At 48.9% G+C, this 49,223-nt stretch carries 45 protein-coding genes and 1 pseudogene; 29 read left to right on the top strand and 17 right to left on the bottom strand.

All coding sequences use genetic code 11. The features are described from left to right. The 5 genes and pseudogenes from QL223_RS23860 to QL223_RS23840 all read left to right on the top strand — a co-directional run. Nucleotides 1-528 (top strand): annotated as a pseudogene (locus QL223_RS23860) (type VI secretion system tip protein VgrG); the annotation flags it as partial. Next, entirely contained in the window at nt 516-1,235 is a 720-nt protein-coding gene (locus tag QL223_RS23855; protein ID WP_002540741.1) for a DUF4123 domain-containing protein, read from the top strand. The pseudogene QL223_RS23860 and the gene QL223_RS23855, both read left to right, overlap by 13 nt. After that, entirely contained in the window at nt 1,232-2,227 is a 996-nt protein-coding gene (locus tag QL223_RS23850) for a Rhs family protein (protein ID WP_281546163.1), read from the top strand. Before QL223_RS23855 ends, QL223_RS23850 begins: the two co-directional genes overlap by 4 nt. Beyond that, nucleotides 2,228-6,082, top strand: coding sequence for an RHS repeat-associated core domain-containing protein (locus tag QL223_RS23845; RefSeq protein WP_281546162.1), 3,855 nt, complete (start codon nt 2,228-2,230; stop codon nt 6,080-6,082). Between the two features lies 1 nt (nt 6,083). Then, nucleotides 6,084-6,311 carry a hypothetical protein gene (locus QL223_RS23840; protein WP_039850309.1) on the top strand — a complete coding sequence of 76 codons (228 nt, stop codon included), beginning with the start codon at nt 6,084-6,086 and terminating at the stop codon, nt 6,309-6,311. A gap of 216 nt (nt 6,312-6,527) precedes the next feature. Here QL223_RS23840 and QL223_RS23835 read toward each other — a convergent pair whose 3' ends face one another. Next, entirely contained in the window at nt 6,528-7,427 is a 900-nt protein-coding gene (locus QL223_RS23835) for a Gfo/Idh/MocA family oxidoreductase (protein WP_281546161.1), read from the bottom strand. Between the two features lie 313 nt (nt 7,428-7,740). Here QL223_RS23835 and QL223_RS23830 point away from each other — a divergent pair, with 313 nt between their 5' ends. The 4 genes from QL223_RS23830 to QL223_RS23815 all read left to right on the top strand — a co-directional run bounded on the left by QL223_RS23830 (nt 7,741) and on the right by QL223_RS23815 (nt 11,225). Further along, nucleotides 7,741-8,178 (top strand): hypothetical protein, encoded by a 438-nt coding sequence (locus QL223_RS23830; protein WP_002540737.1) that lies wholly within the window; start codon nt 7,741-7,743, stop codon nt 8,176-8,178. Between the two features lie 13 nt (nt 8,179-8,191). Then, entirely contained in the window at nt 8,192-8,380 is a 189-nt protein-coding gene (locus QL223_RS23825; protein WP_002540736.1) for a DUF1289 domain-containing protein, read from the top strand. A 217-nt stretch (nt 8,381-8,597) separates the two neighbouring features. Next, nucleotides 8,598-9,830: an NAD(P)/FAD-dependent oxidoreductase gene (locus QL223_RS23820; protein ID WP_281546160.1), complete on the top strand. Its 1,233-nt coding sequence runs from the start codon at nt 8,598-8,600 to the stop codon at nt 9,828-9,830. A gap of 120 nt (nt 9,831-9,950) precedes the next feature. Further along, complete coding sequence (locus QL223_RS23815) at nt 9,951-11,225, top strand: dicarboxylate/amino acid:cation symporter (RefSeq protein WP_281546159.1); 1,275 nt, start codon at nt 9,951-9,953, stop codon at nt 11,223-11,225. A gap of 342 nt (nt 11,226-11,567) precedes the next feature. Here the strand turns inward: QL223_RS23815 and QL223_RS23810 are convergent, their stop codons facing one another. Then, nucleotides 11,568-11,891 carry an antibiotic biosynthesis monooxygenase gene (locus QL223_RS23810; protein ID WP_281546158.1) on the bottom strand — a complete coding sequence of 108 codons (324 nt, stop codon included), beginning with the start codon at nt 11,889-11,891 and terminating at the stop codon, nt 11,568-11,570. 115 nt (nt 11,892-12,006) lie between these two features. Here QL223_RS23810 and QL223_RS23805 point away from each other — a divergent pair, with 115 nt between their 5' ends. The 9 genes from QL223_RS23805 (at nt 12,007) to QL223_RS23765 (ending at nt 21,210) form a co-directional block, all read left to right on the top strand. Next, nucleotides 12,007-12,915 (top strand): LysR family transcriptional regulator, encoded by a 909-nt coding sequence (locus QL223_RS23805; protein WP_039850308.1) that lies wholly within the window; start codon nt 12,007-12,009, stop codon nt 12,913-12,915. Between the two features lie 153 nt (nt 12,916-13,068). Next, on the top strand, nt 13,069-14,229 hold the full coding sequence (locus QL223_RS23800; protein WP_281546157.1) for an ABC transporter substrate-binding protein: 1,161 nt from the start codon (nt 13,069-13,071) through the stop codon (nt 14,227-14,229). Nucleotides 14,230-14,268: 39 nt separating this feature from the next. Beyond that, nucleotides 14,269-15,255: an ABC transporter ATP-binding protein gene (locus QL223_RS23795; protein WP_281546156.1), complete on the top strand. Its 987-nt coding sequence runs from the start codon at nt 14,269-14,271 to the stop codon at nt 15,253-15,255. Then, nucleotides 15,252-16,208, top strand: a complete 957-nt coding sequence (locus tag QL223_RS23790) for an ABC transporter permease (protein ID WP_002540726.1) — start codon at nt 15,252-15,254, stop codon at nt 16,206-16,208. Before QL223_RS23795 ends, QL223_RS23790 begins: the two co-directional genes overlap by 4 nt. Further along, nucleotides 16,198-17,013: an ABC transporter permease gene (locus QL223_RS23785; protein ID WP_002540725.1), complete on the top strand. Its 816-nt coding sequence runs from the start codon at nt 16,198-16,200 to the stop codon at nt 17,011-17,013. Before QL223_RS23790 ends, QL223_RS23785 begins: the two co-directional genes overlap by 11 nt. Nucleotides 17,014-17,022: 9 nt before the next feature. After that, nucleotides 17,023-18,447, top strand: a complete 1,425-nt coding sequence (locus tag QL223_RS23780; RefSeq protein ID WP_002540724.1) for a gamma-aminobutyraldehyde dehydrogenase — start codon at nt 17,023-17,025, stop codon at nt 18,445-18,447. Nucleotides 18,448-18,699: 252 nt separating this feature from the next. After that, the gene (locus QL223_RS23775; protein ID WP_039850307.1) at nt 18,700-19,692 is read left to right on the top strand and encodes an ABC transporter substrate-binding protein; all 993 of its coding nucleotides are present in this window, start codon (nt 18,700-18,702) and stop codon (nt 19,690-19,692) included. 28 nt (nt 19,693-19,720) lie between these two features. Continuing rightward, nucleotides 19,721-20,464 carry an ABC transporter permease subunit gene (locus QL223_RS23770; RefSeq protein WP_281546155.1) on the top strand — a complete coding sequence of 248 codons (744 nt, stop codon included), beginning with the start codon at nt 19,721-19,723 and terminating at the stop codon, nt 20,462-20,464. After that, a complete protein-coding gene (locus QL223_RS23765) occupies nt 20,461-21,210 on the top strand; it encodes an ATP-binding cassette domain-containing protein (RefSeq protein WP_281546154.1) in 750 nt (249 codons plus the stop codon). Before QL223_RS23770 ends, QL223_RS23765 begins: the two co-directional genes overlap by 4 nt. Nucleotides 21,211-21,262: 52 nt before the next feature. Here the strand turns inward: QL223_RS23765 and QL223_RS23760 are convergent, their stop codons facing one another. Together QL223_RS23760 and QL223_RS23755 are read right to left on the bottom strand one after the other, a co-directional pair. Further along, nucleotides 21,263-22,783, bottom strand: a complete 1,521-nt coding sequence (locus QL223_RS23760; protein ID WP_002540720.1) for a hypothetical protein — start codon at nt 22,781-22,783, stop codon at nt 21,263-21,265. Between the two features lie 48 nt (nt 22,784-22,831). Next, nucleotides 22,832-23,260, bottom strand: coding sequence for an ethanolamine utilization protein (locus tag QL223_RS23755; protein ID WP_231590873.1), 429 nt, complete (start codon nt 23,258-23,260; stop codon nt 22,832-22,834). 203 nt (nt 23,261-23,463) lie between these two features. Here QL223_RS23755 and QL223_RS23750 point away from each other — a divergent pair, with 203 nt between their 5' ends. Further along, nucleotides 23,464-24,837: a PAS domain S-box protein gene (locus QL223_RS23750; protein WP_281546153.1), complete on the top strand. Its 1,374-nt coding sequence runs from the start codon at nt 23,464-23,466 to the stop codon at nt 24,835-24,837. A gap of 81 nt (nt 24,838-24,918) precedes the next feature. Next, nucleotides 24,919-25,314, top strand: a complete 396-nt coding sequence (locus QL223_RS23745; protein WP_002540717.1) for a DUF2750 domain-containing protein — start codon at nt 24,919-24,921, stop codon at nt 25,312-25,314. 78 nt (nt 25,315-25,392) lie between these two features. Here QL223_RS23745 and QL223_RS23740 read toward each other — a convergent pair whose 3' ends face one another. The 4 genes from QL223_RS23740 to rlmC form a co-directional block, all read right to left on the bottom strand. Continuing rightward, nucleotides 25,393-26,559 carry a questin oxidase family protein gene (locus QL223_RS23740; protein WP_002540716.1) on the bottom strand — a complete coding sequence of 389 codons (1,167 nt, stop codon included), beginning with the start codon at nt 26,557-26,559 and terminating at the stop codon, nt 25,393-25,395. 32 nt (nt 26,560-26,591) lie between these two features. Then, nucleotides 26,592-27,569, bottom strand: coding sequence for a glutathione S-transferase family protein (locus QL223_RS23735; RefSeq protein ID WP_002540715.1), 978 nt, complete (start codon nt 27,567-27,569; stop codon nt 26,592-26,594). A gap of 2 nt (nt 27,570-27,571) precedes the next feature. Then, nucleotides 27,572-28,570, bottom strand: coding sequence for a glutathione S-transferase family protein (locus QL223_RS23730; RefSeq protein ID WP_002540714.1), 999 nt, complete (start codon nt 28,568-28,570; stop codon nt 27,572-27,574). Nucleotides 28,571-28,733: 163 nt separating this feature from the next. Next, a complete protein-coding gene (gene rlmC / locus QL223_RS23725) occupies nt 28,734-29,870 on the bottom strand; it encodes a 23S rRNA (uracil(747)-C(5))-methyltransferase RlmC (protein WP_039850305.1) in 1,137 nt (378 codons plus the stop codon). 217 nt (nt 29,871-30,087) lie between these two features. Between rlmC and murQ the strand changes: the two genes are divergently transcribed. The 9 genes from murQ (at nt 30,088) to QL223_RS23680 (ending at nt 38,165) form a co-directional block, all read left to right on the top strand. After that, the gene (gene murQ / locus QL223_RS23720; RefSeq protein ID WP_002540713.1) at nt 30,088-30,987 is read left to right on the top strand and encodes an N-acetylmuramic acid 6-phosphate etherase; all 900 of its coding nucleotides are present in this window, start codon (nt 30,088-30,090) and stop codon (nt 30,985-30,987) included. Nucleotides 30,988-31,228: 241 nt separating this feature from the next. Beyond that, entirely contained in the window at nt 31,229-31,465 is a 237-nt protein-coding gene (locus QL223_RS23715; RefSeq protein WP_002540711.1) for a hypothetical protein, read from the top strand. A gap of 404 nt (nt 31,466-31,869) precedes the next feature. Then, nucleotides 31,870-33,078, top strand: a complete 1,209-nt coding sequence (locus QL223_RS23710) for an ammonium transporter (protein WP_002540709.1) — start codon at nt 31,870-31,872, stop codon at nt 33,076-33,078. Between the two features lie 363 nt (nt 33,079-33,441). Beyond that, entirely contained in the window at nt 33,442-33,672 is a 231-nt protein-coding gene (locus tag QL223_RS23705) for a hypothetical protein (RefSeq protein WP_039850304.1), read from the top strand. Between the two features lie 438 nt (nt 33,673-34,110). Beyond that, on the top strand, nt 34,111-34,656 hold the full coding sequence (locus tag QL223_RS23700; protein WP_281546152.1) for a nucleotidyltransferase family protein: 546 nt from the start codon (nt 34,111-34,113) through the stop codon (nt 34,654-34,656). 83 nt (nt 34,657-34,739) lie between these two features. Further along, entirely contained in the window at nt 34,740-35,444 is a 705-nt protein-coding gene (locus QL223_RS23695; RefSeq protein ID WP_281546151.1) for a hypothetical protein, read from the top strand. Nucleotides 35,445-35,452: 8 nt separating this feature from the next. After that, complete coding sequence (locus QL223_RS23690; protein WP_002540701.1) at nt 35,453-35,989, top strand: RNA polymerase sigma factor; 537 nt, start codon at nt 35,453-35,455, stop codon at nt 35,987-35,989. Next, complete coding sequence (locus tag QL223_RS23685; RefSeq protein ID WP_281546150.1) at nt 35,977-36,747, top strand: hypothetical protein; 771 nt, start codon at nt 35,977-35,979, stop codon at nt 36,745-36,747. The genes QL223_RS23690 and QL223_RS23685 overlap by 13 nt, the downstream gene beginning before the upstream one ends. Before the next feature lie 122 nt (nt 36,748-36,869). Further along, nucleotides 36,870-38,165 carry a hemolysin family protein gene (locus tag QL223_RS23680; protein ID WP_281546149.1) on the top strand — a complete coding sequence of 432 codons (1,296 nt, stop codon included), beginning with the start codon at nt 36,870-36,872 and terminating at the stop codon, nt 38,163-38,165. Nucleotides 38,166-38,219: 54 nt separating this feature from the next. Here QL223_RS23680 and QL223_RS23675 read toward each other — a convergent pair whose 3' ends face one another. From QL223_RS23675 to QL223_RS23635, 9 genes are all read right to left on the bottom strand, one after another. Beyond that, nucleotides 38,220-40,004 carry a zinc-dependent metalloprotease family protein gene (locus QL223_RS23675; protein ID WP_281546148.1) on the bottom strand — a complete coding sequence of 595 codons (1,785 nt, stop codon included), beginning with the start codon at nt 40,002-40,004 and terminating at the stop codon, nt 38,220-38,222. 262 nt (nt 40,005-40,266) lie between these two features. Continuing rightward, nucleotides 40,267-41,322 (bottom strand): ABC transporter ATP-binding protein, encoded by a 1,056-nt coding sequence (locus QL223_RS23670; protein ID WP_281546147.1) that lies wholly within the window; start codon nt 41,320-41,322, stop codon nt 40,267-40,269. Nucleotide 41,323: 1 nt separating this feature from the next. Further along, entirely contained in the window at nt 41,324-42,571 is a 1,248-nt protein-coding gene (locus QL223_RS23665; protein ID WP_281546146.1) for a hypothetical protein, read from the bottom strand. 74 nt (nt 42,572-42,645) lie between these two features. After that, nucleotides 42,646-43,890, bottom strand: a complete 1,245-nt coding sequence (locus tag QL223_RS23660) for a carbohydrate ABC transporter permease (protein ID WP_281546145.1) — start codon at nt 43,888-43,890, stop codon at nt 42,646-42,648. After that, nucleotides 43,887-45,149 carry a sugar ABC transporter permease gene (locus QL223_RS23655; RefSeq protein WP_281546144.1) on the bottom strand — a complete coding sequence of 421 codons (1,263 nt, stop codon included), beginning with the start codon at nt 45,147-45,149 and terminating at the stop codon, nt 43,887-43,889. The genes QL223_RS23660 and QL223_RS23655 overlap by 4 nt, the downstream gene beginning before the upstream one ends. An 85-nt stretch (nt 45,150-45,234) precedes the next feature. Next, entirely contained in the window at nt 45,235-46,593 is a 1,359-nt protein-coding gene (locus tag QL223_RS23650; protein ID WP_281546143.1) for an extracellular solute-binding protein, read from the bottom strand. Nucleotides 46,594-46,677: 84 nt separating this feature from the next. Beyond that, nucleotides 46,678-47,742, bottom strand: a complete 1,065-nt coding sequence (locus tag QL223_RS23645; protein WP_281546142.1) for a LacI family DNA-binding transcriptional regulator — start codon at nt 47,740-47,742, stop codon at nt 46,678-46,680. A gap of 211 nt (nt 47,743-47,953) precedes the next feature. After that, nucleotides 47,954-48,427, bottom strand: a complete 474-nt coding sequence (locus QL223_RS23640; RefSeq protein ID WP_002540687.1) for a 2TM domain-containing protein — start codon at nt 48,425-48,427, stop codon at nt 47,954-47,956. Between the two features lie 190 nt (nt 48,428-48,617). Then, nucleotides 48,618-48,929 carry a cupin domain-containing protein gene (locus QL223_RS23635; RefSeq protein WP_002540686.1) on the bottom strand — a complete coding sequence of 104 codons (312 nt, stop codon included), beginning with the start codon at nt 48,927-48,929 and terminating at the stop codon, nt 48,618-48,620. Nucleotides 48,930-49,223: the final 294 nt, after the last annotated feature.

Raw genomic sequence — 49,223 nt, 5'->3', positions numbered from 1 at the left:
AACCTGCTGGTCGAGAATGACCGCAAGGACAACATCAAGCATGACCTCCATCTGGATGTCGAGAATGAAAGGTTCCAGCATATTAAGGTGGATGACCACCTGACAGTGGATGGGCAATCCAAAGAGCATGTAAAAGGTGACAAAACAGTCATCAGTGACAACAAGATCCACATCAAGCAAAGCACAGGGCAACTTGTCGATGCGGGCAATGAAATACACCAAAAGTCCGGTGCCAAGCTGGTGATTGAAGCAGGTAGCCAGATCACGCTAAAAGCGGGGGGCTGTTTCGTCACTGTTGATACTTCAGGGGTACATATTTCAGGTCCCGTAGTGGATCTGAATGCAGGCGGCGCAGCAGGAAGCGGAAGTGGATACGGCGGTGCAGCACCCACATTGCCAGGGGAACTGCCTCCTAAGCCAGAAAATCCACTCCCGATGCTGACACCGGCACAAATCGCCACCATGAAGTCCGCAGCGCCATTCTGCGAAGAATGTGAAAAATGTAAGGATGGCCAATGCGAGATCTAGCCCAAGAGACAGAGGCTCCTCTCCATTGGTATGCCATATTCAACGGAACCTGCGATGACAAAGCATTGGCAGATTTCTATCGCTTTGGCGGTAATGACGCCAAACCACTTTGGAGCGGGACCCCCTACGCAGAATGGCATGAAGTGATGCCCTATATCGCTGACGTTTCGCACCTGCCTGACTTCATTACCTGGACTGAGCAGGAAGCGAATGAGGACTGGGGCATTCTCGTTGCGAGCACACTCCACTTGCCGGACATATTCCAACATTTTCGTAGTCTCACACTGGTGTGGATGCCCTCAGGCAACCATGCCTTTTTCCGTTTCTATGACCCAAGATTCAGTATCGATCTGGCGCGCTTCTGTGATGAAGAACAGCGCAACCAAGTGATGGGCCCTTGCCAGCAATGGGTTTCAAAACAACGCACAGTGACCAATTCTACCCCTGCATCTTCAGTCGTTGAGAAACCCTTTCCGTGGTGGGAAGTGCCTGAAGCGGTCGTTAAAAAGCTCAGCGAAGAAGATAAATCCGTCCTCATCGCCAACAGCATTAAATGGCTCCGGGAAAATCACGCCGATATCTACTTCTCTTTTCCTGAAAGAACCATTGAAGCCAAGGTCAAGCGCTTGGTTGAGCGCTACAAGGAAGAATTCGGCACGTTAAACAGTTACATCAAAAATGCATTGGATAAAGAGGTGTATCGGTGAGCAGTAACGTAATGACGATGGCTGACGTCGATAACATGTTCAGCAAGATTAAATCGGATTTCGAGACCTCGATTGATGAATACCGCAAACACTCAGAGAACTGGTTTTATGGGTGGGCGCTGGATATGGAACAAAAGGTTATCGTCAACGATAACGAGCAGTCTGCAGATACAGACGATTCAAAAATCGAAGCCGATATCATCACCTGTCCACTTGATGGAAAGATCACTCTTGTTCATTGCTTTGAAGCCGAAGCCTTTGTTCCCATCACAGGCACGCCATTTAAGGTACAGCCAGTCAAATTCGATGATGGGATATTTATCGATTCATACGAACCTGATGGTCCAGCAGTTTCCGGCACAATCGGTAGCGACGGCACCGCTGAGGTCACGCTAGACCCAAAATATCGGGGTAAACCTGTCCGCATCACCTTTTATCCCGAGGTGAGCGAAAGTGACATCAAAACCATGCTCGATTCCTATGACCCAACAATCAACAAGCTCACTGCTTGGTTGGATAAAGAATGGAAGACGCAGCGTAGCGAATGGCAAATCTATCTTAACGATCCTATTGATGTCTGGGACGAAGTGGGGAAGTTTCTCGACAATATGCTGGATGCTGTCGTTGATGCCTGGGATGAAATTGCTGATTTATTCAAGCTACTCGCCAACCCCACGGAGCTAGCTAAAAAACTCTCCAAATATTTAGAAAATCCAGAGTTGATTGCTGAAAAACTGGCCTCAGCCAAAGAAGAAGCCGAAAGAATGCTGACGCTGATAAAAGATGAAGCGCGCTGCTTCTTGTGTCTCAACGCAGTCATCTCTTGGTTCAAAATTCTTAGCCCACTCCAGATCCTCACTCTGGTGTCTGTCTCTCTCGCCTCCATTCTGGTTGAGGTTGTCCTCAGTATTGTTATCCCCGGCGGCGCAGTTTTAAGAAATATCAATCGACTCAGAGATGTTGCGGGTACCGCAACCATGGTAGGTGCGTAAATGAGCAGGAAAGGACGCGCCGTCAAGGCCGTGAAGAAAATCAAAGAAGTCGTTGATATCACCAAAGTGGACGCGGTGGATAACATCGACACACTAAAAAAGGTCACTCAGCATGGCAATGGAAAGCTCAACGCCAGGGCTAAAGCCACCCAGAGTGTCGAGGGGAAAAACCTAGACGGTGCGACTTCGGAGAAACGCTCTGCGACCCAAAGTTCGCATATCACTGCTGAAAAACCTCGGGATATCGATAACAAAAAAAGCACCACCGAGAAAGGCGACGCAACACAAGGTGCTGGTAAGGACGTGTCAGAAGGCTGTCCGGTATCTATGGTCACGGGTGAAGAAACCCTTCAACTTAGCGATGTCACGCTTCCCGGTGCGTTGCCTTACACGTTTACCCGAACCTACAAAACATCAAGCTGTGAGCTCAACTCAAGTTTGGGTTATGGCTGGAGTCACCCTCTCAGCCAATCTCTGATCTTCGAAGCGGGCAAGTTGTTCTGGAAAGATGCCGAGGGCAAACGCACCCAACTTCCAGAGCCTACAGAGTCGCGACCTGAAATCTATAACGACCTCGCAGGTGCAGCAGTATTCCTCGGTGAAAAAGAGAATGAATATGTCTTGGCGCAAGCCGGGCAACCCTTTCATCACTTCACCCGCAGAGGGAATACTGCTCAGCTAACGGGTTTATCAGACAAATACAATAACCGCTTAACAATCGAATACGACGGCTATCAACGACCTCAAGCAGTTATCAACGAACAGGGTATTGCGCTTTGGTTTGAGTATCAAAGCGGCCTCATTTCTGCGATTGAGTTCCGCACGCTGAAAACAGACGGCTCAAAGAAGGAGTGGATAACAGAGCGCACCAGTTTCACCTATCACTACAACGAAAATCAGCAACTCGTTAACGCCTTAAACACCGCTGGCGAAGGCGAGCACTATCAATATGACGAGGTCAACGTCATCTCACTGCGTAAAATGGCAGGTGGCATCGAGTTCGGCTGGCAGTGGGAAGGTGAAGGGAAAGAAGTTCGTTGTGTCCATCACTGGAGCAATACGGGTTACGACACCAAATTCGAGTGGGATGACGCGTCCAATGCCGTCGAAATCACCTATTCAGACGGCAGCACTGCCGCTTACCAACATGATGAAAACGCCAAGCTGGTAGCGCAGACAGACCCCGACGGCGCCGTTACAAAAAACGAATTCAATGAAAATGGCGATTTAGTCCTCACTGTCGACCCGCTTGGCAATGAAACCCGCCATGTTTATAACGACTTCCAACAACGCGTCCTGACCGTTCTACCTGATGGTGAGGTGATTGAATACCAATACTGGCGAGGCAACCTTCGCCGGGTCATTCAAGGCAAGCGCAACTGGCGCTACAAATACAACGCGCAAGGAGACATCACCGAAAAACGGGATCCACTTGGCCAAGACACCTTCTACCGATACAACGGACAAGGTCAGTTAACCGAAATCGCCTACCCGGACGGCAGCAAGCATAAATTGGCTTGGAACCGACTGGGGATGCTGATTGGCGAAACCTATCCCGATGGTTCTCAAGCTTCCTATCGCTACGATATTTTCGGTCGCATCATTGTTGAAAAATCGGCCATTGGCGCTGTCACTCAATACGAGTGGGACAATGCTGACAGACTGAGCAAGGTGAAGCTCCCTTCCGGACAAACTAAGCACTTTGAATACAATGCTTACGGCAAGGCAACCCGTGTTATTGATGAAAACGGCCTGGAAACCCTGTACGACTATCACCCGAACACCGACCTTGTTAGTCAGGTCATCCAACCTGACGGCTCTACCCTTCGTTACCAGTACGAAAACGCCAAAAATTTCGTTACCGCCATCATCAATGAGCGCAACGAAACCTATCGCATCGATTACTGCTCCAACGGTCTGGTTCGCAGTGAAACGACCTTTGATGGCCGTCGCTTCGCCTATGAATATGACCTCAACGGCAAACTGCTAAAGAAAACTGAGACCGGTACTCAAGGCACAGAACTGGAAACCGTTTTTGAGCGCGACGCCATGGGCAGGCTAACTAAGAAAACCCTGCCTGATGGACAAGAGGTCGCCTACAACTACGACGCTTACGGACAGTTGATTGGTGTTGACGATGGGGAGACTCCCCTTGCCTGGCAATATGATTTACTTGGCAGGCTCACCGAGGAACACCAAAGCTGGGCATCGAACTTCTTCGAGTATGACAGTGTCGGACATCTCTCCCACTGGCAATTGCCTGATGCCAATAAGCTCAGCTTTGAACGCTCTGCCGGCGGCGTGCTGAGCCGTATCTTGCTCAATGATGAGCAACTGACCCGTCACCATTACCAAAATGGTTTGGAAACCGCCCGTAAACAAGGCGACATTCTCAGCCGCTTTCAGCATGACGAACAGGGGCGACTGACTGCCCATACCCAGCACCAAAACGGGCGACAGACACAATCCCGTCAATATCTCTATGGTGCTGATGGCAACCTGAGCGAGATGGCCGACAGCCGATTCGGTACAGTTTATTACGACTACGACCCGCTTTCACGACTCAAGAAAACACGGGGCGTGGTGGAAGAATCGTTCGCCCATGACCCTGCAGGTAACCTGCTTGACCAAGTCATCGGCGCTAAGGCAGGCACTAAGCCATTCGATGTTGAAGGTAACCAGCTCAAATTCCACGGTGACAGTCACTATGAATATGACGAATTTGGCCGACTAATTGCTGAAAAACGCGGCAAAGAGCAAAGCCTAGTCACACAGTATGAGTACGACTGCCAGCACCGCTTAACCAAAGCCAAATTGCCAGACGGTTCGTTCGCCACCTACAAATACGATGCGTTTGGCCGACGCATTAAAAAGCGTGTGACAAACAAGCTTGGCAGTGTGAAGACTACCGAGTTTGTCTGGCAAGGCGACACCCTGATTGCCGAAACCAGCAAAGACCATTATCAGACCTACATCTACGAACCCGGCACCTTCAAACCGTTGGCAATGCTGTCAGGTGAAGGCACAGATTGTAAGGCTTACCACTACCACCTAGACCAAATCGGTACCCCAACAGATATTACCGACAATCAGGGTAGAGCGGTCTGGTCGGTGCAATACCGCGCATATGGCAATGTGCTAAGACAGCATGTTGAAGAGATCTCCAGCCCATTGCGTTTTCAGGGGCAGTATTTCGACGAAGAAACAGGCCTTCACTACAACCGACACCGTTACTACAGCCCAAACACTGGGCGGTTTGTTACGGCCGACCCCATCGGGTTAGCGGGTGGATTAAATAACTACCAATATGTACCGAACCCAACGGGATGGGTGGATCCGTTGGGATTGGCGAATGTATCTGTTAATGGCGCTTGTTGTGGGGATAGTCAAAAACCGGATTTTTATGTTGGTCCTTCAGGTCCTTCTTCTACTCTGCCTAGCACTGGCTACAGATACGAAAGGCTTTTAGAAGATAATGGCTCACCCTATAAATGGGGACATGAAATGCTCGAAACTGGGAGAGGTAAGCCTACTTATATTGGTTTTGAAGAATATGAGAATGCGGCTGATGCGCTTGATGCGTTTCAAATCAAAGGACCGAACATAGGTCCAGATGAGAATGGTATAGGATCATGGTCTGACGCAAGAATTCGTGGGAAATTTGATACGCTTCAGCTATATGAGGATGGAAAACCGCAAGTCAGAGTCCCCAGGTGGGCTGGTGACAGTGACCCGACAAGATTAGAACCGTTTGCTGAAGCCTATCCTCAATACGGTAAGGGAGGAGCAGTACAATTGCACGCCGACAGACGAGATGTTATCTATGATGCAGTAGAAATAATCCCAGAGGAATAAGATGGACAAATTAGAAAAACTTGCTGATGAAGCGTACGCTCTTAAAACGCTTATTTATCTAGTAGATAAATATGAAGCATCTAGCGATAAAAAAATAGAAATGGTCAAGCGTTTTTCTATGATACCTGGCTGTATACCAGGGAGGGTTATTGGATCAGTATTTTATCAATATGATGTAACTGATGAAGATCAACTTGTCATTCAAGAAATAGTTAATATTTATAGTTAACTCTCCAAAACAACAACTGGGCCAGGCACTTCGAATACAGCCAGGTGAAGACTAAGGCTGCGAGGCTTACCACTACCACCTAGACCAAATTGGCACGCCAACAGATATCACTGGTTTACACGGTAAATCCGTTTGGTCATTGTAGGTCTCTTTTTCTATTTATCGACTTATAAGCATTCAATGAACCATGCTTACAGCTTCGATGCAGAGTGTGGTTCATATAACCTCCCCCAACAACCACTCACAAAACGCATGGGTCGACAGGTTTCGTTGCTTAGCTTTCTCATCCATTCGGCCTGATGCCACCACACTCACCCAATCTTCCAGCATAGCTTTAAAGCCCTTGGTTTCGAGAGTATCTGTCCAATCGGGCAGCTCGACAGTTTGGGTGATGCCGTTCTCGAATTTCTCGCCTTTCAGAAAGCCATTAAATTGATAGGCTTCGTTTTCACAGGCCAACGATACTGATTCGCAGGTTTTACCAAACTGGCGGTTCATTTGGCCGTTAAACAGAGTGCCATTTTCTTCCCAGGAGAGGTTGATCATGGTGATTTCATCGCCCGCTTTCTGGCACACCACCTGAATGTCTTGCTGGTCAATATTTCCATGGATATTGAGCGAGTCAATCACGTGGATCATGTCATCAAAAATGAAGTCCTGTGCTTTGCCTGTCAGGTTGAGTCGATGTTTGTGCCAAGTAAGCGTTCGAAGTTCAGCTCGGCCCACCAGCGTGTTCCAAAGTGGAATGTAACGACGGTTAAAGCCAACAAACAAAGGGACGGATTTATGCTCTGACAGATCATGAAGCTTTTGGTAGTCGGCAAAATTCAGCGTGGCAGGCTTATCAACGAAAACGGGAATGTGCTGTTCCATAAAGAACGTCGCAATAGCAGCATGTGTTTCACTGCTGGTGTGGATCATCACGCCATCGATATTCATCTTTACCAGCTCGCGGTAGTCACGGCAGGTTTCCTCAATGCGATATTCGTTGGCGACTTCTGCCAGTTTTTCTGGGTTCCGGGTACAAAAAATAAGCTCGAGATTTGACATGCGGGTGAGCAAAGGAAGGTAGGCTTTAGTAGCAATATCACCTAAACCGATAACGGCAATTCTCATTCATTTCCCTTTCATTGTTGAAGCAGATTGCTTGCTGATTCAGAGCCAATCGCAAGCTGCAAAAGCTGGCTTGGAGGGTATCATTTCTGTACCAATTTAGACTCCAGACGTGTCACACTAAAGAGACATTTTCGATATTCACCTTCTCTATTTCGTTCTCACTGCTTTTGCTGTTCCTCGCCTATTGACACCTATTTGGCGACATTGATAGGTTACGTTATAACATAACAACTCAGTTTGGCTAGGATGCTAATCCAGACCGTAGAGAAGCATGTTAGATGCTCGTGTTGGGTCTGTATTTCAAGGCATATGAATGAAAGACATTAAACCTATTTTCCGGAATCTCGAGAAAATGCTCCGGCAGTCGTCATGGTTTGATGATGGTTGGGAAATATATAACCGCGGCGTGTACATGCAGCTTTATAAGGAAAGTTGGCACAATGAGGCTCAAGGCGGCATCCACTTTGAAACCTATATTGAAGCGCCGCAGTTAAAGCAGAAAGAGTTTCCTATCTGTATGCATGCAGAAGAAGACTGCCCTTCACAATCTGAATTTGTCCGCAAATTTCTGGAACTTGAAGGGGAGAAAATCAAGGGCTGGAAAGGCTATCAAACCATAGGAAGCGGTTATCATATTTGTCAGCGCAACCTGCCTCTCAACTTTAAAAACCTCGAACAAAAGCTGTATGAAGAGTTTAACCGTCTCCGGCAACTTGAAGACGGTATTGAGCAGACATTAAGTGAGCTTTGAAGGACGGAGCACGATGAAGCGGAATCAAAGTCCCTGTATTGATGTGTGCGATTTTTCTGGCCCCAAAGGATGGTGTTTAGGGTGTGGTCGTACGCGTGAGGAATGCCAAAAGTGGAAAGGCATGAAGCCTTACGACAAGAATGCCCTTCAAAAAGAACTGAAGAAAAGGATGTCTAAGTTAGTGGTTAAAGAAGGAAAATAACGATCGCATCTTGGTGCTGCTCTCCTATACCCAAATAACCTGAATCCGATCCAGTGCAATTATTACCTATTGGTAATAATCAATTTCGAATGTGTTGGATTATCAATTTTCACATCATCAATATAATGCGCCCCATTCCGCTAGCCTATGAAACCTGATGACAAGGCTGGCATACCGTATTCAACAACACTCTGAGTGTTGGTATTGGGAGAGAACGATGTCAAAAATCGTTGTAGTAGGTGGTGGTGCAGCAGGCCTGGAGTTAGTCACTCGTTTGGGTAAACAGTTTGCGCGTCGCCGTGAACATGAGGTTATTTTGGTTGAGCCTGCCAGTCACCATTACTGGAAGCCTCGTCTGCATGAAATCGCGGCCGGAACCTTCGACCAAGAATTGGATGCTGTTAGCTACCTCCAACATAGCTTCTGCAATCGCTATCAATATGTCCAAGCTTCAATGTCTGCACTTAGCCGCGCTGACAAGCAGATTGAAATTCGTGATGCCAATGGCCAGATATCGACGCTCGATTACGACTATCTGGTGATTGCGGTTGGCGCAGTAAGTAACGACTTCAAAACGGCAGGCGTCAGCGAACACTGCCTGTTTTTAGACTCTGCAGAACAAGCCCAGCGAGCATGGGATCACATTAATCCTTTGCTGAAAGCCGATGAGTCGCGTCAAATCTCTATCGTGGGTGCAGGTGCAACAGGCGTCGAATTGGCCGCCGAGCTTGCAAAAGTCAGTAATCAGCTAAAACGATACCGCAGAAATGCCGAGCTTAAAATTACCCTTATTGAAGCCTCTGATCGGGTATTGCCTGCTGGCCCTGAGTGCATGTCCCAGAAAGTGCAGCACGCACTCACTAAAAGCGGAGTAAACGTTAAAACAAACACGCGTATAGCGCGCGCAGAAGAAGGAAAACTCATTACTGATAATGGTGAAGTTCTGACTGCCAGCCTCCAATTATGGGCGGCAGGCATTAAGTGTGCACCATGGCTTGCGACACTTGATGGATTGGAAACAAACCGCCTGAACCAGTTGAAAGTTGACCAAACGCTCCGTACCTCGATGGATGAGAATATCTTTGTTATCGGTGACAGCGCTGAATGCCCGCAACCTGACGGCAGCTTTGTACCACCAAGAGCGCAAGCAGCAAATCAGGCTGCAGAACATTTAGCTCGCCAGCTTATCCGTATGCTTAAAGGTAAAGCGATGAAACCATTTATTTTCAATGATGGCGGCATGGTTATCGCGGTTGGCCATGACTATGCAGTAGGCAGCCTGATGAACAACAAATTGATCGTTCGTGGCCGCTTTGTACGCAACCTGTATGACACAATATTTCGTCTTCACCAGAAAATTCTATTTGGTTGGGGTCGCGTCACGGCACTGGTGCTTCTAAAGCGTGTAAAGGCATCACTGAATCCTTTCTACAAGCACAATATCTCCTAAGATTTGGTGACACTGTCACTTGTCATTCTCACTGAGAAGTGCAAAACACTTCTCAGTGCCTTATCGCTTGCTTTTTCAGCTCTGTTTTCCAGCGCGCTGAGAATTTTTGGAATAACAATAATGTGGACTAAACTTCGTCAGTCTCTCCCTTTACAGCTAGCGTTTGCCGCTTTCTCAGCTTGGGCCATAACCCGCCTCTTCTCCATTGACGATCAGGTCGCTCAGCAAGACTGGTATCAATTGATCGCACTGGGTAAAACCACTTATCTGGGTTTGCTCAAAATGGTGGTAGGCATTGTTGTGATGCTATCACTGCTGCAAGGCATCACCAGTATTGGCTCAACAATGCGGTTAAAAAAGATAGGCCGAACCACGATACTGTTTTATAGCTTTACCTCTTTCATTGCTATCAGCCTCGGGCTAGGTGCGTCGTTACTGCTCCCACCATGGGAGCCACTGACATCGATTGTGCCAGTGGGCGAAGAGGTCAAATTGATTAGCGCTGAAGCCGCTAATGGTGGGGCGATTGCAGAAAAACTATTCTCGATGGCACTTGTCAACCCAATACAAGCCCTGTCCGAAGGTAACCTTCTCGCGATTGTCTTGTTCTCATTCATGCTCGGTCTGGCCTTAGTATCGACACTACCTGAGAAACATTCGTTATTTGAGATGATCAATGGCTTAAACAAAGGCGTGAATAAAATCGTCAGCGGTATCATCAAGCTGGCTCCATTGGCCGTTTTTTCCATCGTTTTTGAATTTTCTGTCTCCGGCAGTAGTTTGCTGTTCAAGCAATTGGCGCTGTTTGCCGTATTGGTGTTTACGCTCACCCTAATCCACGGCGCCATAGTGTTGCCGGGTATTGCCAAATTCATCACTGGGATAAGTTTCAAGCGTCTCTTTAAAGCATTGTCTGCCCCAATGGCCATGGCATTCGCGACTTCCTCTAGCTCTGCAACCCTGCCCCTTTCGATGCAGACTGCAGAGCAGGAGCTTGGGGTATCTCAAACCACCAGCAGTATGGTTTTACCTCTTGGCTCTGTCATGAACATGGATGGCACAGCACTGTTTGAGGGTGTAGCTGCGATTTTTCTTGCTCAGCTCTTTGGTGTCGATCTGACAACCTCAGGATTGGTGATGATCTTTATCATGGCCATGGTGTCTTCCATTGGCGCGCCAGGAATGCCTTCAGGTTCTATGTCCGGTATGCAGATGGTACTTCTGGCGGCGGGTATTCCCCTTGAAGCGATTGCCATACTATTGCTGATTGAACGCCCACTCGATACCTTCAGAACCGCTGTTAACGTTGAAGGGGATCTGATTGCTGCGGTAGTGATCGATAAGTGGCAACAGGAGGAAGGGACAAGTCATCAGCTAACCCATCACGCCATTTGATAACTGCCATCGGTATGCCTATCATGGATATGAATCTGAATGATTATTCATCATGTATTTTTCTTAATCCGGACATGCCGATGGCCAAACAAACTTTTTACAGCCCCATACACTAAACACCTTCAAACAGCCGAAGTAGGCCTTGCGCAACTATACGCATTTAACATTCACTTGTTTATTATTTGCTACTGGTGTTTTTTTATTCACAGTATTTGTGGATAAGATACATAAGGTCAACGTACGTCTTTACTTTTAACTCAGCGGTTCTTTTTTGAGAAAACCAAGTTAAAAATTTATCTATCTTGTACATTCGACCATAACAGTCTTATTTGACTAACATTTTTAGTCTGACAGACTGTACTCCTTCTCAACCTTGGCAATTCGCGTTGTAAAGGCTGCATACCATTTTTTTCGCCCAATTTTCTGGGCTTCTACATGCTCCATGTTTGCTTTCCATTGCTTGATGGATTCGAGGTCTTTCCAGTACGAGACCGTAATACCTAATCCCTCCCTGACCGATTCAATGCCCAGAAAACCAGGTTGCTCAGCTGCCAACTCAACCATTCGCTCGGCCATCTCTCCATAGCCTTCATCGATCTCTGTTCGGTGGTTGGTGAATATCACAGCGTAATAAGGCGGCTCTGGGGTTTTCGCAATGTCAGACATGATCATTTTCTCCTTCGCTCAATTGCCTACAGGAAGTATCTCAGTCTTTGGGATAGCTTCAAATACGCTTCAATGCTCTACAATCAGAAGAGTCATTTCAATGGATTAATCACTTTTGGCTTTTACGTTGCGACAATTGCAGTACTTCGTCGCTACTGCAGAGCAAGGCAGTATGTCCCATGCCGCCCAGTTGCTTTCTATCTCCCAGTCCGCAATAACGGACGCGATAAAAGATCTTGAGGCTGATCTCGGGGTGCTTTTGTTTGAACGCCATCCAAGGGGCCTGAATATCACCCGGAATGGTCATCACTTCCTGCGGCATGCCAAAACAATCCTTGGGCAAGTCTCCGATGCACGCTTATCTCTTTCTCCAGAGAGCTCTACTTCCAAAGGGGAACTTAACATTGGCGTGACGGCGCTAGTTTCAGGCTATGTATTAGCTGATATTCTTTCACGTTATAAACGTGCTTATCCTTACGTAAAAATCGCCGTTATCGAAGACAACAGTGAATATCTCGAGCATCTTTTGATTGGGGGAGAACTTGATGCTGCTGTGATCCTACTCGATGAAGATCAGGACCTAATGGCACTCGAAGCAGAAACATTGGATGTTTCTCCATATCGGCTCTGGCTGCCGATTGGGCACAGATTAACCACCAGCGACTCTATCTCACTCGACGATATTTCGGATGAACCCTTGGTCATGCTCAATATCGAGGAAATCGAAGCCACCACACACAAATTGTTGAGCGCATTAAATACGCGCCCAGACATCGTATTCCGCACGCGCTCCGTTGAAGCCGTCCGTAATATGGTCGCTACTGGCGCAGGAGTCACTTTATTGCCGGATATGGTTTACCGGCCTTGGTCGCTGGATGGTGATCGCATTGAATCACGAGACATATCGGGCTCGCTCCCTGTTATCCGAATTGGTGTGGTGTGGCGAAAAGGCTCAAAACTCCAACCTCACGTTCAAGGTTTTATCAACGTCGCGCAGTCTCATCACAAACAGCGCTCACGATAAAAAATCTATTTTTCCTGTAGTTACTTCTGGTATCGGATTTTCCTATACCTCTCTTCTGGATATCCCATTTGTAAATGTGTACTCAAAAAACAAAGCTTCTAAAGGTTGATTCCGACTTTCGTTTTTTGAGAAGTACACAGGGAGAGAAAGGAAATGAATCAGACAAGGATTACCGTACTTATCGCCTCCACTTTCATTTTCGCCGCCTCGAGCGCTGCGACAACAGATGCACTCACCAAGATCGGTAAACCCGAAGGTCAGGTAAACATTGTCGCCTGGCCGGGGTATATCGAGCGCGGTGAGACATCCCCTGATTTTGATTGGGTAACGGGGTTTGAAAAAGCCACAGGCTGTAAGGTAAACGTCAAAACTGCCAACACATCAGACGAAATGGTCGCCTTGATGAACGAAGGTGGTTTTGATTTGGTCACTGCCTCTGGCGACGCCTCTTTGCGGTTGATTGCGGGTAAGCGCGTGCAACCCGTCAATATTGACCTGATCCCAAGCTGGAAGACCGTCGACAAGCGATTGCAAAACGCGCCTTGGCATACCGTTGATGGCACACATTACGGGACTCCCTACATGTGGGGACCCAACGTATTGATGTACAACAAGGACGTTTTCAAGGAAGCGCCAGCCAGTTGGAACGTGGTTTTCGAGGAAGTCACACTGCCAGATGGGAACACCAACAAGGGACGTGTTCAAGCCTACGATGGACCAATACACATCGCAGATGCCGCCAACTATCTGATGCATCATAAACCTGAGCTTGGCATCACCAGTCCTTACGAGCTCAATCAGGAACAATACAACGAGGCGCTTGATTTACTCAGACAGCAAAGAAAATTAGTTTCCCGCTACTGGCATGATGCCTTCATCCAGATTGACGACTTTAAGAATGAAGGCATGGTGGCCTCAGGCTCTTGGCCATTTCAGGTCAATCTGCTCGCTGCAGACAAACAGCCTATTTCATCAACCATCCCAGTTGAGGGGGCCACAGGTTGGGCGGATACCACCATGATGCACGCTGACGCTGACAACCCTAACTGTGCATACCTTTGGATGGAACATACCCTTGCTTCGAACCTTCAAAGCGATCTCTCAGTATGGTTTGGCGCAAACCCCAGTGTACCCGCAGCGTGTACAGATGGCCGCGGCATGCAAACTGCCGCAGGTTGCAAACTCAACGGAATGGAAGAGTTTGACCGCATTAAGTTCTGGCAAACCCCTGTTTCCAAGTGTAAGAGCCAAGGTCAGTGCGTGCCCTACTACCGTTGGGTATCTGATTACATTGGTGTGATAGGTGGCCGTTAAGGCCACCTTCAAGGATTCCCCGGACACAAGGAGGTAACGATGTCCGATGCTGTGAGTTTCCAATCGGTTTCACGTTGCTACGGCGATGTTAAGGCTGTTGATGATCTAACCCTGTCTATCGAAGAAGGTGAATTCTTTGCCTTACTTGGTCCTTCAGGCTCAGGGAAAACCACCAGTCTTCGCCTTATTGCAGGTTTTGAACAGCCCTCCTTTGGAGATATCAGGCTATTCGGTGAAAGTGTGTCGGGCATTCCGCCCTACCAACGACAGATAAATACTGTGTTTCAGGACTATGCGCTCTTCCCTCATCTCAACGTTCTCGACAACGTGGCATATGGGTTGATGATCGCAGGCGTTGGAAAAAGCGAACGCTACCGGGAAGCTGAAAGTGTGCTGGAGATGGTTAAGCTTCATGGTTTTTCAGACAGACGCCCGGCTGCACTTTCCGGTGGGCAACGTCAGCGCGTCGCCCTGGCTCGTGCACTGGTCAACAAGCCCCGTGTACTGCTTCTTGATGAACCTCTCGGTGCGCTTGATCTCAAGCTCAGGGAGCAAATGCAGGAAGAGTTGAAATCGCTGCAACGTCAATTGGGCATTACCTTCGTGCTTGTTACCCATGACCAAAGTGAAGCACTTTCCATGGCTGACAGGATTGCGGTTTTCTCAGAAGGGCGTGCCATGCAGGTAGACTCACCGGAAGGCATCTATCGTCATCCCGCGTCAAGGTTTGTCGCCGACTTCGTGGGTTCATCCAATGTTTTGCCACCGCAATTTGTCGAGCGTCTTAACGGAGAATCACGATGGGCAAGCCTGCGGCCAGAAGCCGTTAACCTCGTGAATGAAGGAGGCCTACGCGCCACGGTCACAGGAAGAAGCTTCTTAGGGGTGATGACAAAGATAAGCCTGAATGTTGAAGGTTACGCCCTCTCGTTGCTCGCGCCGTCTTCGTCCGTGCTGCCAGAAGAAGGTATGCAGGTTCGCGTGAACTGGCAGCCCACCGACCTGCATTTGATGGAGGCCAAATGAATCATCAAGCCTCTACTGTCACAACACCCAGTGCAGCTTCAAAAGGATTATTGGTCAGCTTCTCGGATTTACTTTGGAGAAAGCCAAGCGTTTTGCTCGCGATTCTTCTTGGCCCCCCCGTACTTTGGCTGGGCGTCGTCTATCTGGGCAGTTTGTTTGCACTTCTCATCCAAAGTTTCTTTTCCATCGATGAGTTCACCGGACTGATTCAGTACGAATTTACACTGAAAACCTACGGCGAACTTTTCAGCGCCGCCAACCTCGACATTATTGTCCGTACCGTATCTATGGCGGCATTCGTGACAGTTGGCGCTGCGATCATTGCTTTTCCCGTTGCTTACTTTGCTGCCCGCTACGCACATGGGAAATGGAAGGCCCTGTTCTATCTCGGGGTGATGCTCCCACTTTGGTCGAGCTATTTGGTCAAGGTGTATGCATGGAAACTCATCCTCGCCAAAGAAGGCATTCTTAACTGGCTGCTTACCCAACTGCACCTAGATGCGTTGCTTAACGCCTACCTTTCAATACCCATCATTGGTGGTAACTCGCTGTCTGTGAGTTATACAGGAACCTTTTTGGTATTCCTTTATGTCTGGTTACCCTTCATGATCTTGCCGCTGCAAGCTTCGCTTGAACGCGTACCGTCGAGCATGCTGGAAGCCAGCTCAGATCTGGGCGCAAAGCCACTTCAGACGTTCCGCCATGTGCTGCTCCCTTTGGCGCTCCCAGGTATGGTCGCGGGCTCGATCTTTACGTTTTCACTGACACTGGGGGATTACATCATCCCTCAGATCATCGGTTCATCCCGCCTGTTTATCGGGCAAGCCGTTTACTCTCACCAAGGCACTGCTGGGAATATTCCTCTTGCTGCAGCCTTCTCGGTGGTCCCAATCGTGATCATGGGTTTCTATCTAATGGGCGCGAAGCGCATGGGGGCTTTCAATGCACTCTAATTCTTCCCCCAAAGCACCTTGGTTGTTGAAAGTCGCCGCTTTCGGTGGGCTGGCCTTTTTGCACCTGCCTATTCTGTTGATATTTGTCTACGCGTTTACGACTGAAGAAAAGAGCTACCAGTGGCCGCCACCAGGTTTCACGCTGCGCTGGTTTGAGGTGACCTGGAACCGCCCTGATGTTTGGGAGGCGCTAACCCTTTCGCTGAAGGTCGCCAGCTTGGCAACCATCATCGCCATGGTGTTGGGAACACTCTGTGCGGCAGCAGTTTCGCGATCTCGCTTCTTTGGGCGCGAAACCATTTCCCTGTTGGTGATTTTGCCTATCGCACTGCCAGGCATTATTACGGGGATTGCCCTTCGCTCAGCGTTCAATCTGGCTGACATTCCGTTTTCCTATTGGACGATCGTATTGGGCCACGCCACCTTTTGTATTGTTGTGGTTTACAACAACGCGGTAGCGCGTTTTCGCCGGACCTCAGGCGCATTAATTGAAGCTTCTATGGATTTGGGTGCAAACAGCTTCCAGACCTTCAGATACGTGATTTTGCCCAATATCGCCACCGCATTATTGGCAGGTGGCATGTTGGCATTCGCCCTTTCATTTGACGAAGTTATCGTCACCACATTTACTGCAGGACAACAAGCCACATTGCCCATCTGGATGTTGGAAGAGCTTGTGCGACCAAGGCAAAGACCCGTCACCAACGTTGTTGCTATGGTCGTCGTTCTGGTGACATTTCTACCAATTCTTATCGCCTATTACGTGACGCGTGAAGGCAGCCACATTGGCGGACAAGGAAAGTGAGGAGGATTCATGGACACAAACATGTTGATTGGTAAAAGCATAGAAGCTGGCCAGGATGCGAAAGAAACCATACTGAACCCAAGAAATGGGGAAACCATCATTGAGCTGCCGGAAGCCTCCAGAGATCAAATTGACCGCGCGGTCTTTTGGGCCCGAAAAGCCTTTACGCACTGGTCGCGCACAACGCCTGCGGAGCGATCGGCATGCTTGCTGAAAATTGCCGACCGCATCGAAGCCTCTGCTGAAGAGTTTGCGCGACTTGAATCGCTCAATTGCGGGAAACCTTATGGTGCGGTTCTCAATGATGAAATCCCTGCTATCGTTGACTGCTTCCGCTACTTTGCAGGCGCAGTAAGGTGCACAACCACCACGGCGGCCGGAGAGTATCTGGAAGGGTTCACCTCGATGTTACGCCGTGATCCTGTCGGTGTTGTCGCCTCAATTGCACCGTGGAATTACCCACTGATGATGGCCGCTTGGAAGCTCGCACCCGCCATTGGTGGTGGTAATACTGTTGTGTTCAAACCTTCAGAACAAACACCACTCACCGCCCTGCATCTTGTTAATATTCTCGCCAGCGAGCTACCTGAAGGTGTCGTCAATGTGGTGCTTGGCCGCGGTGAAACTGTTGGGAATGCACTTATCAATCACCCTGACGTTGATATGATTTCAATCACCGGTGATATTGCGACCGGCAAGAAAGTGATGGAAGCAGCGAGTAAGTCTGTAAAACGGACACATTTAGAACTGGGCGGCAAAGCGCCTGTTATTGTATTTGACGATGCGGACATTGATCTCGTGGTTGCCGGACTCAAAGACTTTGGTTACTACAACGCAGGACAGGACTGCACGGCCGCCTGCCGTATTTATGTCGGTGACAGTGTTTACGAGAAATTAGTAGCGGATCTCAGCGCTGCCGTCAGTACCATCCAGTACAACAATGATGATGACGAGACAAACGATATTGGTCCGCTTATCTCACATCGCCAGCGAGAGCGCGTCGCCAGCTTTGTAGAGCGCGCTTCCAACCAAAAACACATTGAAGTTGTGACAGGTGGGAAAACTCTACCGGGGAATGGCTTTTACTATGAACCCACTGTCATCGCCGGGGCGCTGCAAAGTGATGAAATCGTCCGCAAGGAAGTCTTTGGACCTGTGGTCTCGGTGACACGTTTTTCAGATGTTGAAGATGCGGTAGCCTGGGCGAATGACTCAGATTACGGCTTGGCTTCTTCTATCTGGACTCGTGATGTCAGTAAAGCCATGGCAACGGCAGCAAGGCTTCAATATGGCTGCACCTGGATAAACACCCATTTTATGTTGACCAATGAAATGCCCCATGGCGGCATGAAACGCTCGGGTTATGGCAAAGATATGTCGATGTATGCATTGGATGATTACACCGCCATACGGCATGTGATGATTGCACATTAAGTTAACCCTTTTTGCGAAACCCATTGATAACCTCCTCCCCTCGGATCCTATTCGGTCAATGGTCTTTTTTCTTGGGGTATGTTGACCTTTGGAGCGAGGCACAAGTGCCTCGCTCACAGTGAACAAAAACAACATGCCTACAACTGTTCCAACACAGCAATTGTGTTTTTTCGTCACAAAGTAGCATTGTGCATAAACACTTAACTGCTTAGTTTTAAATCTGTTGCCACCGGAATCAAGAGGTTAACCGTCATGGTTAGAATGTTCTCCGCTGCGTTAATACGTAGTCTGTTCTCCGCCACCGTCCTGATAGCAACATCTTTCTCAGCGCTCGCGAACGAATTCCCAGTGGTTAAAGTCGGGGTTCTAAAGTTCGGTACCATTAACTGGGAAATGGACGTTATTAAACGCCACAAACTGGACGAGAAAGCTGGCTTTGTTTTAGATATTACGCCGCTGGCTTCGAAAAACGCGTCTTCCGTGGCCTTACAAGGTGACGCCGTCGATGTCATATTCTCCGACTGGGTTTGGGTCAGTAGACAACGAGCGGCAGGCAAAACCTATACGCTTTCTCCGACATCTGCCACCGCAGGTGGCGTGTATGCCGCTTCGAATTTAACCCTTTCTTCTCCCTGTGATATCAGCGGAGAAACACTCGGGATAGCGGGTGGTTCTGTCGACAAAACCTGGCTTCTTTACCAAGCCTATTGCGAAGCCAAAGAAGACAAAGCCATCAGCGAACTGACTGAACAACAGTTTGTCGCGCCCCCGCTGTTAAACAAACTTCTGATGCAAAACAAAGTCCCAGTCGGTATCAACTTCTGGCATTACGGCGCAAGGCTCAAAGCGGCTGGATTCCAGCCCGTTATTAGCCTTGATGAAATCGTTGAAGGCTTAGGGATCAACACTCAAGTGCCTATGCTTGGCTGGGTGTTCGATGAAAAGTGGGCGAATGCGAACCCATCTCTTGTTTCAGCGTTTTTGAAAACATCCGCAGAAGCGAGAGCATTGCTACGCGCTTCGGATCAAGAATGGGATGTTATACGACCGCTCACTAAAGCGGAGAATGACGACGTTTTCAATGCGTTGAAAGCTGCTTATCGCAGAGGGTTCTCAGGGACTTTCGGCGACGAGCAGCTGAGAGCGGCAGCTCAGATCTTCGATATTCTCGCTAAAGAGGGTGGGCCAAAACTCGTGGGTGAATCAACCTCACTGAGTGACGGCACCTTTTGGCTACAACCATAGCCAAATATCAAAGAGGATTTGCTGACGAGTGCGCTTACCAGGCTACCAACGCTATCTCCTTCCGATTCTACTGCTGGTGTTCTGGCAGTGGTCAGCGGCGCTGGTTAACAGCGCCGAATACCCAACGCCTGTTCAGGTCTACAACGCGTTTGTTTTTGAGCTACTCAATGAGCAGATGCTTTCTCATCTTGGCATCACGCTTTGGCGCGTATTTCTGAGTTTCATTATTTCCATGGTGCTCGGGGTGATATTTGGCATCATGATGGGTCGCTTTCCAAGGCTCAATGAGCTATCAGATCCCTTATTGATTCTTGCCCTCAATATCCCTGCTCTTGTGACAATCTTGCTTTGCTACCTGAGCATTGGTCTGGTGGAAACCGCGGCCGTTACTGCCGTAGCGCTGAACAAGATCCCCACCGTTGTTGCGATGATCCGCGAAGGGGCGCGGGTGATTGATAATGATTTGATGGATGTTGCCAAGGTCTTCCGCCTTCCCCCAACTAAGCGCTTTCTTAACGTCTTCCTACCCCAGCTTTATCCATACATCATGGCTTCCGCACGTACCGGACTTTCACTGATCTGGAAAATCGTGCTAGTTGTAGAGCTGTTAGGTCGCAGCAATGGTGTTGGATTCAAGCTTCACACCATGTTCCAGTTTTTCGATATTGCCGGGATTCTTGCCTATACCTTTGCGTTTGTAACCGTGATATTCCTGCTCGAAGCATTGATTTTCCGCCCGCTCGACAAAGTCGTCTCAAGGGGGCGGGCATGATATCCATTACGCTCAATATCGAAGAAAAAAACTATGGTTCTGAAACGCCAGTGCTGGGCTCACTGCGTGGTCAAATAAAACCTGGGAAAATCACCGCGATTGTTGGCCCTTCAGGTTGTGGTAAATCCACCTTACTCAACATGATTGCAGGGTTGGAAAGCTCACAGAAAGGAGAGATCGGCTTTTCTAATGTATCCGAAGAAAAACCGAGGGTGGGTTACATTTTCCAATCGCCGAGGTTGATGCCTTGGCTCACTGCCAAGGAAAACCTTGAACTGATAGCTGGGAAGAACAATCCCGCCATTCAGGAAACTCTCAGTGCCATGGGTATTCTTGATAAGTTGGATAGCTATCCTGCTCAGCTTTCAGGTGGCATGCAGCGTCGAGTCAGTATTGCCAGAGCATTCGTTTATCACCCAGAACTACTGCTGCTAGACGAGCCTTTTACCTCGCTTGACGCCCCGACAGCCGATCAACTTAGGCTACAACTTATTGCGCTGTGGCAGCGCCAACAATCGACTATGGTGTTTGTCACCCACGACCTTCGTGAAGCGATTTCGCTGGCAGATGAAATCTGGTTTTTGAGCAGACCTCCGACGACAGTCATTCATAGAATGGAAATCGACCAGCCCAGTGAACGCTGGCTTGGCCGAGACGACGGCAGAAAACGCATTGATGATATTGTTGCAAACATGTTCTCAATGCATCCCCACATACTTACAGGAGTGCTGGACGCTGGGGCATAAAAAAGCGGGCATCAACTGCATACCCGCTCATACCTTCGCAAAATGGTGTTGCTCATTTTTTGGCGAGTACTGGCCGACAAGTACTCTGTTCACTGGGGATCATTCCCAGCATCACATTTCCCGCAGGGGGCTCATTGTAGCCAACTGGCTCTGAGACGGCCGGATAGGTGAGTTCTAACTTCTCTGGCACATGCTGACTGTCAGGGTTTTTAATGCCTTTCGAGGTGTGATAGTCGTCCGTAAATACACCGTATTCACCGGGCTGCATCTTATAGGTCACGGTTTCTGTCCCAAATCCTGCATTGGCCAGATATTTGTTCGGGTCGTTCCATGAACGCCCATCAAGATTGGTGTAAAACTTGATGTCGAGAAGCACAGCATCACAGAGCGGCGTCACTTCCTCATATTGCGTGGGCCAACCCGCACCACCAGCCGTATCAGGGTAACGTCCCCAATCTCCACCTTTAAGGGGACATGCCCCACCCCCACCAAATACAGCCCGGTTAGGATGGTGAACACCATAGATTGGCAAACCAATGGCTTCTCCTTCACTCCCGCCAAGCAAGTTAAACCTTGGCGCCATGGTCACTTCAGTTTTTAGCTTGCCTGCATCAGTTAAAGACGCGTAATACGCACCATCAGGCCTGACGTACTGGTGATCTGCGTTATTGAGGTTATCGTAAACGGCCGTCAAAAAAAGGTAAGGCTTGTTGAAGAAAGTACGCTCAACCAGGTAGTACTCCACATGAGTTTTAGAGGTATCAATCGCTTTCCACTCAACAAAAGACGTATCTTTTCCTTCCTGCCCAACATTCACCCAGGACTTAGCATCGGGAAAATGATCGAGCCTGAGCACGTTGAGGTAGTTTTCCTTTACATCAAGCCCCGCTCTTTTACCGAGAGGTCCTATTTGGTTAGCTGCTTCCTGACTAAAGGCAAAATCCATTGCTTTCTTGGCATAGGGGAAGTCGTTACCAGACATGGTGCAATACCAGTTTGATAGGTCGATTGGCTCATGGTTGGCGTATTTGCCCTTGAAGATGGGGTGAGTAATGGGAACATCGATGTAATTGAGATTACCGCTTTCGCTCAGTTTTTCATCAGGATATTTGTACCCAGACCAGCTTTCATCCTCCAAATAATAGCCGTATTCATTGCCTATTTTCTTAACGGCTTCTTCCGCATATAAATCACCTCCGGGCTGAATCCCCTCGGCGTTGCGCCGCCGGTACAGCCTGACGTTCCCATTTTCCTGTACACGCCAAAGACCATGTTTGCCCTCACCAATCATGGTAAATACCTGTTCGGCAATATTCACAAACCGATAGGTCGAATTGGTGTTCATGTATCCCATGTATACGGGAAGATGGGGGATCTGAGAATGTGTTCGGTTTGGACGCCCTATGCCAAGTAAAACTTTGACGTCATTATCCGCCTTAATATTTTGATCACTGGTGTAAAAAAACGGGTCGTTATGGGTCAGATCTGTTAAGTTCTCAACTGCCAGTGCTGCGGCTCCGTAAGAAAGGTATGCGACGGCAGCAAAGGTTGATTTTGCTAGGGATAACTTCATGTCCTTCTCTCCCTAAAGTCCTATTTCTAGTGATAGTTACCATCGTCTCTAGAACAACTTCCTTTGTCCGCAGGCATAAGCCAGTCCTGAATCATCCGTCGAGAAAGTGATTGTTGAGCCTTTCGGGAAGAACAATACGTCACCGACTTCTCCTTTAACCTTCTGGTTACCATCAGAAAAATAAATGTGTCCATCCAGAATCACTTTGCTGTCGTCATAGTCGTAGGTGTAAACAAGAGGGTTACCCTTTTCAATTTTGAAGATACCGCAGGCAATAGGCGCGTTGGGATCAGCGGAGCCAACAATATCTTCAAAATAGGCGTTCACGCCGGGCTCATTCATTGACGCTATTTGCATTGAGGGCACATCTTTGAATATTTGAAGGCTCTTGCTATCAGACGGGACTTTTACTCCATGAGCTTGAACATTTGCAGCGACAGCAGTCAGACATAACGTCATGATTACTCTTGTTTTCATAATATTCTCCAGTATTAAACATGCACTTTAATATGCTTTTTATCTCATAATTTACTGCCATTTAAACCGTACAATAACCTATATAATCAAAAAAATTACTCGTCAAGTAATAAATTACTCAATAAGAAATTACCCTTTAATTTCCGATACTTCATGCTAGTATTTCATTCTCCTAATCTTCTAAATGCCGCTTGAGGACGAATATGAAAAAAGACAACTTCGGCGAGCGTTTAAAATCCTTGCTTAAACAACAAAATAAAACTCAGGCTGAAGTTGCAGCGGCTATCGGAACCTCTATTCCTTCAGTGAACCGTTGGACCAAGGGCGGACAAATTGAATATGGCAATCTAAGAAGCCTTGCTGACCATCTGAAAGTCAATTGGATATGGTTGCGATATGGTGATGAAGCCGTAGAAAGCGTCCAGCAAATCTCGCACAACGAATCCAATGCCAAAGACATGCGTAGAGAGTATCTGAACCAGATCATGGAAAGTGAAGCGCGCATGAGGCAAGCCCATGAAATGGCAGATATTATTACTTGGGAATGGAATGTTCTGACAGGTTCAGTCGAGTGCTCTTCCAATGCTGCTGATTTTTTTGGTGTCGAGGATAAAAACCTTCCCAATTGTATGCTCCCTTATGCTGACATGGCCCTTGAAGAGCTCTTACATGTGTTTGGTGCAGATGAACCACACTCCTGGGATTTCTCTTCAGTCACATCAAAAGGCATACTTAAATGGTTCAATTCAAAAGCAAAGCTATACTTCGATGCTTCAAACAGGCCGACAAAAGTCATTGGTATATGCTCTGAAATCACGGAAAGGAAAGAGGTAGAAAAAGCACTTGAGAAGAAAGAACTATTGCTGAGACGTATTCTGGAATCTATCCCGGTAGGGTTTTGGGGAACAGATGAAAAAGGCGTCATTAATCTCATCAACCCAGAAGCCGAACGCATTTGGGGAGGCTCCACCTTTGCCAAACTAGAGCACTACCAGACGACACAAAGTTGGAGTACCGAAGACGGCCATTTACTCAAAGCTTCTGAACGTCCACTTTCAATGGCAATTGAGAATAAGCAGGCCATAGACCCTAAAGTCATCACCATTAAATCTCTCGATGGCAACTTCAAAAAAATCATTTCTTATGCCGCACCCATTTATAACAGCGATAACGATTTTCTCGGCGCATTCGAAATAAATCAGGATGTCACGAAGATAGATATCGAGGAGCGAAAACATCTAGAAGACGACATCTACACCCGTTTATTTTTGAGTGAAAATAAATATGGCATCTTGTTAATTAAGAATAAAAAAATCATTAGAGCCAATCAGTTTGCAATAGTACATTCTGAAGAGAAGCTTTCCAATATCAGGCACCTTAACACCCTTTTTTCTGAAGAAACGACCAGCGAAATTATGGCTTGCATCTCCAGTAACGAAACGCCGAAATTTAATATTACCGGTTCGGAAAAGTCGGGGGAAAAGCAGTTCTCTATCTATTTGTCATCCTTACACCATGAAGCGGACCGATACACAACTGTTGTGTTCTTTGAAACGGGCTTAGTCGCCCGCGAATAAAGACCAGTTATGGTATGATCGCTTTTACACTCACATCTTGCGATAATGCCACTCTTAACTTATTGCCCGGTGGAAATCAAAATGGCAAAGACGCTGACTCAGGAACGCATTGCTGAAATCCTGAAATTCGACGTAGACCAACGTTACAAATATCTAGTGAAGGAAGTGGTGGAAAACCGCGAAATCTGGATCCTGACCGATGAGCATGGTTGTGTGATGCTCAACACCGAAGACGAAGATTGTGTGCCAGTATGGCCGAATGAAGAATTCGCACAAGAATGGGCAACCGGCGAGTGGGAACATTGTAAACCAGAGCCAATCGGCTTGAACAAATGGCACAGCCGCTGGACTAACGGTCTTCTGGACGATGAGCTTTCTATCGTGGCTTTCCCAAATACCGATCTGGAAGGTGTAGTACTGTTCCCAGATGAGTTTGATTTCGACCTGACCAACCAGGCGAAAAAGCAAAAGCGTTAATTAAATACCAACATTAAAAAGAGCGGGCAATGCCCGCTCTTTTAGTTAAACCTCTATTTTTGCAGATCTGCAAATTTATCAGCTCAACTTCACTGGCTTCACATGGGTGTGATCCGCCAACACATTGATGGCTGAAGCTTTAAACAAAGGATTTTCATCCAGTTCTTCAAACAGCCATTTGCAGCTGAATACCATTTTGATGGCATGCACTTCCGGCACTTTACGGATTCCACTGGCAATGTCTGCCCAGTCGATGGCATTCACGTATGCCAGCGCATCTTCATCCAACGTCGGCAGGGTTTTAGGATAACCTTTCTCGATGTAAAGACCTGTTAACCATATCCAGTAACGTTGCCATAATTCAGCCAACAAAGGACGATAACCATTCCCCTCTGCCAGCACACGCTTAGTGATGTCTGCCAAAGCCTGAAAACTCGTGACGGCATGAAGCGTGGTCAACGCAGGTTCATACAGGTACAAACCAATCGCCCGGTCACCAATTTCACGCATCTTCAGCTCGATGTTTTCTTCCGTAATAAAGAACTCATCTGCTACCGAAATATCATGAAGTACGGTGTCTGAGCAGAGCATTTCGCAGATTTGCAAGCTACCACCGAAACGGGTGATTTCAGGTTTGGCAGCATGCACTTTCAGCCATTGATCTTCTGCAGTAATAGACTGTGCAGACATATCAATGCGTGGGGGCAACATGCGCTTGTACATATCTTCAAAGCGGATCGCCCAGTACGCTAAGGCATCGGCAATCAGCCCTTTGTCGCCATGCATAATGGCAAAGCTCAGGCGGATCACCGGGTGAAACAGACCCATCGGCAGCGCGTATTGCAGCTTTTCAAGTACGCCCATCAGATACGCCGTTTGGTCATTCGCTGCTTCCTGCCCTTCGAAGAAAAGACGTTGGAAGTCTGCAAGGTATTCCGCTTTTCCCAGGTATTCCGTCCAATTCTCTTCGGTCACGACACCGGTATCGCGCAGGTGAAGGTCTTCTTCAATACGTGCACGGTAACGTGGCCAGCTGCTGCGGAATGCTTTGATTTCATTATCAGTCGCGCCTAATCCCTGCAGCGACATAATCGTCATTGGGTAATGGTTCGACATACCACCTTTGGTGACGCCACCAAGGTTCGGGTGGAATGCGCTGTCGCGCTGCATTTCGTCATTGACCAACGCAGACATTTCTGTTGCCGCGTTGAAGCGTCTTTCTTTGTTTTTGATTGAGAACAACATAATGGATCCTCCTTGCGTTGATTGCTGTTGGTTTAATCAAGAAAGCTCACGCATGGCGCAACGGGCACGATACCGTGCGGATTTCTAAGTGGGCTTTTCGAGTTATAGCCTCGGCGATAAATATCCAAATCTATGGTGTCTTTTACGCCAGGCTGCTGTACCAGTGTTTTCAAATACGCTGAGATATTCGGGTAATCCCGCAGCGCTTTTAAATTGCACTTGAAGGCGGTGAAGTAACCCACATCAAACCGCACTAATGTCGGTAGCAATCGCCAGTCTGCTTCGGTGATGGCATCACCCAGCAAGAACGCTTGTTTGCCAAGGCGCGCTTCAATCTCTTCAAGTGATGCAAACAACGCAGTGACTGCCTCGTCATACGCATCCTGCGTTCTGGCAAATCCGGATTTGTACACGCCATTGTTGACCGTGTTGAAAATCCAGTCGTTGGTTTCATCAATCTCTTTAGCCAACGCTTCCGGATAGAAGTCCTGCGTATCACCGGTAATCTCGTTAAACGCACTGTTAAACATGCGGATAATTTCCGACGATTCATTGCTCACAATGGTTTGGGTCTTTTTATCCCAAAGCACAGGCACCGTGACTCTGCCGGTAAAATCGGGATTCGACTTCACATAGAGCTGGTGCATGGCTTCAAGCCCGAGCAGATTGTCGGTAAAGCGTTCCTCGGTGTTATCGAACACCCATCCTTGCTCCGTGCGAAGTGGTGCCACCAGAGACAAACCCACCACGTTTTCCAGTCCTTTGACTTTTCGATAAATCAGAGTGCGATGCGCCCAAGGGCAGTTCAGTGCTGCAAACAGGTGATAACGACCTGCTTCGGCTTTAAAACCAGCTTCACCACTTGGCCCTGCTTCTCCCGTTGCGGTGACCCAATTACGGAACTTGGCGACGCCGCGAACGAAACGCCCGTTTGCTTCTGAATACTGTTTCTCTTCCCACTCACGCAGTTGGTCATCGGTGAGCCAACGGCCTTCAATTAACTTGCCCATCTCTAACCTCCATACTGCGCAGCGCCGACGTTTTCACGTCCGTGCGGTGCATCGAAATCCAACGCCGGGCCAATCGGCACAATGCGGGTTGGGTTGACCGTTTCATGGCTGGCGTAATAGTGCGCCTTGATATGATCGATATTTACTGTCTCTGCGACACCCCCGAACTGGTAGAGCTCACGAAGGTAGCCTGACAGGTTTGGGTATTCACTGATCCGGCGACGGCTGCACTTGAAGTGTCCGACATAAACAGCATCGAATCGGATAAGTGTGGTGAACAAACGCCAGTCTGCTTCAGTAAGCTGCCCGCCCACGAGGTAGCGATTGGTCGCCAGATGCGCTTCCAGTTTGTCCAGCGCACTGAATACGTCTTCCACTGCTTCATCGTAAGCCTCCTGCGTGGTCGCAAACCCAGCGCGATACACACCGTTATTAATGTTCGGGTAGACAAAATCGTTCATTTCATCGATGGCTTCCCGCAATGCTTCTGGGTAGTAATCACCCGGAAGCGCGCCAACTTCATCAAACGCACTGTTGAGCATACGAATGATTTCTGAAGACTCATTGCTCACAATGGTTCCTGTCTTCTTATCCCAAAGCACTGGCACCGTGACACGGCCGGTGTAATCCGGTAGCGCGCTCGTATACACCTGATGCAAATAGGTCGCGCCATTAATCGTGTCCTCGACCACATCATCGCCCGGCAGAAAGGTCCATCCGTCATCGCCCATGAAGCCATTGACCACCGCAATGGAAATCATCGCTTCCAGCCCTTTCAGCTTTCTAAAAATCAGGGTGCGATGCGCCCATGGGCACGCCAATGAAACATAAAGGTGATAACGACCCGGCTCTGCTTTAAATCCGCCTTCGCCTGTTGGCCCCGCCGAACCCTCTTTCGTGATCCAGTTTCGAAAGCTCGGCGCTTTTCGGGTAAAGCGTCCGTTTGTTTTGCTGGTGTCATACCAATCGGTGCGCCAAACACCGTCTACCAATAAGCCCATTGCCGTGCCTCCAAGCTGTGTAATTTGCTGATGGGCTAACAATAGGTGTTATTGCACTGAGGAAGAACAGAAGATAAATGAAATGATTGTTCTCTAAACGAGAACAAAAAGGCGTATTCAGCCCACCGAAGCAGGCTGAAACAAGAAAGATAGGGAACGAGGGTTAGCGCTTTTCCAGAAGCACCATGACTTCGGCATGTTCTGTGTGTGGGAACATATCAAACCATTGCAGACGTTTGACGGTGTAGTTCTGCCAACCATCAACATCGGCTTTCAGTGTTTCTGGATTACAGCTGGAATAGATAATGTGGTTGGGTGCCAACTCACCAAGTTGTGCCACCAACTCTTTACCCAAGCCACGGCGGGGTGGATTGACCAGCACCAGATCAGGTGCACTGTCTTGCAGCAGCGAGAATTTCGCCGAATCAAGCGCATCAAAGCTGAGGTTGGTAATTCCCATTTCTGCCGCAGAACGCTTCGCGCTCGCAATGGCTTCCAGCTCGATTTCAATACCGGTTACAGACTCGGTCACCGACGCGCAATGCAAAGCAAAACCACCAACGCCGCAAAACAAATCCCACATGTGTTTTGGCTTAAGTTCTCTTACCCACTCACGCGCTGTCGCATAGAGTTTGGCGGCGACTTCAGGATTGGTCTGGAAAAAGCTTTTCGGACGCACTACCAGCGGTACGTCGTTGAATTGCTCGATAAGGTGTTCATCTTCTGTTAGGAAGATTTCCTCATCGCCTTCAAGGCGCGCCATGTGCACGGGCTGCAGGTTTACAGACACGACACGGATTTTCGGAAACGCCTCACGAAGCCTCGCTAAGTTCGCTTCCACGCGCGGCATAGCATCGCGGCTGCGCATCACAAATCGCAGCATGAACTCGCCGGAATGTGCAGCGCGAGTCAGCAGAATGTATTTCAGCTCGCCTTTCTTTTTTGTTTTGTTATAAGGCGGAATACCGGAGGTGCGAATCCAATCCTGTAGGTAATCCAGTAGTGCGGTCATGTCTTCGGTGTAGAGTGGGCAATGGGTCAGGCTGACCAGTTCAGGGTTATCTCCCAACTTTACGTCTGCACCCAACACAGGTTGATGCGCTGCACCCAGCACCACCATCTTGGCTTTGTTGCGGCAGCCCGTTTCTTTGCTCAATACCGGCGATAACCACTGCTCTGGCAAGCGGTTCTCAAACAGGGATTTCAGCGCGTTGTCTTTGTCAGCGACTTGCTGGGTGTAAGGGACGCCCCTCAATTCGCATGAACGGCACTTGTGCTGATCGAAGAATTTGCAATGCATAACGCTCTACCGCAGAAAAAGAAGGGAGAGTCTAAGCATCCTGACGAAAATGACCATTCACGTTATTACTCGTTAAAATCGAATATATTGATGGTAGAAACCAGACGCATTGAAGCCCGGTTCAAGCATGGGAAAAATGCCTTTTTTCTTGAGTTTATCCCTGCGCTTCAGGAATACTGGTCGCACAAAAATCCGCTGATAAATGAGCACACTACTGATGAAAATAGATCTAACCCGACTGATCACAGAAAGCCGTAACACTGCAAGCGCAGAAATCGACAAACTTTCCACGCTGGAAATGCTCGAAGTGATCAATCAGGAAGATCAGAAGGTGGCGCTCGCAGTGAAAGATCAACTCCCACAAATCGCCAAGACGGTAGACGCCATCACTAAAGCCTTTGCGGAGGGTGGCCGACTGATTTATATGGGTGCAGGCACATCAGGTCGTTTGGGTATTTTAGACGCCAGCGAGTGTCCACCAACCTACGGCACCAAGCCTGAACTTGTGGTGGGGTTAATTGCTGGCGGTCATCAAGCCATTTTAAAAGCGGTTGAGAATGCCGAGGACAATGTCGAACTCGGCAAGCAGGATCTGGTGGATTTGAGCCTGACCGCTAAAGACGTGGTGGTGGGGATTGCCGCCAGCGGCCGCACACCTTATGTACTGGGTGGGATGCACTACGCCAAATCTGTCGGCGCAACCGTAGCCGCAATTGTTTGTAACCCTGTCTGCGCAATGGCAGATGAGGCAGACATCGCCATCATTCCTGTGGTGGGGCCTGAGATTGTGACGGGTTCTTCAAGAATGAAAGCAGGAACAGCGCAAAAGCTGGTGCTGAACATGCTGACAACAGGCGCGATGATCCGAAGCGGCAAAGTGTACGGCAACCTGATGGTGGATGTTGAAGCCACCAACGCAAAATTAGTTCAGCGTCAGGTCAACATCGTCGTAGAAGCCACTGGTGTCGGTGCTGATGAGGCTGAAGTAGCACTTCAAGCTTGCGGGCGTCATTGTAAAACTGCGATCTTAATGATTCTGGCTGGCATTGATGCCAAAGAAGCAACAGCACGGCTCGAGAAGCACAACGGCTTTATTCGTCAAGCGCTTAAGACATAAGCCAGATAACCGTCAACAGCATTTTTATGCTGCTCTATACCCAAGTTAACGATGATGTGTCTTCGCTGCTTCGGTACCAAGGAGCCGCCTCTCTCCAAAAATGCCTTCAAAGACACACAGTGCATAAGTCTCAAAATGCATACACAAATAAACCCAAAATGCCTGATAATTTAGGCATTGAAGGGTATTTGACACTCTTCTTTGTAAACTATCAAACTGAATTCTCTGGCTAGGAGGGAAAATGGATTTAGATTACATTAAAGCGGTTGATGTTTTGGGCCAATTACGGGTAGGAAACTCAATCAGTGAAGCACTCAGGGACGAGGCCGGTGAGGTAGCTAGAGCAGTCTTCGATAAGCACAAAGATAAGTGCGATATCGACGCTATCTTTTCACTGCTAGATCATTCCATGGTCAGCGCGCAATTACGAAACAGTTGGACCGATGCCATCTGTGATGTATGGCTAGAGCAAAGATAAGCGGCTGATCTTACGCCCAAACAACCTGAAGATGTAGGATTCCGCCAGTTTGGCTGGCGTTGTGATCGCGGCGTTCTTTTGTAGTTGTGGTTTCACATCCATCAAAAAGGAACAATAAAGAGCACGGCGTCAGTCATTTCGTTTATGCTTCATTAACTTTCGCACAAAGATAGTGCAAACATGCCCCGTTTAAGCGCATCAAACATCCCTTCTCTTGAATATCCCCGCTTCCAATATCAATAGACATCTTGAGTGGTGCATGATTTTCTATATAAATATCATTGATTTAATCCATATTTGCACACTTGTGGCGCTTTCGTGCACTTATTTAGATCATTCAGGCACGCTTTGTGCTATCCCCATCCACAGGAAATTCAATCTCAAGGAAGTAGAGGAATTACAACGTGGAAAATATTAGTAGCGCGATTCAAACGCTGTCAGAAAGCGCGAACACGCTCTTTATTCTGATCGGTGCCATCATGGTTTTGGCAATGCACGCAGGCTTTGCCTTTTTGGAAGTGGGTACCGTCCGTCATCGCAATCAGGTTAATGCCCTGGTGAAAATCATGTCCGACTTCGGCTTCTCAGCCCTCGCCTATTTCTTCATTGGTTACTGGGTTGCCTATGACGTCAACTTCTTCAGCAGTGCCAGCGTTCTCTCAGAAGGGAATGGTTACGAGTTGGTGAAGTTCTTCTTCTTGATGACTTTCGCAGCGGCGATTCCAGCCATCATTTCCGGCGGTGTCGCAGAGCGCGCTAAGTTCTATCCTATGTTGATCGCAGCAGCAGCCATCGTCGCTTTTGTTTATCCATTTTTCGAAGGGCTGATCTGGAACGGCAACTTTGGTTTTCAGGATTGGTTAGAAACCACCTTTGGCGCCCCTTTCCATGATTTCGCTGGTTCAGTCGTGGTTCACGCCGTTGGCGGATGGATTGCACTGGCTGCCATTATGATTCTTGGCGTGCGTAAAGGCCGTTACCGTGGCGGTAAGCTAATAGCGTTTGCCCCTTCAAACATCCCATTTCTTGCGCTGGGCGCGTGGATCCTGACTGTTGGCTGGTTCGGTTTTAACGTGATGTCAGCACAAACCATGGACGGTATCAGCGGTCTGGTCGCAGTGAACACCTTAATGGCCATGGTGGGTGGTATCGTCACTTCCCTTATTGCAGGTAAAAATGACCCAGGCTTCCTGCACAACGGTCCATTGGCTGGCCTTGTGGCCGTTTGTGCCGGTTCTGATTTGATGCACCCAATCGGCGCACTGATTACTGGCGGTGTGGCTGGTGTGTTGTTCGTTTGGCTGTTCACCCTTATCCAAAACCGTTTCAAAATTGATGACGTGCTGGGTGTATGGCCACTTCACGGCGTTTGTGGTGTTTGGGGCGGTATCGCGGCAGGCATTTTCGGTTCAGAAGCATTGGGCGGCTTAGGTGGCGTTAGCCTGATGGCTCAGATCATCGGTACCGTTGCTGGTGTGGTTGTGGCATTTGTTGGTGGCTGGATTGTTTATACTCTGGTTGAAAAAGCGGCTGGTATTCGCCTGAGCGAAGAAGACGAATATAACGGTGCTGACTTGGCTATCCACAAAATTGGCGCAACGTCCGAAGACTAATTGTTTTATTCATTTTCCCAAAGCCCTGCTAATCTGCAGGGCTTTCATGAAAATGTAATAATTACAAGATTCCGTTTGGTAACAAAGCTCATCAAACCTTCCTCAAAGTTTCACTTCTTTTCCCATTCTTTTCATCCGGCATAATTAAAACAAAGATCCGGAGATGCAATTACGCGCATAGATCATCAATAATTCGTCTCACATTAAAAACACCCATAATATTAATTTGACAAAAATAGTTGACGAAACTTTAGATATGCGCCAACTATTAATACAACAATTATTAACAAATAGACATCTGTCTTTTGGTTATACACTTGGCACATTGGTATTAGTGGAATATTTCCCGAAAGGGGAGGGAATATGGACTTAGAATACATGCAAGCAGTAGACGTATTGGGACAGCTGCGCGTGGGTGACTCTATCAGCGATGCACTAAGAAGTGAGGCGCAATGCGTAACCCGTGAAATCTTTGATAAATATCGGGACCGCTGCGACGTCGAATCGATTGAAGGGCTACTGTTTGATAATGAAGTGAGTACCCAATTAAGAAACACATGGACAGATGCAATATGCGATGTGTGGCTCAATTAAGTCCATTTACTGTTATCTCTATCATGTCTTAGAGCAAGCAAGTATGCTCGAAGGCTGAACTAGAAATAGTGCAGAGCCTCACTGCTAACGCATAAAAAGTGGAGCCCTTAGTGGGCTCTATTTATTTTTCTTCACTCTAAGAAATGCTTCAATCTGTGCTGGATTCTGATCGGCTTTTCAGCTTTCTAAACCTTACTCCCAGAAAACTTCCAGTCTCTTTTCACTCTATTCCTATATCCAGAACTGGAGATGTAGCCATCCACTTATCCAAAACAGTTTTTAGCTTCAATTAAAATAGAATGAAAAATACCTAAACAATCCATGGCCCCTTCTTTGACCTTTCTTCCCAAACGCTGTCCGAACCCAATTATACATGGCTAACTTTACCGACTTCAGTGGTAATATATCCACATTAGTCATTTTCTATTCCCTAACATTATGCAAACCATCATTGACTGGATTCAAGAAGACGCCTTACGCATGCAGGCGATCAAGGTGGTTCACTCTCTCAAATTACCCAAAGGTTATCTCGCCGCGGGCTTTGTCCGTAATCTGGTTTGGGATCGCCTGCACCACAAAGAAAACGACACCCCGCTCAATGATGTGGATGTGATTTATTTCAATGAAAATGAAACTGATGAGCGTGCCTACCTGTCGTACGAAGCGAAGTTAAATGCATTGATGCCAACACTTAACTGGCAGGTTCGCAATCAAGCTAGAATGCACACGAGAAATGGTGACCAGCCTTATCAGGATATCTTGGACGCCATGAGTTTTTGGCCAGAGCAGGAAACTGCCGTGGCTGTCCGGCTCACTGACGATGGCGTACTAGAGTGTGTTTCCTCTTTCGGATTTGAGTCTCTTTTCGCGTTAAAAATCACGCCTAATCCCAAGCGCGATATCACCCTCTTCCACCAGCGCATTCATTCTAAAAATTGGCTCTCATATTGGCCAAAATTAACCGTTGAAAAAAGTTTCGAATAACCTGCATCCAATCCGCCTTTCCCACCGTCTCCTTCTCTGACAGCGCTGTCTCATGATGTCAAAAACAATGAGAAGGAAATCCCATGTACAAACACATGCTTGTCGGCACTTTGTTGGTGCTTCCAGCGCTGGCTATTGCCGCAGACAACACTGTCAACACCGCTGCAGGTGAGATTTTTGTCGACCCGAACGGGCACTCGCTCTACACCTTCAGCAAAGACAAAAAGGACAGATCCATCTGTAATGGCGGCTGCGCAGCAAAATGGCCCCCCCTTCCAGTCAATCCAGCGACAGAAATGTTGTATGGCAGTCAATCTGGATTCAGCGTTATTCGTCGCGACGATGGCAGTGAACAATGGGCTTATCAGGGCGCACCGCTTTACCGCTGGTTTAAAGACATGAAGGCAGGCGATATCGAAGGAGCAGGTATCAAAGGTGTTTGGCCTTTAGCGCGTGCCGATGATGTGACAGTCCGACTATATAACGATGATAACCGCCGCTATCTGGTGGATGACAACAATTTTACCCTCTATACCTTTGATAACGATGAAAAGGGTATCTCCAACTGCTATGGCGACTGCGCCGCTTATTGGCCACCCGCTTTGGTGGACACGCAGAACTTGGCATCACTGACATTGTCCGGTGATTTTGGGGTAACAGAGCGCAAGGATGGGAACGTTCAGTGGACATACAAAGGTATGCCGCTTTACCGATGGATTAAAGATACCGCGCCGGGTCAAACGACAGGAGACGGCGTGAAGGACATCTGGCACATGGTGCCGCTATGAGGTGATATTTGAGTCTCGATACCAAGGAAGTCGGTGAGCTACTCTCCCGCATTGCCCTGAAAGATCGGAGCGCTTTTGAAGCGCTCTATTCGCTTACTGGTTCACGTCTTTATCATTTGCTGGTATCCATCGTCAAAGACGAAGGATTGGCTGCAGACTTACTGCAGGAGGGGTTTCTGAAACTCTGGTTCAGACAGCATAGCTACCCTATTGAATACCCTTGGGCCTGGCTATGTCAGAGTATGCGTAACCTCGCCATTGATGAACTGAGAAAGGCACGCTACTCAAAGGAAGTATCGGTCTCTGACCCCATGTCAGAGGCCGACAAAGGTCTGGCAACGCTGGAAAACGGCGCACATCCCGAGCACCAGAAGCTAAGCTACTGCCTGCAGGCGCTCACACCAGAAAAGCGCAGTGTCATCGTCCTCGCCTATGAGCACGGCATGAGTCATGAAGAAATTGTCGAACATGTAAAATCTCCACTGGGAACAGTGAAATCCTGGATTCGACGCGGACTGATGGAGCTGAAGCGATGCCTAAATTAACCGTTGTGAAACGCTACAAATCCACGGAGTTAAGAGACAGGCTCGCCGCTGAATATGTCCTCGGCACGCTCACACCCAAAGTCCGGCGTCGTCTGGAATGTTTGATGAATCAGGACCCAAGTTGGTGGGAACACATTGAGCACTGGCAGCAGCATTTTGCCGGTATCACCCCTTCTATCGATGCACATTTAGATTGGGAGTTTACCCAACCGCCTGAGCGGGTTTGGCGCAATATCGACGCAGCTGTTAACCCCCAACGTGAAGTCGCCAGAACTGTAGCGAAAGCGCCTTGGTGGAAGGGGTTCATCATGCCTTTATCACTGGCCTTTTCGCTGGTGATGGGTGTGCTGATAAGTCCGAGCATCATGCCTCCAGAGGCTCCAAAGAAAGGGCCGATTATTGTTCAGCCTGCGAACTACTTTGCTTTGATGTCCTCTGAACAGGAACACAATCTGTTTGCCATTGTGGCGTATCGCGGATTAGGGGATGCGAAGTCGACACTGCGTCTGCAGCGGAACCTGCGCGAATCGGAGTTACCGCCGGAAACGGCCACTGTGTGGATGCGGGATAAAGAATCCGGTGAGGTTACCCGCATCGACACGCTGAGAAACATTAATGACACCCGCTTTATGTCGACTGCGGAATGGAAGCAATTGCAGAACAGTTCAGAGCTGATTGTCACCATTGGAGAGACGCCGGACAGCCAAGTGCTATACCGCGGCCGTTGCGTTGAACTGAGTAACTGGAACGCCATATAAAAGCGGGGCAGGGGGCGCGCTGTCGCCTCCTGCTCTTCATTTAAAATACAGTGATTAATCACATTTCTAAATGCGAATGCGGCATATTCTGAAGCTGATTTCTTCATTAGATTCAGGACAATATGGACGTATTACTGCTCGCTGGTTTAATTGTGATTAACGGCTTGTTTGCCATGTCGGAGATTGCGCTTGTCGCCGCCAAAACCAGCCGACTGAAACGCATGGCGGAAACCCGAAAAGCCGCCTCAGTCGCGCTTTCCCTCAAAGAAAACCCCAACACCTTTCTTTCCACCATCCAAATCGGCATCACTGTTATCGGGCTTTTGAGCGGTATTGTCGGTGAAGCTACACTCTCCAAACCTTTCGCAGCGTTTCTCGTTTCAGCTGGCATGCACATCGAAACGGCAGATTATCTCTCCACCGCTTGCGTGGTGCTTGGCATTACCTACTTTGCCATCGTTGTGGGTGAGCTGGTGCCAAAGCGTATCGCGCAGTCTCATGCTGAAACTATCGCCGTTCTGGTTGCTCGTCCCATCCGCTGGATTTCTATTATTACCCGGCCGTTTGTGGTGGCGCTGAGTGTCTCAACGCAAACATTGCTGAAAGGTCTTGGTGTGCGCGAAGACAGCGAAGAAGCAGTGACAGAAGATGATATTCAGGCCATCCTCAATGAAGGTTCTGAATCCGGTGCGATAGAGCCACGTGAACAAACCATGATCCGCAACATTCTGCACCTCAATGATCGACTGGTCAGCTCGCTGATGACACCACGCCGCGACATAGATTATCTCGACATCAACCAGCCTGTCGACCAAGTTCTGGCGCGCATCAGAAGCACCAAACACAGCGTTTTCCCAATCTGTCGTGGCAATCTGGATAACGTCATCGGCACGGTTTCTTCGAAACTTCTGCTGAACCATGTCGGCGACATCAACACCGCCGTTATTGCCAAATTGCTTAAACGCCCTATGTATGTCCCAGAGTCAATGAAAGGACTAACGCTGCTCGATCACATGCAGCGCCAAGGGGCAGAAATGGCGTTTATTGTTGATGAATACGGCGATATTCAAGGGCTGGTTACCCACTATGATTTGCTGGAGGCAATTGCCGGTGAGCTCTCGCTCTCTCCACAGGATTTGTGGGGGCAGGCTCTGGAAGAAGGTGGTTGGGTGATGGATGCGTTGATCCCTTTGAACGAGTTGAAAGACCGGCTTGGGGTTTCGAATTTGGAGGGCGAAGAAGCCGAAGGTTTCCAAACCCTAAATGGCATGTTGAGTTGGTTAGCGGAGCGGGTGCCTGGCGAGGGAGAGGTGCTAGTCCATCAAGGCTGGCGCTTTCAGGTCCTTAAGGTTAAGCACAATCGTGTCGCCAAGGTAAAGGTGACACAGGTGCGCGCAGAAACCGAAGCGGATATCTAACCAATAAAAAGCCCTCCAAACGTTGGAGGGCTTTTTCTATCGTAAGAAAACTGCTTAGTTGTATCCCGACACTTGCTTCGAGAAGTTATTCATCGCTTTCACGCCGTCAATCTGGTCAGTAAAGCCCAGCGGCAATTTGGTATTCGGAGAAAGCTTTTCTGGCGTCGAAAAATACGGAATCGCATTGCCGCCCATCACAGTGCGCTCCGCAGAGTAACCAACCGCGATATTGCCTGCCAAATCCGGCGTCAGTACGCCATGATTCAGTCCCATGTTATGTCCCAGTTCATGGCGCATGACATCGGTGCCACAGTTAAGCGAGCCCGACGCCACCATGTTGAAACGGCTGGATTTAACATACGCTAAGCCGCAACCACTTTCTGTACCCTCATAGTAAATCGCGTCCGCTTTCAGGGCATCACGTCGTTGCTGGGCAACTGGGTTTGAGCGTATTTCGCGCAGCACATCACCAAGTCTCAGCCAGGTATCCGGCGTCTGGAATTTCTCAAGAGAAACCATGCGGAAACGGAAATTCGCCCCTGAATTCAACAGCGCTTCATTGGTTTTCACGAAGCCTTCCACCAAACGAGCACGTGATTTGGTTTCGCCAATTTTCTGTACGTTTCGATGGCTGTAGTAAGCCAGTAAATCGATGGTGACGGTTTCGCGTTCCCAGTTTCCACTGCCATTGACGACAAAGGTTGCCCATTCGCCACGGTACAGTCTGTTTGGGCTCATACCCTGTCCTGATACCACAAACGACCAGGCGGCATCCGTTTTCACGTGAACACGGGTGCCTTCGCCACGATTTGGCAATTTCAAATCCCGAACCCAATTAGCATTGGAAAAGTAAACGTGCGTATCAGGCGCAGTGATATTGAGCTCGCCGTTTTTCACATCACGTGCATTCAGGCGTACTTCTGGGCTCTTATACAAGCTCCACAGATTACGGTCACCACGATAAACAAACACATACTCCTGACCATTTCTGAGCGTCAGAGGCGCACCCACATTGGTATGGGTATTCATAATGGTGGCATTCCAATCAGCGCGGGAGCGAATGGCCACTGTGTCCCCTTCCTTTCCTTGTCTGGGCAAGGAAATGTTGCCGATGTAGTTAGCATTGGCAAACTGCACCACTGTCATCGGTGAGTAGGGGGTTGGCACCACACCGTCTTTAATATCACGCGCATTGATAAAGCGCTCCGGTGCAGACTTAAAGAACCATTTTTTATACTGCTTGTTGTAGACCAACACGTATTTGTCTTTGGTTCGGATCGAAGCCGTACTCTTGGTTCCCAATTGCGCATCATCAATGCGTGATGTCCACGACGCGTTGGACGTGATCACTATGCCCTGAAGCTGATTAACGTTTTCAGGCAGTTTCACCGCCCGCGTCCAGTTACTGTTGTACATGTGATAACGAACAAAACGCTGTCCCGCATCGTTCTTGATGGTATCCCCCACCTTGTTTGGCGTCTGGAAATCCATGTCCATACCCCACGCTTTGGTGGCAGCATCATAGCGGAACGTCACCGAGTCATTGGTGTAGAGATAAACGGTTTCAAAATCCAGAGAGTCATGACTGATTGAAGAGGTATAACCCGCATTAGAAACCAGATTCACAATGGTTTTGTCCTGGGGCGCTGTGGGGAATTTTATCTCGCCCACCCAGTTTCCGTTGTAAGTCGTAAAAGTGATGTTGTTGTCGTTATTCGGCAATTGCCCATCGGGAAAATCCTTTGCCGTATAATTTCCTGCCAATGCCGTTGCAGAAAAAAGCGCCACGCCAAGGCTCGCCACAATCCCTATATCTCTTTTTAGATGTTTAAGATTCATCAAATATCCTTTTATTTTTATCCATATCAGTCAGTGTGTTTCCCTGACTTAGAGAAAAGGCTATTCAATTAATCATGATAAATTTGTTTATGAAGTGAGATGAGTAAGAATATCAGTACTTTTCTGCCACTGAAGTGGCAAAAAAAGCCCGGCATCCAAGGAGAAAATGCCGGGGGAGTGTTTTGCAGTTCACTGGAAGAAAGAACCGCATCAAATGGAGAATGTGTGCCTTCAGTAAACTCGAAAAACCGAAGACACTTGATCATGATTGCGCGACAGATAATCCTTCCGCGTCGAAGAAGTGCAGCTTGTTGGTATGGAACTGGAGACCCACGTTGTCGCCAGCTCTTACCTCGCTTTCCCCATCGGTGCGAACGGTTATTTTGCCGAGCTCACCACAATCAACAACTACATAGATATCCGCACCAAGGTATTCAGTCACATCTACGATGCCCTGACAGTTACCTTCTTCCGGAGAAACCAGATTTATGGCCTCTGGACGGATGCCAAGCTGGGTTGCAGAACGTGAGTGCGAATATGCCCCGCCATTGCCTCCTGCCAGCCCATATTCTCCCCCTTCTGTCACGCAGGACATGATGTTCATCTTAGGGCTGCCGATAAACTGCGCGACAAAGAGGTTCGCAGGGTGGTCGTACAAGGTTTTCGGACTACCAATCTGCTCAATCACACCGCCTTGCAGGACGACAATTTTGTCGGCAAGGGTCATCGCTTCTACCTGATCGTGTGTCACGTAAATCATGGTGGATTGCAAAGACTGGTGAAGCTTGGCGATTTCGTAACGCATTTCGACACGAAGCGCCGCATCCAGATTCGACAAGGGTTCATCAAACAGGAACGCTGTTGGGTCTCGGACGATAGAGCGACCAATCGCAACACGCTGTCGCTGACCACCGGAAAGGTGTCTTGGACGACGGTCGAGATAATCCTCAAGCTTGAGCACCTGCGCTGCATAATTCACTTTTTCGTCGATTTCAGACTGCGGACGCCCTTGGGTTTTCAGGCTAAAACCCATGTTGTCGCGCACTGTCATGTGTGGATAAAGCGCATAGCTCTGGAACACCATGGTCAACCCACGTTTGGCTGGCGGTTGATCTGTCATGTCAGTGCCATCAATCAAGATCTGCCCGCGGCTGGTTTCTTCAAGGCCAGCAATCATCCGGAGCAGCGTAGACTTGCCGCAACCCGAAGGCCCAACAAAAACCACCAACTCGCCCTCTTCTACAGAGAGATCGATTCCCTTGATGACCTGCGTGTCGCCATACCATTTTTCGACGTTGTTCAGTTGAATTGAGCCCATGTCAGCCTCCTGCTAAGTCAGACAGCGACCAGGAAAGCCAAACGGCTGCTGTCCAAGTAAAATGCCCGCCGCCTGCCGGCGTTCCATTGTCCGGGTTGAAGTATTCGGCGAAGCCATAATTTGCAATCAAACCCGCGGTTTGCTGGCGCACTGCCCGCGCGAGTGTGATATGTCCTTGCTCTTCCAGTCCCCAGCCAATCAACGCGTTCATGATTGCCCACACAGGGCCGCGCCAATAACGCATAGCGTCGTATTTCTCTCCTGCCGGATCATAGCTCGGCACAATGTAATGCCCATTCGCAAGGATGCGCTCGAGATGGTGCACCATTTCCGGGCTTTCAATGCCTGCGTACCAGCAAAGGAATGAAGCATTTGACAGACTCCCCGCGAACTTGCCGTTTCGCAGATTCACGCTGTCGAATGCGTTAATCTCTCTGTTCCAGATTTGTTTGCAGCCTGCTTCCAGCGTGGCGATCCAACCTTCAATCTCGGAGACATCCTCACCTAATAATTTTCCGATCTCCGCTAAATCACGGTGGCCACGAAGCAAGGTAAAGTGAAGACTCGGATCAGCAACCCGAAACGGACTGGTTTGCTCTATCACCTTCTCATCCCAGCCGCAGTCACGACCTAAGTACAAAAGCGACAAATAACGGTCGTAATCCAGCTTGGTCGGGCGCATCGACGCATCCACATGAGACGTATCACGGCGCTTGTATTCACCGACGTGAGAGATATCAATCGCCTCTGAGGCTTCATCCCAATCCGGCGCATTATCGCGGCCACTCTCCCAAGGATGCGTGCTTGCCACCACACCGGATTCCGCGCGGCAGGCCATGTACCAGCGGTGCCATTTGACCAACGCCGGATAATTGGATTTAAGTTTCTCCAGACCGAGTGCTTCATCACGCAGATAGATCTTGCGCGCAAAGGTTGCCACCAATGGCGGTTGGCTAATGCCTGACGACGCGATCGGCCCTTTTCCACCCCAGACCTCCGGTCCCGGAAAGTAACCTTCATCGGGTTGGTGGAAAACAATGTGCGGCACCATGCCGTTATCCCACTGGGCAGTCAGTAAAGTTTCAATTTCCTGCCAGGCACGCGGTAAGTCGAAGGTTGAAAAACCCAACGCCGCAAACGCGCTGTCCCAGTTCCACTGATACGGGTACAAACCTGCCGTGGGTATGGTGTAACCGCCTCGATCGTTATCTGTCAGTATGTCGATGGCTTGTTTATCCAGAGCTTCCATAATCAAATTCCCAAAATTTTAAGCTGTTGGCCGAAAGGCGCTTTACCGCGAATCTCGCGCCTTAGGGCATATCGTTATTTGACTGATCCCGCCGTGAGACCTTTCACCATAAACCGCTCAAGACCCAGGAAAATCATCATGATAGGCACGGTGGCAATCACTGCCCCAGCCATCAAATGCTGACGCGGTATTTCCGAGCTGTTGAGCATGGCGACACCACGGGTCAACGTGAATTTAGAAGGGTCATCGAGCAACATGAAAGCAAGCAAGAATTCGTTCCACGCGATCATAAAGACGTACAGCGATACCGATGCCATGGCAGGCAAACTGAGTGGCAGCGTGATTTTCAAAATCACTTTGAGACGCGACAACCCATCCATCAGGCCCGCTTCCTCCACTTCTGCTGGCAATCCGCGGAAGTAGCCCTGCAGCATATAAAGCGCCACAGGAATCGTGGTCACCGGATAAATCAATAGAATGCCAAACAGGGAATTGCGAAGGCCCAACATGCTGAATCCGATATAGATAGGCAGCGCGAGAACGATCATCGGCACCATATAAATCAGCAGAATCGAGCGGGACATCGCCGCTTGACCTCGGAAGCGGAGACGCGCAACGGCATAGGCTCCCGGCACGCTGAAAAGCAAAGTGACAATCACGGTCGCGACCGACACGCTGAAGGAAGTCAGCAGGTATTCGCCGAAATTGAACTGCTCAAAAAGTTCGACATAAGAGCGGAACAGCCCCAATCCTTTGTCGAGATCCAGGCTGAAATCGAGTGGATTGGCCAGCAGCGCTTGCTGGCTTTTCAGACTGGTCATTACCATCACATAGAAAGGCACTGCCACGATGATGATGAAAAACAGGTAGCCGAACCAATACATGAAGTTGATGATCGCACTTTCAAATTCATGGCGATCCAGCCATCCCTCAGGGGTTTCCACCAACATGCGGGAGAGCGGCCAGACGGTGAAAAGTGCCATGACAACAAATGCCACAGCCTGCGACGACGTATGCTCAGCCAGCGAAATAGTGAACGGTGTGCCAAATGTCAGCACCATGAATATCAGCAAATAGACGGTGGTGGCGCTGACCACCAAAGACGTACCTTCAAGACGGTGTTGCATGCGAAGCACATACACTGCGCACACTGCACCAGCCATAAGGGAAATCCACACATAAGGTGCCACACCCGCACCGGTCATCAATGCCAGCGCCACCGTCACGGTAATGGCGGCGCTGATGCCCCAACCTGCGCCGATGGCGGCGGCAACAAAGTCCGCCTGGCGATACCAGCATTTTTCTGAAGCCGTCATCATAAACCCTCCTCACGGCTGACATAGCGGAAGAAGAAGAACGAGAAGATCAGCAAGCAGACGAAGATCACCACGGCCACGGCTGCACCCGCGCCAATGTTGGACAGTGCAAAGGCTTGCTCATACACATTCACTGTCAGTGTTCGCGTCCCGGCATTACCGCCGGTGAGTAGGAAGATGTCGTCGAACTTGTTGAAGGTCCAGATAAAGCGCAGCAGGAAAAGGACCGACAGAATGCCAAGCAACTGGGGAATCGAGAGGTACCAGAATTGCTGGAAGGGCGACGCGCCATCCATTCGGGCAGCTTCGTACATGTCCGCATCAATCGACTGCATCCTTGCCAGAATGAACAGGAACGAGAGCGGGAAGTAACGCCAGATCTCAAACACTGTCACACTGATCAGTGCCAACGGCTTTTCGCCAAAGAAGTTAATAGGTTCAGTGATCGCGCCCATTTGAATCAAAAGCGCGTTGGCCGAACCGGAAAACGGGTCAAACAGTGTCACCCAGGTAAAGGCAACAGCAATCACGGGCGCAACATAAGGAAACAGCATCAAGCCACGAATGAAGCCCTGACCTTTGAATGTTTTGTTCAGCAGCAGCGCCGCCATCATACCCACGACAAGTGCGCCAATGGTGCCGAAAACCGTGTAGAAAATGGTCACCCAGAGGACTTCGACAAACTCATCGCTGTCGAACACCTTGGTGAAGTTGTCGAACGTAAAACTGGCATTAAAGAGATCTGAACTACTGATACCTGCCATTTCCGCCGGATAATCACGCATCCCTACAGGGTTTGCGATATAGGCTTCCTCGACCACAACCGGGATTTGCATACGCTCTTTGTAGCCCGGCTCCCAATCTCCCAGCTCACAGAAAATTTCGCGGCCATTCAGGGTGCAGTTTTCTGGAACAGATTGTGCGGTAAGGCCTTCTGGAATGACATCACGCAGCGTGACGCTCTCAATCGCCTTTTCCTTTGAACGGTTCGTCAGGCGATATTCGATTTTGATTTCGTCTCCCGCCGCTTTGGGTTTGCCACGGAAGCGCTCGTAGACATTCGGCTCGACGGGTCGCAAATCGGCTAATTCAATCGGCTTGGCACTGATCCAGAAGATAGACAGCAATGGAAGCAGAACCACCAGCGCGACCGAAATCAAAGTCGGAGACAACAGACCCCATGCCAGCCGCGTTTCCCGTTTTTGTAGCGGTCCGACACCCTTGGGCGGCTCAGGTTTTACAGTGTTAATTGATTCGCTCATCCCAGTTCCTTGGATATGACTTCCCCGTCAGGAGCGGATTTCTCCGCTCCCGTTGGGTGATTGTGTTCGGGAATGAATGCGTCGCTTAGTAAAGCTCAGCCAGTGCTTTATTCATGGCATCGACAGTGGCAGAGGCATCACGCGTACCGTCGATGTATTCGCGCACCAGTCGGTTGATCACTTGGCTGTTGATAACCTTCGATGCCAGCGCCAGTTGGCCTTCTGCCACACCCCAACGTTGCGCGTTGTTCAAGCCACCAACGATTTCATCAATCATTTCGGCTTCATACAGCTCAGACAGAGGCGCTTTACGGTCAACACCAACCGGCAGTTTTGACCACGCTTCGGTATAAAGTGTCGCGTTATCTTCGGTACCGCGGCGAACGGGGAACTTGCCTTCTGGCGCAATCGACAACGTATTGGTGTAACCATCGCTCATGGAGTAACGGACGAAAGCCATGGCATTGTCGATATCAGCATCTGTCGTGATACCGAAGTAACGTACATCACCCCATGCGGCACCTTCTGGATTAGATGGACCAGAGAAACGGGTCACGATACCGGTTTTTGAAGCCAATTCGCGACTGGTTGGATCGTCATTAATCGTTGGTGGCGCGCTGTCACGCAGCCCTGCCAGCTCATCAAGAATGAACGGAGACCAGATAATCATTGCTGCTTTGCCGCCAAAATACAGCTCACGGGATTGCTTCCAGTACAGCTCACCATCTGGCGAGGCGTCGGCAATCACTTTGTAGAAATCCAGCACTTCGATGGTTTTCTTCTTATCCAGTTGCTGAATGCCGTCTTTGTTTACTGGCGTCACGCCATTGGCGAGGAAAACATGCTCAAGCACCTGGCTCATGAAGTTTTCGTCGACCTTAGTCGCCGCTACAAAGCCGAACATGTTTGGCGGGTTATGAAGTTTTTCGATCGCTTTCAGCACGTTTTCATAGGAATCCGGCGCGGCCAGTTTGTTGGCATCAAACAGGTCTTTGCGGTAAACGAGCATCTGGGTCCAGCCATCAACCGGCACCGCGGCATAGCCGTCTTCCACCGTCGCCATTTCCAGTGCGCCCGGTGCAAAAGTATCAACACCCAGCTCTTCAATCACTTCTGTGGCGGCATCCGCATCCAGAATGCCCGCTTCTGACCATGGGAGTGTGTATTGCAAAGTGTGGTAAATCACGTCAGGTAGATCACCGGCAGAGAAAGCCGCGGTCGCACGGGTACCAAGATCACTCTCAGTCACCGGAATTACTTCAACCTTGGTACCGGTCAGCTTTTCGAAGTCTTTCGCCATCTCCTGTTGACGCTCCAGACGCTCTGGCTGCTCTTCCGTTGTCCAGAACCGGATGGAGTCGGCATATACCGATGAGGCGCCAAACATCGCTGTTATCACGATACCCGCCAGCCAACGGCGCTTGCCAGTCTGCTGATTGTTCATGGTTTACTTCTTTTTTGTGCGCGTTCATTACGTCGTCTAATACCCGCCGTTTACTAAAAGCGTAGTATGTGCTCACTTTCCTTACTATTGCTTGATTCTGTGGGACAGGCGCTTTATCAATTGGGCGTTCACCAGCTTTCGGAGATCTTCCGGCCGCTCTCCATTGATTTGACGAAGCAGCAGCGTCGCCAACTGCTCGCCTGAATAACGCATGTCGACAGAAAACGTTGTGAGTGGTGGCGAGGCGAATTCACTTTCAGGCAGACCGTCATAACCAATCACTGCCAGGTCTTTTCCTATTTCAATCCCGCGCTCTGAAGCAGCGCGATAGATCCCGAGAGCTGCAATATCAAGCGCGCAGACAACCGCAGTGGGCGGTTCGCTTTGAGAAAGTAAAACCTCACCTAATCTTTGTCCTGCCGCCTTGGTAATGCCGCCCCACAGCAACAGGCTTTCATCCACTTCCAGACCGGACAATTGCATGCCCTGACGGAAACCGTCTTCCCGCAAATGGCTGTAGTTGTATTCATCCCCACCGTTCACAAAAGCAATGCGCTTATGGCCACGCCTAGCCAAAACCTGCACCGATTCACGCATCGCGGCTTCACCACGGATATCGAAGAAGCTGACGTTATCCAAATCCTGCGAGCGGCCAAAAATCACAAAGGGCACGCCCTCTTCCTTTAACAGGGCAATACGCGGGTCGTGCGCTTTGCTTCGCGGTAGGATGAATCCATCCACTTTGTGCTCTTCAATCAGGCGGCGAAGCGTCTGCAACTCATCTTTTTCGCCATTGGCAGTTGCTACCGTTAAGGTCCAGTTATGGCGGCTTACCGCCCGACTGATCCCATCAATAAAGTTGGTCAGGAAAGGTCTGTGAGCGTTGTCACTGCCGAGGTTCAGTACCAACCCTATGGCACAAACCTGCCCGGTTTTAATGGCTTGGGCGTAACTGAGTGCCCGATAACCCATTTCCTTGGCTTTTTCACGAACGCGCTGTTTGGTAATCGGAGAGATGTCAGGATAGTCATTGAGTGCACGGGAAACCGTGCCTTTGGAAAGCCCCAATGCCTTGGATAGCTCATTGATCGTCGGGCGTTTTTCTCGAAGCCCGCGACCGACTGCTGACACTCTCGGATTGAACGTCATAAACCACCATGTTCCGTACTGATAATTTAAAAACTATTTAACGAAACCGGTTTCGGCAAATGATGAATGTATCATTAGCGAGAAAAGCTGCACCAAGTGGGTTCAAGAAGATGAGGTCGGAGTTGTTACGGTTAGAAAAGCGAAAGGCCAGCAGAATGATAGAGTCTGTTGACCTTTGGTGATGATTTTTGCAGCAGTTTGTGGAGTGAGATTAAAGCTTGCGACCGAGGCGCTTTTCGATCTGTTTCTTTTCCCAATCTGGGCCGAAGAAATTCAGGATTTCGAATGAGCTCAAAGCGTGGACAGTAATACCGATGCCCCAGCCCATCGCTGGCCACCATGCCCAAATGTAACCTGGACTGGTAAGGAAGTTGATCACAAACAGCAATCCTATCACCAGCACGTAGGTGGTTAGGTGGGAATAAAACCCTTTAATTTCTCGCACCTGATTAATCACACGTTCTTCTTCGGCGGTGTATTTCACTTCTTCTGTCATGTCGGGCTCCGGTTCTTTTTGAAGGTCTGAAACTTGGATTTCAAAGACAGCCGCCAGAGACTTCAGCGATTCCAGACCTGCTTTATCGCCACGTTCAATTCTCTGAATGGTACGGACACTGAGACCGCTCATTTCAGAAAGTTGCTCTTGCGACCAGCCGCGCTGCAATCGTAATTTCCTGACAATCATCTTGTTTTTCCTTTTCGCTGTGAACGCTTCAAAATTTACCGAACTTTCCTTGTTGTCAGGAACGTCATTCACCCGACACATACATGACAGTACTTTTAAAACAGTAGGTTAGCGTGATCTTGTCGTTTATCAAATCGGGGCGTCATCGATGCGACAAACACCCGTCAGGAAGGAAATTCAGAGGAAAAAGTTACACACTCCCATCGGTTTCAATCACCAACACCCGCGCTTCACCCAAAGGTTTGGCAACGTGCTCCGTGCCTTCAGAGGCGTAGAAAATATCACCAGCCTGAAGCATCACTGACTTCTCGTCACCTTCCTCACGAAAATGCATCTCAACCATGCCGTTGAGCACCACAAAGACTTCCTCACCTTCGTTGATGTGCCATTTGTAGGGTTTGTCGGTCCAGTGCAGTCTGGTGGTGATACCGTTCATATTGGCGATATCCATCGCTCCCCAGGCATTCTCCGCGGTGAACTTCGCACTTCGAATCACTCTCATGATCACATCCTTGATAAGTTGAACAATACGAATTGGATGTCATGATCATAGCGCTGAAATCTAAACCAATCTGCGCAGAAAGCGGGATTTATGAAAGGGAAACGCTAGGGTCTGTTGATCTTTGCTAGGAAGGTATTGGCGTCACAATCAAAAAGAGCAAGCTATTAGGGGCTGTTGACCTTTGGTGATGATTTTTGCAGCAGTTTGTGGGGATTTTATGCAAGGCAGAGGCTTCGATGTGTAGCTAGCCTACATGAGAAGCTGATAACGCAGCAGAAATTCCCCACAAACGCT

It is taken from the genome of Grimontia sp. SpTr1 (assembly GCF_947387585.1).
Lineage (GTDB): Bacteria > Pseudomonadota > Gammaproteobacteria > Enterobacterales > Vibrionaceae > Enterovibrio > Enterovibrio indicus.
Note: the sequence above shows the minus strand (reverse complement) of the source record. Positions and strands in the feature narration are given on the sequence as shown.

Bases quoted from the DNA above. Each gene is read 5' to 3' on its own strand.
- QL223_RS23855 (WP_002540741.1), top strand. From the start codon at position 516: ATGCGAGATCTAGCCCAAGAGACAGAGGCTCCTCTCCATTGGTATGCC.
- QL223_RS23845 (WP_281546162.1), top strand. From the start codon at position 2,228: ATGAGCAGGAAAGGACGCGCCGTCAAGGCCGTGAAGAAAATCAAAGAA.
- QL223_RS23840 (WP_039850309.1), top strand. From the start codon at position 6,084: ATGGACAAATTAGAAAAACTTGCTGATGAAGCGTACGCTCTTAAAACG.
- QL223_RS23835 (WP_281546161.1), bottom strand. From the start codon at position 7,427: ATGAGAATTGCCGTTATCGGTTTAGGTGATATTGCTACTAAAGCCTAC.
- QL223_RS23830 (WP_002540737.1), top strand. From the start codon at position 7,741: ATGAAAGACATTAAACCTATTTTCCGGAATCTCGAGAAAATGCTCCGG.
- QL223_RS23825 (WP_002540736.1), top strand. From the start codon at position 8,192: ATGAAGCGGAATCAAAGTCCCTGTATTGATGTGTGCGATTTTTCTGGC.
- QL223_RS23820 (WP_281546160.1), top strand. From the start codon at position 8,598: ATGTCAAAAATCGTTGTAGTAGGTGGTGGTGCAGCAGGCCTGGAGTTA.
- QL223_RS23815 (WP_281546159.1), top strand. From the start codon at position 9,951: ATGTGGACTAAACTTCGTCAGTCTCTCCCTTTACAGCTAGCGTTTGCC.
- QL223_RS23810 (WP_281546158.1), bottom strand. From the start codon at position 11,891: ATGTCTGACATTGCGAAAACCCCAGAGCCGCCTTATTACGCTGTGATA.
- QL223_RS23800 (WP_281546157.1), top strand. From the start codon at position 13,069: ATGAATCAGACAAGGATTACCGTACTTATCGCCTCCACTTTCATTTTC.
- QL223_RS23795 (WP_281546156.1), top strand. From the start codon at position 14,269: ATGTCCGATGCTGTGAGTTTCCAATCGGTTTCACGTTGCTACGGCGAT.
- QL223_RS23790 (WP_002540726.1), top strand. From the start codon at position 15,252: ATGAATCATCAAGCCTCTACTGTCACAACACCCAGTGCAGCTTCAAAA.
- QL223_RS23785 (WP_002540725.1), top strand. From the start codon at position 16,198: ATGCACTCTAATTCTTCCCCCAAAGCACCTTGGTTGTTGAAAGTCGCC.
- QL223_RS23780 (WP_002540724.1), top strand. From the start codon at position 17,023: ATGGACACAAACATGTTGATTGGTAAAAGCATAGAAGCTGGCCAGGAT.
- QL223_RS23775 (WP_039850307.1), top strand. From the start codon at position 18,700: ATGGTTAGAATGTTCTCCGCTGCGTTAATACGTAGTCTGTTCTCCGCC.
- QL223_RS23765 (WP_281546154.1), top strand. From the start codon at position 20,461: ATGATATCCATTACGCTCAATATCGAAGAAAAAAACTATGGTTCTGAA.
- QL223_RS23760 (WP_002540720.1), bottom strand. From the start codon at position 22,783: ATGAAGTTATCCCTAGCAAAATCAACCTTTGCTGCCGTCGCATACCTT.
- QL223_RS23755 (WP_231590873.1), bottom strand. From the start codon at position 23,260: ATGAAAACAAGAGTAATCATGACGTTATGTCTGACTGCTGTCGCTGCA.
- QL223_RS23750 (WP_281546153.1), top strand. From the start codon at position 23,464: ATGAAAAAAGACAACTTCGGCGAGCGTTTAAAATCCTTGCTTAAACAA.
- QL223_RS23745 (WP_002540717.1), top strand. From the start codon at position 24,919: ATGGCAAAGACGCTGACTCAGGAACGCATTGCTGAAATCCTGAAATTC.
- QL223_RS23740 (WP_002540716.1), bottom strand. From the start codon at position 26,559: ATGTTGTTCTCAATCAAAAACAAAGAAAGACGCTTCAACGCGGCAACA.
- QL223_RS23735 (WP_002540715.1), bottom strand. From the start codon at position 27,569: ATGGGCAAGTTAATTGAAGGCCGTTGGCTCACCGATGACCAACTGCGT.
- QL223_RS23730 (WP_002540714.1), bottom strand. From the start codon at position 28,570: ATGGGCTTATTGGTAGACGGTGTTTGGCGCACCGATTGGTATGACACC.
- rlmC (WP_039850305.1), bottom strand. From the start codon at position 29,870: ATGCATTGCAAATTCTTCGATCAGCACAAGTGCCGTTCATGCGAATTG.
- murQ (WP_002540713.1), top strand. From the start codon at position 30,088: ATGAAAATAGATCTAACCCGACTGATCACAGAAAGCCGTAACACTGCA.
- QL223_RS23715 (WP_002540711.1), top strand. From the start codon at position 31,229: ATGGATTTAGATTACATTAAAGCGGTTGATGTTTTGGGCCAATTACGG.
- QL223_RS23705 (WP_039850304.1), top strand. From the start codon at position 33,442: ATGGACTTAGAATACATGCAAGCAGTAGACGTATTGGGACAGCTGCGC.
- QL223_RS23700 (WP_281546152.1), top strand. From the start codon at position 34,111: ATGCAAACCATCATTGACTGGATTCAAGAAGACGCCTTACGCATGCAG.
- QL223_RS23695 (WP_281546151.1), top strand. From the start codon at position 34,740: ATGTACAAACACATGCTTGTCGGCACTTTGTTGGTGCTTCCAGCGCTG.
- QL223_RS23685 (WP_281546150.1), top strand. From the start codon at position 35,977: ATGCCTAAATTAACCGTTGTGAAACGCTACAAATCCACGGAGTTAAGA.
- QL223_RS23680 (WP_281546149.1), top strand. From the start codon at position 36,870: ATGGACGTATTACTGCTCGCTGGTTTAATTGTGATTAACGGCTTGTTT.
- QL223_RS23675 (WP_281546148.1), bottom strand. From the start codon at position 40,004: ATGAATCTTAAACATCTAAAAAGAGATATAGGGATTGTGGCGAGCCTT.
- QL223_RS23670 (WP_281546147.1), bottom strand. From the start codon at position 41,322: ATGGGCTCAATTCAACTGAACAACGTCGAAAAATGGTATGGCGACACG.
- QL223_RS23665 (WP_281546146.1), bottom strand. From the start codon at position 42,571: ATGGAAGCTCTGGATAAACAAGCCATCGACATACTGACAGATAACGAT.
- QL223_RS23660 (WP_281546145.1), bottom strand. From the start codon at position 43,890: ATGATGACGGCTTCAGAAAAATGCTGGTATCGCCAGGCGGACTTTGTT.
- QL223_RS23655 (WP_281546144.1), bottom strand. From the start codon at position 45,149: ATGAGCGAATCAATTAACACTGTAAAACCTGAGCCGCCCAAGGGTGTC.
- QL223_RS23650 (WP_281546143.1), bottom strand. From the start codon at position 46,593: ATGAACAATCAGCAGACTGGCAAGCGCCGTTGGCTGGCGGGTATCGTG.
- QL223_RS23645 (WP_281546142.1), bottom strand. From the start codon at position 47,742: ATGACGTTCAATCCGAGAGTGTCAGCAGTCGGTCGCGGGCTTCGAGAA.
- QL223_RS23640 (WP_002540687.1), bottom strand. From the start codon at position 48,427: ATGATTGTCAGGAAATTACGATTGCAGCGCGGCTGGTCGCAAGAGCAA.
- QL223_RS23635 (WP_002540686.1), bottom strand. From the start codon at position 48,929: ATGAGAGTGATTCGAAGTGCGAAGTTCACCGCGGAGAATGCCTGGGGA.